The organism is Terribacillus jepli (assembly GCF_047228925.1).
GTDB lineage: Bacteria > Bacillota > Bacilli > Bacillales > Amphibacillaceae > Terribacillus.
Genome location: NZ_JBFEGH010000021.1, coordinates 1 through 57671 on the forward strand (window position 1 = coordinate 1; position 57671 = coordinate 57671).

The 57671-nt window shown below is 45.0% G+C and carries 55 protein-coding genes, 1 riboswitch and 1 other annotated feature (1 of these 57 running past the window's edge); of the genes, 51 read left to right on the plus strand and 4 right to left on the minus strand.

Going from position 1 to position 57671, the window contains the following annotated elements:
- The first annotated feature begins 294 nt into the window (after nt 1-294).
- The 3 genes from AB1K91_RS18075 to AB1K91_RS18085 all read left to right on the plus strand — a co-directional run bounded on the left by AB1K91_RS18075 (nt 295) and on the right by AB1K91_RS18085 (nt 1617).
- Nucleotides 295-810 carry a YceD family protein gene (locus AB1K91_RS18075; RefSeq protein WP_413091871.1) on the plus strand — a complete coding sequence of 172 codons (516 nt, stop codon included), beginning with the start codon at nt 295-297 and terminating at the stop codon, nt 808-810.
- Nucleotides 811-841: 31 nt separating this feature from the next.
- Complete coding sequence (gene rpmF, locus AB1K91_RS18080) at nt 842-1015, plus strand: 50S ribosomal protein L32 (protein ID WP_095214603.1); 174 nt, start codon at nt 842-844, stop codon at nt 1013-1015.
- A gap of 125 nt (nt 1016-1140) precedes the next feature.
- On the plus strand, nt 1141-1617 hold the full coding sequence (locus tag AB1K91_RS18085) for an RsfA family transcriptional regulator (protein ID WP_413091873.1): 477 nt from the start codon (nt 1141-1143) through the stop codon (nt 1615-1617).
- A gap of 21 nt (nt 1618-1638) precedes the next feature.
- On the opposite strand, the gene AB1K91_RS18090 is transcribed toward AB1K91_RS18085, so the two are convergent.
- Complete coding sequence (locus AB1K91_RS18090; RefSeq protein WP_413091875.1) at nt 1639-2088, minus strand: GNAT family N-acetyltransferase; 450 nt, start codon at nt 2086-2088, stop codon at nt 1639-1641.
- 159 nt (nt 2089-2247) lie between these two features.
- On the opposite strand from AB1K91_RS18090, the gene AB1K91_RS18095 reads away from it, so the two are divergent.
- The 46 genes from AB1K91_RS18095 to AB1K91_RS18320 all read left to right on the plus strand — a co-directional run bounded on the left by AB1K91_RS18095 (nt 2248) and on the right by AB1K91_RS18320 (nt 53222).
- The gene (locus AB1K91_RS18095) at nt 2248-3129 is read left to right on the plus strand and encodes a 2-dehydropantoate 2-reductase (RefSeq protein WP_413091877.1); all 882 of its coding nucleotides are present in this window, start codon (nt 2248-2250) and stop codon (nt 3127-3129) included.
- Nucleotides 3126-3509 carry a DUF3397 family protein gene (locus tag AB1K91_RS18100; protein ID WP_413091879.1) on the plus strand — a complete coding sequence of 128 codons (384 nt, stop codon included), beginning with the start codon at nt 3126-3128 and terminating at the stop codon, nt 3507-3509. The genes AB1K91_RS18095 and AB1K91_RS18100 overlap by 4 nt, the downstream gene beginning before the upstream one ends.
- Nucleotides 3510-3547: 38 nt before the next feature.
- On the plus strand, nt 3548-5173 hold the full coding sequence (gene bshC / locus AB1K91_RS18105; RefSeq protein WP_413091881.1) for a bacillithiol biosynthesis cysteine-adding enzyme BshC: 1626 nt from the start codon (nt 3548-3550) through the stop codon (nt 5171-5173).
- A gap of 166 nt (nt 5174-5339) precedes the next feature.
- The gene (gene mraZ, locus AB1K91_RS18110; protein WP_413091882.1) at nt 5340-5771 is read left to right on the plus strand and encodes a division/cell wall cluster transcriptional repressor MraZ; all 432 of its coding nucleotides are present in this window, start codon (nt 5340-5342) and stop codon (nt 5769-5771) included.
- A gap of 24 nt (nt 5772-5795) precedes the next feature.
- Nucleotides 5796-6755: a 16S rRNA (cytosine(1402)-N(4))-methyltransferase RsmH gene (gene rsmH, locus AB1K91_RS18115; protein WP_413091884.1), complete on the plus strand. Its 960-nt coding sequence runs from the start codon at nt 5796-5798 to the stop codon at nt 6753-6755.
- 18 nt (nt 6756-6773) lie between these two features.
- Complete coding sequence (gene ftsL / locus AB1K91_RS18120) at nt 6774-7154, plus strand: cell division protein FtsL (protein ID WP_413091885.1); 381 nt, start codon at nt 6774-6776, stop codon at nt 7152-7154.
- Nucleotides 7155-7170: 16 nt separating this feature from the next.
- Complete coding sequence (locus AB1K91_RS18125; RefSeq protein ID WP_413091887.1) at nt 7171-9306, plus strand: penicillin-binding transpeptidase domain-containing protein; 2136 nt, start codon at nt 7171-7173, stop codon at nt 9304-9306.
- 83 nt (nt 9307-9389) lie between these two features.
- Nucleotides 9390-11324 carry a stage V sporulation protein D gene (locus tag AB1K91_RS18130; RefSeq protein WP_413091889.1) on the plus strand — a complete coding sequence of 645 codons (1935 nt, stop codon included), beginning with the start codon at nt 9390-9392 and terminating at the stop codon, nt 11322-11324.
- 121 nt (nt 11325-11445) lie between these two features.
- Entirely contained in the window at nt 11446-12921 is a 1476-nt protein-coding gene (locus AB1K91_RS18135) for a UDP-N-acetylmuramoyl-L-alanyl-D-glutamate--2,6-diaminopimelate ligase (RefSeq protein ID WP_413091966.1), read from the plus strand.
- A 2-nt stretch (nt 12922-12923) separates the two neighbouring features.
- Nucleotides 12924-14276, plus strand: coding sequence for a UDP-N-acetylmuramoyl-tripeptide--D-alanyl-D-alanine ligase (locus tag AB1K91_RS18140; protein WP_413091891.1), 1353 nt, complete (start codon nt 12924-12926; stop codon nt 14274-14276).
- 78 nt (nt 14277-14354) lie between these two features.
- Complete coding sequence (gene mraY, locus AB1K91_RS18145; protein WP_413091893.1) at nt 14355-15335, plus strand: phospho-N-acetylmuramoyl-pentapeptide-transferase; 981 nt, start codon at nt 14355-14357, stop codon at nt 15333-15335.
- Nucleotides 15335-16687, plus strand: a complete 1353-nt coding sequence (murD, locus tag AB1K91_RS18150) for a UDP-N-acetylmuramoyl-L-alanine--D-glutamate ligase (RefSeq protein WP_413091895.1) — start codon at nt 15335-15337, stop codon at nt 16685-16687. Before mraY ends, murD begins: the two co-directional genes overlap by 1 nt.
- 71 nt (nt 16688-16758) lie before the next feature.
- The gene (gene spoVE, locus AB1K91_RS18155) at nt 16759-17862 is read left to right on the plus strand and encodes a stage V sporulation protein E (protein WP_413091897.1); all 1104 of its coding nucleotides are present in this window, start codon (nt 16759-16761) and stop codon (nt 17860-17862) included.
- Nucleotides 17863-18018: 156 nt separating this feature from the next.
- A riboswitch (SAM riboswitch) is annotated at nt 18019-18125 on the plus strand.
- A gap of 90 nt (nt 18126-18215) precedes the next feature.
- The gene (ssuE, locus tag AB1K91_RS18160) at nt 18216-18767 is read left to right on the plus strand and encodes an NADPH-dependent FMN reductase (RefSeq protein WP_413091899.1); all 552 of its coding nucleotides are present in this window, start codon (nt 18216-18218) and stop codon (nt 18765-18767) included.
- A 12-nt stretch (nt 18768-18779) separates the two neighbouring features.
- Nucleotides 18780-20045: an MFS transporter gene (locus tag AB1K91_RS18165; RefSeq protein ID WP_413091901.1), complete on the plus strand. Its 1266-nt coding sequence runs from the start codon at nt 18780-18782 to the stop codon at nt 20043-20045.
- An 18-nt stretch (nt 20046-20063) separates the two neighbouring features.
- Complete coding sequence (locus AB1K91_RS18170) at nt 20064-21455, plus strand: LLM class flavin-dependent oxidoreductase (protein ID WP_413091903.1); 1392 nt, start codon at nt 20064-20066, stop codon at nt 21453-21455.
- A 4-nt stretch (nt 21456-21459) separates the two neighbouring features.
- A complete protein-coding gene (locus AB1K91_RS18175) occupies nt 21460-22647 on the plus strand; it encodes an acyl-CoA dehydrogenase family protein (protein WP_413091905.1) in 1188 nt (395 codons plus the stop codon).
- A gap of 408 nt (nt 22648-23055) precedes the next feature.
- Nucleotides 23056-23838 (plus strand): cell division protein FtsQ/DivIB, encoded by a 783-nt coding sequence (locus AB1K91_RS18180; RefSeq protein WP_413091907.1) that lies wholly within the window; start codon nt 23056-23058, stop codon nt 23836-23838.
- A 232-nt stretch (nt 23839-24070) separates the two neighbouring features.
- On the plus strand, nt 24071-25354 hold the full coding sequence (gene ftsA, locus AB1K91_RS18185; protein WP_413091908.1) for a cell division protein FtsA: 1284 nt from the start codon (nt 24071-24073) through the stop codon (nt 25352-25354).
- Nucleotides 25355-25413: 59 nt separating this feature from the next.
- Entirely contained in the window at nt 25414-26574 is a 1161-nt protein-coding gene (gene ftsZ / locus AB1K91_RS18190; protein WP_413091910.1) for a cell division protein FtsZ, read from the plus strand.
- A gap of 175 nt (nt 26575-26749) precedes the next feature.
- Entirely contained in the window at nt 26750-27670 is a 921-nt protein-coding gene (gene spoIIGA / locus AB1K91_RS18195; RefSeq protein ID WP_413091912.1) for a sigma-E processing peptidase SpoIIGA, read from the plus strand.
- Between the two features lie 17 nt (nt 27671-27687).
- On the plus strand, nt 27688-28407 hold the full coding sequence (gene sigE / locus AB1K91_RS18200) for an RNA polymerase sporulation sigma factor SigE (RefSeq protein WP_413091913.1): 720 nt from the start codon (nt 27688-27690) through the stop codon (nt 28405-28407).
- A gap of 124 nt (nt 28408-28531) precedes the next feature.
- Complete coding sequence (gene sigG, locus AB1K91_RS18205; protein WP_413091915.1) at nt 28532-29314, plus strand: RNA polymerase sporulation sigma factor SigG; 783 nt, start codon at nt 28532-28534, stop codon at nt 29312-29314.
- A 96-nt stretch (nt 29315-29410) separates the two neighbouring features.
- Nucleotides 29411-29674 (plus strand): YlmC/YmxH family sporulation protein, encoded by a 264-nt coding sequence (locus AB1K91_RS18210; protein WP_413091916.1) that lies wholly within the window; start codon nt 29411-29413, stop codon nt 29672-29674.
- A 61-nt stretch (nt 29675-29735) separates the two neighbouring features.
- The gene (gene pgeF / locus AB1K91_RS18215; RefSeq protein ID WP_413091918.1) at nt 29736-30548 is read left to right on the plus strand and encodes a peptidoglycan editing factor PgeF; all 813 of its coding nucleotides are present in this window, start codon (nt 29736-29738) and stop codon (nt 30546-30548) included.
- Nucleotides 30545-31222: a YggS family pyridoxal phosphate-dependent enzyme gene (locus AB1K91_RS18220; protein ID WP_413091919.1), complete on the plus strand. Its 678-nt coding sequence runs from the start codon at nt 30545-30547 to the stop codon at nt 31220-31222. The genes pgeF and AB1K91_RS18220 overlap by 4 nt, the downstream gene beginning before the upstream one ends.
- Before the next feature lie 17 nt (nt 31223-31239).
- Complete coding sequence (locus AB1K91_RS18225; protein ID WP_093726679.1) at nt 31240-31680, plus strand: cell division protein SepF; 441 nt, start codon at nt 31240-31242, stop codon at nt 31678-31680.
- Nucleotides 31681-31686: 6 nt separating this feature from the next.
- Nucleotides 31687-31944 (plus strand): YggT family protein, encoded by a 258-nt coding sequence (locus AB1K91_RS18230; RefSeq protein ID WP_413091921.1) that lies wholly within the window; start codon nt 31687-31689, stop codon nt 31942-31944.
- A 21-nt stretch (nt 31945-31965) separates the two neighbouring features.
- On the plus strand, nt 31966-32739 hold the full coding sequence (locus AB1K91_RS18235; protein ID WP_413091923.1) for a YlmH family RNA-binding protein: 774 nt from the start codon (nt 31966-31968) through the stop codon (nt 32737-32739).
- A gap of 72 nt (nt 32740-32811) precedes the next feature.
- Nucleotides 32812-33312: a DivIVA domain-containing protein gene (locus AB1K91_RS18240; RefSeq protein ID WP_093726676.1), complete on the plus strand. Its 501-nt coding sequence runs from the start codon at nt 32812-32814 to the stop codon at nt 33310-33312.
- 69 nt (nt 33313-33381) lie between these two features.
- Nucleotides 33382-33603 (plus strand) — a binding site (T-box leader).
- Between the two features lie 59 nt (nt 33604-33662).
- Nucleotides 33663-36416, plus strand: coding sequence for an isoleucine--tRNA ligase (ileS, locus tag AB1K91_RS18245; RefSeq protein WP_413091925.1), 2754 nt, complete (start codon nt 33663-33665; stop codon nt 36414-36416).
- Nucleotides 36417-36529: 113 nt separating this feature from the next.
- Nucleotides 36530-36994 carry a signal peptidase II gene (gene lspA, locus AB1K91_RS18250; protein ID WP_244499282.1) on the plus strand — a complete coding sequence of 155 codons (465 nt, stop codon included), beginning with the start codon at nt 36530-36532 and terminating at the stop codon, nt 36992-36994.
- Nucleotides 36991-37902, plus strand: a complete 912-nt coding sequence (locus AB1K91_RS18255) for an RluA family pseudouridine synthase (RefSeq protein ID WP_093726674.1) — start codon at nt 36991-36993, stop codon at nt 37900-37902. The genes lspA and AB1K91_RS18255 overlap by 4 nt, the downstream gene beginning before the upstream one ends.
- A 174-nt stretch (nt 37903-38076) precedes the next feature.
- Nucleotides 38077-38622, plus strand: a complete 546-nt coding sequence (pyrR, locus tag AB1K91_RS18260; protein WP_413091928.1) for a bifunctional pyr operon transcriptional regulator/uracil phosphoribosyltransferase PyrR — start codon at nt 38077-38079, stop codon at nt 38620-38622.
- A 136-nt stretch (nt 38623-38758) separates the two neighbouring features.
- A complete protein-coding gene (locus tag AB1K91_RS18265; protein ID WP_413091930.1) occupies nt 38759-40126 on the plus strand; it encodes a solute carrier family 23 protein in 1368 nt (455 codons plus the stop codon).
- Between the two features lie 13 nt (nt 40127-40139).
- Nucleotides 40140-41063, plus strand: a complete 924-nt coding sequence (locus tag AB1K91_RS18270) for an aspartate carbamoyltransferase catalytic subunit (protein ID WP_413091931.1) — start codon at nt 40140-40142, stop codon at nt 41061-41063.
- Nucleotides 41023-42303: a dihydroorotase gene (gene pyrC, locus AB1K91_RS18275; RefSeq protein WP_413091932.1), complete on the plus strand. Its 1281-nt coding sequence runs from the start codon at nt 41023-41025 to the stop codon at nt 42301-42303. Before AB1K91_RS18270 ends, pyrC begins: the two co-directional genes overlap by 41 nt.
- On the plus strand, nt 42300-43400 hold the full coding sequence (locus tag AB1K91_RS18280) for a carbamoyl phosphate synthase small subunit (RefSeq protein ID WP_413091933.1): 1101 nt from the start codon (nt 42300-42302) through the stop codon (nt 43398-43400). The genes pyrC and AB1K91_RS18280 overlap by 4 nt, the downstream gene beginning before the upstream one ends.
- Nucleotides 43393-46590 (plus strand): carbamoyl-phosphate synthase large subunit, encoded by a 3198-nt coding sequence (carB, locus tag AB1K91_RS18285; RefSeq protein WP_413091935.1) that lies wholly within the window; start codon nt 43393-43395, stop codon nt 46588-46590. The genes AB1K91_RS18280 and carB overlap by 8 nt, the downstream gene beginning before the upstream one ends.
- Nucleotides 46587-47357: a dihydroorotate dehydrogenase electron transfer subunit gene (locus AB1K91_RS18290; protein ID WP_413091936.1), complete on the plus strand. Its 771-nt coding sequence runs from the start codon at nt 46587-46589 to the stop codon at nt 47355-47357. Before carB ends, AB1K91_RS18290 begins: the two co-directional genes overlap by 4 nt.
- Complete coding sequence (locus AB1K91_RS18295; RefSeq protein WP_413091938.1) at nt 47354-48289, plus strand: dihydroorotate dehydrogenase; 936 nt, start codon at nt 47354-47356, stop codon at nt 48287-48289. The genes AB1K91_RS18290 and AB1K91_RS18295 overlap by 4 nt, the downstream gene beginning before the upstream one ends.
- Nucleotides 48261-48977: an orotidine-5'-phosphate decarboxylase gene (gene pyrF, locus AB1K91_RS18300; protein ID WP_413091939.1), complete on the plus strand. Its 717-nt coding sequence runs from the start codon at nt 48261-48263 to the stop codon at nt 48975-48977. The genes AB1K91_RS18295 and pyrF overlap by 29 nt, the downstream gene beginning before the upstream one ends.
- Nucleotides 48961-49572: an orotate phosphoribosyltransferase gene (gene pyrE / locus AB1K91_RS18305; RefSeq protein WP_413091940.1), complete on the plus strand. Its 612-nt coding sequence runs from the start codon at nt 48961-48963 to the stop codon at nt 49570-49572. Before pyrF ends, pyrE begins: the two co-directional genes overlap by 17 nt.
- A gap of 481 nt (nt 49573-50053) precedes the next feature.
- Nucleotides 50054-50551: a GNAT family N-acetyltransferase gene (locus AB1K91_RS18310; protein ID WP_413091942.1), complete on the plus strand. Its 498-nt coding sequence runs from the start codon at nt 50054-50056 to the stop codon at nt 50549-50551.
- A gap of 442 nt (nt 50552-50993) precedes the next feature.
- Complete coding sequence (locus AB1K91_RS18315; RefSeq protein WP_413091944.1) at nt 50994-52340, plus strand: dihydrolipoyl dehydrogenase family protein; 1347 nt, start codon at nt 50994-50996, stop codon at nt 52338-52340.
- A gap of 72 nt (nt 52341-52412) precedes the next feature.
- Entirely contained in the window at nt 52413-53222 is an 810-nt protein-coding gene (locus AB1K91_RS18320) for a MerR family transcriptional regulator (protein WP_413091946.1), read from the plus strand.
- Nucleotides 53223-53518: 296 nt separating this feature from the next.
- Here the strand turns inward: AB1K91_RS18320 and pssA are convergent, their stop codons facing one another.
- Nucleotides 53519-54193, minus strand: coding sequence for a CDP-diacylglycerol--serine O-phosphatidyltransferase (gene pssA / locus AB1K91_RS18325; protein ID WP_413091948.1), 675 nt, complete (start codon nt 54191-54193; stop codon nt 53519-53521).
- A gap of 81 nt (nt 54194-54274) precedes the next feature.
- Here pssA and AB1K91_RS18330 point away from each other — a divergent pair, with 81 nt between their 5' ends.
- Entirely contained in the window at nt 54275-55048 is a 774-nt protein-coding gene (locus tag AB1K91_RS18330) for a phosphatidylserine decarboxylase (RefSeq protein WP_413091950.1), read from the plus strand.
- On the opposite strand, the gene AB1K91_RS18335 is transcribed toward AB1K91_RS18330, so the two are convergent.
- Nucleotides 55037-55630 (minus strand): DedA family protein, encoded by a 594-nt coding sequence (locus AB1K91_RS18335; protein WP_413091952.1) that lies wholly within the window; start codon nt 55628-55630, stop codon nt 55037-55039. The two genes, AB1K91_RS18330 and AB1K91_RS18335, sit on opposite strands and share 12 nt — an antisense overlap.
- Before the next feature lie 640 nt (nt 55631-56270).
- On the minus strand, nt 56271-56864 hold the full coding sequence (locus tag AB1K91_RS18340) for a TetR/AcrR family transcriptional regulator (RefSeq protein ID WP_413091954.1): 594 nt from the start codon (nt 56862-56864) through the stop codon (nt 56271-56273).
- Nucleotides 56865-57037: 173 nt separating this feature from the next.
- On the opposite strand from AB1K91_RS18340, the gene AB1K91_RS18345 reads away from it, so the two are divergent.
- A protein-coding gene (locus AB1K91_RS18345; RefSeq protein ID WP_413091955.1) for an FAD-dependent oxidoreductase crosses the window boundary here: on the plus strand, nt 57038-57671 show its 5' portion. It continues 512 nt past the right edge of the window; the window shows 634 of its 1146 coding nt (coding positions 1-634); its start codon is at nt 57038-57040; its stop codon lies beyond the right edge, outside the window.

Below are 57671 nucleotides of genomic sequence, written 5' to 3' on the forward strand. Positions count from 1 at the left end.
TACCTCTTCGTTTCTAAGCGGTTTCTTTCGCTTTTCGTTGGTGTCCAGCTGTAGAAACCAGAAACTGCGCTGTAAGCGATAAATCCCTGCGAAAGGAAAGGGCACCTTTCTACGGGCTTTCTCACTTACCACTCCGTTTCTAAACGGTTTTCTCCGCTTTTCTTTAGTGTTACAATAGGATAAATATTCTTTAGTAAGAATATAGGCTAATTATTGCCTTGGTGTAAAGAAAATATATTGACAAAGCTTCTGTTTTTTTTTACAATTACTTTTGTTGCCATGAGGTGAATTAACGTGAAAATTCCGGTTCAAAAGCTGAAAGCCAAAGGTCTTGAACCTTTCGAATTTACAGAGCAAGTGGATGTCTCAGACATCCAGGGCAAGAATGACATTCGTCGTATTGATCCGGTGAAGGTCAGCGGTCAGGCTACATCATATGGAAACGACATTACTGTCAAGTTCACGATCGATGGGAAGATGATCTTGCCATGTGCGCGTACTCTGGTGGATGTGCCGTATGAATTCCATATCGATGCGACTGAATTGTTTACGCTGTCTCCTTATGCAAGTGCGGATGACGAGTCGGAGATACATCCTGTTGAAGGAGAACTGCTTGACTTGAAACCGTATATAGAGGAAAATATTCTCTTGGATGTTCCTTTTCGTGTATTTTCCGATGATCAAACGGTATATGATAATGCCGTGACAGAGGGAGAAGGCTGGCAGATTGCCAGTGAGGAAGCCCAGCAGGACAAGATCGATCCGAGGCTTGAGAAGCTGCAGGCTCTCTTGAAGAAGGACGACGAATAAGCATTGTAACGATTGAAGGAGGTGTAGGACCGTGGCAGTACCTAAAAGAAGAACTTCTAAAAAAGTTAAAAACCAACGCCGTACACACAAAAAATTGCATGTACCTGGAATGGTAGAATGCTCTAACTGTGGAGAACTTACAAAACCACACCACGTTTGCAGATCTTGCGGACATTACGATGGAAAAGCAGTGGTTGAAGCGTAAGTAAGACGACATCTGTCGGCAATATTGCCGACAGATGTTTTTTTATATTCTATCGTCCGTTTTCTAGTCTAGTATTTTCCCCTCTCGCATATATTGATAGCAGAATAGAAGAGGGGGGAAGCATTTTGAAAAGTACGAGACAGGATGCATGGTCGGATAAAGAGGATGTTCTGCTGGCAAATACGGTGTTGGATTATATACAGGAAGGCAAGACGCAGCTGGATGCCTTCCGTGATGTCGCGGTAAAGCTCAATCGGACAGCGGCTGCCTGTGGGTTCCGCTGGAATGCGTCGCTTCGGCAGTATTATCAAACGGATATCGAAATTGCCAAACAACAGCGTAAACAGCAGCTCCCTGTAACAGAAAAAGAAGCTGCCCCGACAAAGGATGAGAAGGAATCCATCAGCTTGGAAGCAGCCATCGATCTGCTTGAGAAAGTGAAACAGAATATCCAGGTACCGAAAAAGGCACCGCAAGAAGAATTGCGCACACTTCAAGCAGAAAACGCCAAGCTTAAGGATCAAATTAAACGGTATCAGGATGCATGCATTGAAATGGAGAAGCTTTGCCGGTGGGTAATCGAGGAAGCGGAGACAAATTAAAAAAGCCCAGTTGGGCTTTTTTCATTTTGTCGGCTGCCATGTCATGATGGATAAGTTGTCTTCCTGCTTTTGGCTGTCCTTAAAATGCAGTTTGTTCCAAAAGGCTTCCGAGTTGACCCTCGCCTTCGTACGGACTGGCTTGGCAAAAGACTGGACGAACGCAACAAGAGAAGAACCGAGTTTATTGCCTTGGTATGCTGGCAGCACCTCAAGTTTCGATATTTCCACATATCCCTTAGGAGGATAAAAGGTGTTGTCACGCTGTTCGTTCACAAAAGTGAGCGCCATTCTGGCTGCAAGCTCATTATCCATATAAATTCCATAAAATAAAGTGTCATCATCGCTTTCGATAAGACTGAGCCGGAATTCATCCAGCATAGAAAGCTCTGCATTCCCCTGTGCTGCAAAGCGTTCGAAATCCTCAGCAGTTTTGTAGTTGACTGGCAATTTTTCCACTTTAGCAAATGTCATACAGATTCCCCTCTCCGTATTAAAAAATTTTGCTTCGTGCTTATGTTTTCAATATATATGAAAACGTTTACAAATTCAAGCGTTATATTTCTTATGTCCATTCTGTCTGTTCTTTTGCTAAAATAAACAATTAGGTATATGACGAATGGGGGAACGGGGATGAAAATCAATGTGATCGGCGGAGGGGCGATCGGGTTGCTTGTAGCCGCCAAGCTCGGCAGATTTCATGAAGTGCGGCTTCTGACAAGAACTCAAGAGCAATCCCGTAAGATTGCAGCAGAAGGAATTTTTATGGCAGATAAGGTGACAGAGGTTGCCGCCTTGCCTTTTGACTATTTACAGGATCTGGAAGAAACGGATGTGTGGATTGTTTGCGTGAAGCAATACGACTTGAAAGCTGTTTGGGAGGAACTGAAGCAGCATGCGAAAACTGCAGTCGTCTTTCTTCAAAATGGAATGAATCATACCGATCTGCTGCGTGAGGAAGATGTCACTTATCCGGTGATTGTTGGTTCTGTCGAACATGGAGCCATGAGAATAGATGCCCGTACAATAGAGCATACAGGAGAAGCCGCAATCCGACTCGCCAATCTGACTGGCAGTTATGCAGATGAACTTGCAGAACAGCTGGATGAAACGGATTTTCCTTTTGTGTATGAGCCGGATTGGTATAAGATGCTAGGGACAAAGTTGATTGCGAATGCGGTGATCAATCCATTGACTAGCATCTATCGAGTCAAAAATGGTGAACTGCTTGCACACAAATCATTTGAGAAAGTGGCAGTTATGTTATGCAGGGAAGCTGCCATTACGCTTGGTTTTGAGGAGAAACAGCAATGGGAAAACATACGGCGGATCATACAAGCTACAAAAACTAATCAATCTTCGATGTATAAGGATATCCAAGCTGGCGGAAAGACGGAAATCGAAACCATTTCCGGTTATATCCGCAAGCATGCACAACAAGCGGTTCCTTATACGGACTTTGTTTACTATAGTATACTTGGACTTACGAAACAGCAGGAGAGGACTAATCCATGACCCACTTAATTGCTTATCTTTTGGCTGCAGCAATCACCGTCCCGCCGCTTGCAACTTGGTTATACTATATGATTGCCCGGCGTATTATCCGCAAGAGGCGGAATGCTTTTCTCCATAGCGTGCAAACTACTGCCGTATTCTATATCTTTTCTGTTATGATTATGTTGCAAATCATTTTACAGCATGCAGTAATCGGTTATATGATTGGATTCCTTGCGGTGTTGTTTATCACAATCGTGCTGATGCATCACAAACACCGAGGCGAGATCGTTTTCAAGCATGTGTGGCGGATTTTTTTGCGCATCTGCTTCCTTTTGTTCGGTCCGCTGTACATCCTGCTGTTAATGACGGGTGTTATCATCACATTCATCAGACAATAATACATATATTCAGATGTAAATAAAAAGGAGTACTTATTATGGTAATACAACCAATGGGACTGGAGAGTCCAAACAAATTGGTGGCCGATTATCGGGCAGAGCTTCCATCCATCATGGGAAGTTTCGATTTCTCTCCATTTCGTCAGGATAGTTATGTGTCCAGACTGAAAGAGCTCCAAGCTCGAAAATTTCCGAGGGAGGCGCTGGTTGAACTTCTCCATAAACGAAATGAAGAGTGGGGAGCAGATCAAGCTACATTCCAGAATATCGATAAATTAGCAGACTCCCAAACTGTCGCTGTCGTCGGCGGCCAGCAGGCGGGACTTTTCACTGGTCCTTTATTGACATTGCATAAGATAACTTCCATCATCGCACTTGCATCGGAGCAAAGTGAAAAGCTCGGGACACCGGTCATACCAGTTTTCTGGATAGCAGGTGAGGACCATGATGTGGAGGAAATCAATCACATATTCCTCCCGAATCGTAATAATATGAAGAAACTGAAGTGGAAACAGCATTTGACCGAAAAGATAGCTGCTTCGGATGTAAAACTCGACAATGAACTGATGCATGATTTCTTGCACGAAGTGATCGCTTCTTTGCCGGAAACAGAGTACACGAAAGATATCCACCGGATAATCAGCGACATTCTCAATCAGTCTGGAACATTCGTCGATTTCTTCGCCAAGCTCATTCACCACCTATACAAAGAAACTGGTTTGGTACTGTTGGATTCAGGTGATCCAGAACTGCGCCAAATAGAGCGTCCCTTTTTCCGTGAGCTGATCAGCAAACAGCTGGAGATAAGCCATGGTGTCTATGGTGCATCGCAGAGACTTCAGCAGATGGGTTACACAGACGTACTGGGTGCAGAAACAGAAGATGCCAACCTGTTCTGTTACATCGAAGGAGAAAGGACACTGCTCGTCCGCGACGACCAAGGAAATTGGCGCGGAAAAGGGGACGAAGCTGTATTTACAGAGGAAGAGCTGTTACTGGTGGCGGAATCAAGCCCCGAAAGACTTAGTAACAATGTCGTGACACGACCGTTGATGCAGGATTATTTGCTGCCGGTGCTTGCTTTCATCGCTGGTCCTGGGGAGATTCAATATTGGGCGAACTTGAAGCCAGGCTTTGAGGCTGTTGGTTTCAACATGCCTCCTGTGATGCCGCGTCTTTCTTTCACGATGCTTGACGGCAAAGTGGAGAAGCTGCTCGATCGTTATCGTCTAAGTCTGGAAAAAGCAATTACTTCTGGTGTCGAAGCGGAGAAGATTCATTATCTAGCTGCACAGCAGCAGCCGCCGATTGCTGTATTATCTGAACAAGTGAAGCAAGCGATGGCTGAATTGCACGCACCGCTGCGACATAGTGCTGCGGTCATTGCTGATGATCTTGGCAGTTTAGCGGAAAAGAATCTCCGTCATTTGGAACAAGATATCGATTTCCTCGTGAAGCGAATGGAGGCCAGGATCAAAGAACAGCATGGGGTGGCATTATCCCATTTTGATCATATCCAATGCATGCTCCATCCGGAAAATGGGCTGCAGGAGCGGACATGGAATGTATTTTCATACTGGAATAGACATGGTGTGGAGATTTGGCGCGAATTATCGCAGAAAACCTATGATTTCACAACCTCGCACTATATCGTAAAGTTATAATGGAACAGAATGCGTGTCTGGTCGACGACCAGGCGCGTTTTTTTGTGCAGAAACGTCCGAAAAAGCGCTAGGGAAGGGAGAAAATGCTAATAAAAAGTGTGCATATTGAGGTGGTGAAATGTGGGGGGATGTGGTACTATGAAAATGGAAAGTGGGGGCGGAGTCTATGTTTATGGGGGAATTCCAGCATACGGTCGATACGAAAGGACGCATTATCGTACCTGCCAAGTTCCGAGAAGACTTGGGCGACAGGTTCGTACTGACCCGAGGATTGGACCAATGTCTGTTTGGATACCCTATGGAGGAATGGAGACTTCTGGAAGGAAAACTAAAAAAGCTGCCATTGACCAAGAAGGATGCCCGTGCATTCACTCGCTTCTTCTTTTCAGGAGCAGTCGAATGTGAGCTTGACAAGCAAGGGAGAATCAACATCCCTGCACCGCTCAGGAAATATGCAAAGCTGGAGAAGGATGTTAGCATCATTGGTGTATCCGGCCGGATTGAATTCTGGGCGGAGAGCGAATGGAACTCCTATTTTGATGAATCTGAGGAATCTTTTGCTGAAATCGCGGAAAATATGCTTGATTTCGATATTTGATGGCAGCCGAAAGGATGTAAAAGCTTGTTTGAACATTATAGTGTGCTGAACAGGGAGACGATTGAAGGACTTGCTGTGAAGCCGGAAGGTACATATGTGGATTGCACCCTAGGCGGAGGCGGTCACTCCGAAGTGATTTTGAAACAGTTATCCGAAAAAGGAAAGCTGTATGCGTTTGATCAGGACAAGCAAGCCATCGAGGCCACATCGGCCAGATTGGCGGAGTACGGCGATCGAATCGAATATATCCAGGCGAATTTCCGTCACCTGAAAAGCGAATTGGAGGCAAGAGGCGTCACGGAAGTGGATGGGGTTGTATTCGACCTTGGCGTATCCTCTCCGCAGCTCGATCAGGCAGAAAGAGGATTCAGCTATCAGCACGATGCGCCGCTTGATATGCGCATGAATCAGCATCAGGCGCTGTCTGCCTATGAGGTGGTCAATACGTGGTCTTACGAACAGCTTGTGCGGATATTCTTCCGATATGGCGAAGAGAATTTTTCCAAGCAAGTTGCAAGAAAAATAGAGAATAGACGAGAAACGAAACCGATTGAAACGACATTCGAGCTGGTTGAAGTGATCAAGGAAGCAATTCCTGCTCCAGCAAGAAGAAAAGGCGGCCATCCGGCCAAACGAATTTTCCAGGCTATCCGGATTGCGGTGAACGATGAACTGCAAGCATTCCGGGATGCGCTGCAGCAAACAGCAGAGATAGTTGCAGTCGGTGGAAGGGTATCAGTGATTACCTTCCACTCGCTGGAGGACAGGATGTGTAAGCAGGCATTCAAATCTTGGAGCACGCCGCTGCCGGTACCGCGTAATATCCCGATATTACCGGAAGACAGCAAGGCACCGTTTGCTCTTGTTACGAGAAAGCCGATAGTTGCAAGTGATGAGGAACTGGAAGATAACAGAAGATCCCGTTCCGCTAAACTCCGCGTAGCAGAGAAGATAAAACCGTGGAGTTCCAAATTCGAATTCTAATACAGGGGAGGAATAAGCTTGAGCGCAGAAAGAGCGAGAAGCTGGCAGCAGAGCAGTCCGGCACAAAGACCGCAGCAGCAGCCGAAACGGCAGGTAAAAGTCAAGGTTCACAAGAAAACGTGGATTACGCCAGGAGAGAAGATTCTTTACACATTTTTCAGCTTGGTCATCTTGGCTGCAGCAGCTTATTTCGTAACCTTCGCAGCTTCGACGTATAATATCAACCGCGACGTGGAAGCGCTGGATGCAGAAATCAGCCATCAGCAGGTTGCCAACAAAGATCTGACTTATGAAGTAAAAGAACTGAGCAAGCCTGAACGTATCATCGATATCGCACGTGATGCAGGCCTGAAAGTGCAAAGTGCAAAAGTAAAAGAGGCCAATAAAGTCTCTGAATGAGAAAGGTACTGTTAATATGAAAAGTAACAAGACGTCACAAAGAATGGCGATGGTTCTGTTATCCTTCTTTGCTGTTATCTTTCTTGTCTTAGCTGGACGTTTCTTGTTCATACAAGCCTCTGGTGAAGTTGCCGGGGTAAATTTAAAGGAATTTGCGGAAAGTAAGCGGACCGACTCGTATACATTGGAAGCGACGAGGGGGAAGATACTGGATCGCAATGGAATGGAGTTGGCGTATGATCAGCCAACTTATTCTATTTATGCGATTGTCAGCGAAAAGTATTCCGCGGATAAAAAACATCCGATCCATGTGACGGATGTGGACAAGACAGCAGAGGAAATAGCGGAAATCATCGATGCTGATCCTGCTGATTTAAAGGAACGTCTGCAAAAAGGTATCGATGAAGGGCTGTGGCAAGTAGAGTTCGGCTCTGCAGGAAGCGGCCTTTCACAAGATCAAAAGAAACAAATTGAAGATCTTGAATTACCTGGTATCCAATTCACGGAAGAAGCTGAACGTTTTTATCCCAATGGAACTTTCGCCTCTCAGATCATCGGTCTTGCCCAGCGAAAAGATGGCGTCATTACTGGTCTGACGGGTATTGAGCAGCAGCTGAATGATCAGCTGTCCGGCAAAAACGGAAATATATCCTATGAACGAGATGGCTATGGATACAAGCTGCTTAATCCCAGTGAAGAAGTGCAGGCAGCCCATGATGGCGATAATGTCTACCTGACCATCGATCAGAAAGTCCAGACTTTGCTGGAGGATACACTCACCCAAGTGGAGAAAAAGTGGAATCCTAAGAAAATCAGTGCCGTTGTCATGAATCCAAAAACCGGTGAAATTGTAGCAATGAGCAATCGTCCAAGCTATGATCCAAACAATCCGGAAAACGTGGAGAACTGGTATAATGATGCCATTTCCAATCCGGTTGAGCCTGGTTCTACAATGAAGATGTTTACGGTTGCGTCTGCCATCGAAGAGGGGAAATGGAATCCGGATGAAAAATATAAATCTGGAACATACAAAGTCGACAAAGATACGACGATCGGGGACTATAATAAATCCTGGGGTTCAATCAGCTACCTGGAAGGCATACAGCGTTCTTCCAACGTTGCAGTAGCGAATCTGGTTGCAAACAAAATCGGTGAAGATAAGTTTCTTGAATATTTGAAGAAATTCCATTTTGATCAGAAGTCGGGCATTGATTTGCCGGGTGAGATACCGGGTACGATTTTGTACAACTACGAAGCAGAGCGAATCAGTACATCCTATGGGCAGGGAACGACGGTAACACCGATCCAAATGATCACTGCCGCAAGTGCGATCGCGAATGACGGTAAGATGGTGTCACCGCATATCATCGATAAAATCGTCGATCCCGACACGAATAAGATAGTTGAGCAAAAGAAAACGGAAGTACAAGCGAAACCAATCTCGAAAGAAACAGCAGATGAGACTTTGAAAATACTTGAGTCGGTTGTAACGTCTGAACATGGAACTGGTAAACCATACAAACTGGATGATTATAGTGTAGCTGGTAAGACTGGAACAGCACAGATACCGAATCCCAGTGGTGGGGGATACATGAAGGGGAAAGAGAATTATCTATTTTCCTTCCTTGGCATGGCGCCTGCTGATGATCCGGAATTGATCATGTATGTTTCCGTCCTTCAGCCTGAACTGAGTGCAACGGAAACTGGCAGTGAACCAGTTGCCTTCATTTTCAAGAATGTAATGGAAAACGCGCTGCACTATATGGATATCAGCCCGGATCAAACGGATAATCAGGAAGAAGTAACAGAAAAGCACGTCCCGGATATAGATGGGATGTCCACTCGTGCAACGAAGAAAGCGTTGGAGGAAACCGGCATGGAGGTGGTTGTCGTCGGCGAGGGGGATAAAGTTGCCTCGACGAATGTCCAAAGCGGCAATGCAGTCATTGAAGGTGAACGTGCCGTCATCGTCACAGATGAACCGACAATGCCGGATATCAAAGGCTGGTCGATGCGCGAAGTACTTGAATTGGGTGAGCTTTTGGAATTGGATGTAGAGACAATCAACAGTGGCTATGCCAAGACGCAAAGCATCAAAAAAGGAACGAAGCTGAATAAGAACGATTATCTTGCTGTCGAATTCTCGACATAAGGAAACCGAACAGTGGTCTATCCGCTTGCGAACGGACATAACATGGATACAAGCCTACCTTTGTATACGAGGGAGAGATTTGTTTGAAAAGAGTATCCAATGTTACGATGCGCAAGCGGCTGGTCACTGTTTTTATTTTGGCTTTCATCGTGTTCCTTGTCATCGGAATCCGATTAGCATATGTCCAATTCGTCCTGGGTAAGGATCTGGTGGACAAGGCTGAGGATTCCTGGAGCCGAAACATTACATTTGAGCCGGAAAGAGGAAAGATACTGGATCGGACCGGAGAAGTGCTGGCAGAGAATGTTTCTGCACCGACGGTCATGGTCGTACCACGTCAAATCAAGGATCCCGACTTAACAGCAGAGAAGCTTGCGGAGATTCTTGGAATGGAAAAGGACAAGGCTTTGCAGCATGTGACGAAAAAGGCATCGATTGAAAGGATCCATCCAGAGGGGCGGAAAATATCTGAGGAGCAGGCAGAAGCAATTCAGGCCCTCAATATGGAAGGAGTATATATCGCCAAAGATTCGAAACGGCACTATCCCAACGGTGATTATCTATCCCACGTACTTGGCTTCAGTGGAATCGACAATCAAGGATTGATGGGGCTGGAAGCATATTATGATGAGGAGTTGAGCGGAGAAGCTGGCAGTTTGTCGTTTTTCTCCGACGCTAAAGGACATCGTCTGGAAGATATGGCGGATGTCTATCAGGCACCGACTGATGGGATGGATCTGCAGCTGACGATAGATTCTGATATTCAGACCATCGTGGAAAGGGAACTGGATAATGCAGAAGCGAAATATAATCCTGACGGTGCCATTGCGCTGGCAGTGGATCCTGATACAGGAGAAATTCTGGCGATGTCATCAAGACCGTCTTTTGATCCGGAAAATTACAAAGAAGCCGATCCTGATACGTATAACAGGAACCTGCCGATTTGGAGTTCGTATGAGCCTGGAAGTACATTCAAAATCATTACACTTGCATCAGCTTTGGAAGAGAAGGTAGTCGATTTGGAGAATGACCATTTTCATGACAGTGGCTCCATTAAAGTCGACGGCGCTACATTGCATTGCTGGAAACGCGGCGGTCATGGGGATCAGACATATTTGGAAGTCGTGCAAAACTCTTGTAACCCGGGCTTTGTTTCATTGGGACAGAAACTTGGAACTGAACGTCTGTTTTCTTATATAAAAGATTTTGGATTTGGTGAGAAAACCGGCATCGATTTGCAAGGTGAGGGAAAAGGAATTCTGTTTGATCCTGCAAAGATCGGCCAGGTCGAAACAGCCACCACTGCTTTCGGACAAGGTGTTTCCGTGACACCGATTCAGCAGGTAATGGGTGTATCAGCAGCCATCAATGGTGGATATCTTTATCAACCTTATATCGCCAAATCTTGGAAAGATCCGATCACTGGTAAAACGAAGACTGCCACCGAGTCAGTCATGAAACGGCGGGTAGTATCCGAGGACACGTCGGAACAAGTCCGTTACGCACTTGAAAACGTAGTGGCTAAAGGAACAGGTCGCGGGGCTTACCGCGAAGGTTTCCGGATTGGCGGGAAGACGGGAACAGCACAAAAAGTAGGAGCGAACGGCACCTATATGGAAAATAACTATATTCTTTCCTTTATCGGATTCGCTCCGGCCAATGATCCGGAGATTGTCGTTTATGTCGCTATCGATAACCCGAAAAACACAATTCAGTTCGGTGGTAAAGTGGCTGCGCCGATCGTAGGTACCATCCTGGAGGACAGCCTTCGTTCAATGGGGGTGGCACCACAGAAAGATGGGCTGGAGAAGTCTTATAGCTGGCCTGAAGAACCGCCGGAAGAAACCCCGGATTTCGTTGGTATGAAAAAGCGCGAACTGACAGAGTACTATACAACGCTGAATGTAGAATTGAGCGGTGAAGGCGAATATATCATCGATCAGGAACCAAAAGCTGGAACAAAGATAGAGGCAGGATCCACTGTCCGCCTGTATTTATCGGAAAACCCGCCTGAATAAATCGGATGAACCATTCCTGCAGACATAAATTCTGGTATAATGGGAAAAGGTTTTTACGCTTCAATCAATTAAACAAACTAAACTTTGCATTTTGTAAGGATTAATGAAGGACGTGGCAATTTTGAAACTTGCAGTTTTATTATCCGCACTGCCTTTTTATGAACAGCAGGCGGACCATGAACAAATCGATATTACTGGTGTGACGATTGATTCTAGGGAAGTCGAATCTGGCAATCTATTCATTTGTATAGATGGTGCCGTAGTCGACGGACATGCGTTTGCCAAACAGGCACAGGATCAAGGAGCAGCGGCGATACTTGCCGAACGCCCACTCGATGTTTCGATCCCTGTCATCCTTGTGAAGGACACATTGCGTGCTCTTGCTCCATTAGCGAATGTTTTTTACAACCATCCATCCAAAGAGATGCGGGTCATTGGAATTACCGGTACAAATGGCAAAACGAGCATGACCTATTTGCTGGAAAGTATATTCCGTGCCAATAAAGAAGCGACAGGGGTAATCGGAACGATCCAGATGAAAATCAAGGATGAAACATATCCGGTGAAAAACACGACACCGGATGCACTTTTCCTGCAAAAAGGATTCCGTAAGATGGTCGATGAAGGAGTAGATACGGCTGTCATCGAGGTTTCCTCCCATGCGTTGGACAGGGGGCGGGTGCACGGCACGGATATCGATGTTGCGGTATTCACGAATCTATCGCAGGATCATCTGGATTATCACGCTAGCTTTGAGGATTATTTCCATGCAAAAAGTCTTCTATTTTCCCAGCTGGGCAATACCTTCGATCCAGAGCATCCGAAATACGCAGTCATCAATGCAGATGATCATTATGCAGAGGCTTTGATAAAATCAACTGCTCAGCCAGTTTGCACTTATGGAATAGACAAACCAGCAGATATCATGGCCACAGATATCCAACTTGCATCCAATGGCACTAGCTTCCTGCTTCAGACACCAAAGGGCGAAGCTAGAATCACGAGCAAGCTGATGGGTAAATTCAATGTCTACAACATGCTCGCTGCTGTTGGTGCAGCTATATGCAGCGATATACCTTTTGCGACAATATGCAAGGCGCTGAAAGTGACGACTGGAGTGGCAGGACGATTCGAGCCAGTCATGGCTGGGCAGTCCTTCGGTGTGATTGTCGACTATGCACATACACCGGATTCCCTGGAGAATGTGCTGACAACGATAAAATCTTTCGTGAAGGGCAAGATAATAACAGTAGTTGGCTGCGGAGGCGACCGTGATAAGACGAAGCGACCGCTTATGGCTGGAAAAGCAGTCCAATATTCGGATACAGCCATTTTCACAGCTGATAATCCGCGGACAGAGGATCCCGGGGCCATCCTGGAAGATATGATCAGAGGATTGGAGTCAGACAAATATGTCGTCGTTCCGGATCGGGCAGAGGCAATCCAGCATGCCATCGACCTTGCACAAGCGGATGATATCGTTCTGATAGCAGGAAAAGGACATGAAACCTATCAGATCATCGGAACTCAGGTGCTTGATTTCGATGACCGTCTTGTCGCAGCGGAAGCTATCAAAAGAGCGGGACTAGGAGAATGACAATGCTATTTACAAGTGATTTCCTATATGATCTATTCCCTGATGCAACGAAGCAGCAGGATTTTGAGATTGTACAAGTAAATACCGACAGCAGGAAAGAAGCACCTGACAGTCTATTCGTCCCGATCAGGGGAGAAAGATTCGATGCACATGCTTTCATAGAACAGGCAATCACGCAAGGAGCAGTCGCTTCCCTATGGGACAAATCAGTCCCTGTCCCGGAAGCTGCTGCTGCGATTGTCCTATTTCTTGTCGATGATACGTTGGAAGCACTGCAACAACTTGCAAAAGCGCACCGGGTGGCAGTTGACCCGATTGTTGTCGGCATTACCGGTTCGAACGGCAAAACGACTACAAAAGATCTGGTGACAAGTGTTTTGAAAGAAAAATACGAAGTGCTTGCGACCAAAGGAAATTTGAATAATCATATCGGTTTGCCTCTCACTGTATTAACGATGCAGCCTTCCTGTGAAGTACTCGTTTTGGAGATGGGGATGAGCAATTTCGGTGAGATCGAATTATTATCCCATATTGCGCAGCCGGATTATGCAATTATAACGAATATCGGTGAATCCCATATTGAATTCCTTGGCTCAAGGGAAGGCATTGCCAAGGCGAAGAGTGAAATCACTGCTGGTTTGGCTGAGGATGGCATTTTGATCATCGATGGGGATGAACCCCTCTTATCCTATCATCATGATAAAAAGACGACTGTCACTTGCGGCTTCGAAGCGCAAAATAAAGAGCGTCTGCATGTCGAGCAGACACTTGATGCAGCGACTGTTTTTTCAGTGAATGGAGAAAAATATACATTTTCCTTGCTCGGGGCGCATAATGTACGGAATGCGGGCTATGCAATTGTTCTAGGCAAACAGCTTGGGGTAAGTCGGGATCATATTCAACATGCATTGCATGCCCCGTCAATGACGGGTATGCGAATGGAAATGCTTGCTGGGTTGAATGGCAGCAAGATCATCAATGATGCTTATAACGCTTCTCCGACCTCGATGAAGGCAGCAATCCGGACAGTTCAGGAGCTGCCGTTTGCAAAACGTATACTCGTACTTGGGGATATTTATGAAATAGGGGCAGAATCAAAACGCTATCATCGGGAAATTGCCAACGCGATCACGACGGATACTTCCTATGTATTTACAGTTGGTGAGGACGCAGTTGAAATCACCGATGCATTGAAAGATGAAAAAATTACGGCGATTCACTTCCATGACAAGGAATCCCTGGCAGAGGCATTGGTGCCGTTATTGCAGGAAGATACGATTGTGCTGCTGAAAGCATCAAGAGGGGTGAAGATGGAATCCATACTTGACACAATCGCTGTTATGGAAGAGAATTAATAGCTGGTAATCAGAATAGAGGCGCCACTGGCGTCAACATTTACTGGACGGGTGCTTTTTTAAAGGAGGAAAACATCAATGAACGTGGCACTATTACTTGTGACAATTGCGGTAGCATTCATCGTCACCGTCCTTATTTCTCCAATAATCATACCATTTCTTCGCAGGTTGAAATTCGGTCAGAGTATTCGTGAGGAAGGACCTAAATCCCATATGAAGAAGTCGGGTACACCGACGATGGGCGGCGTGATGATCATGATCAGCATTGTCGTGTCTACATGGATCATGCATGCAATCGGAAATATTCATATGAGCCTGGAAACATGGCTGCTATTATTCGTCTTGGTCGGATATGGCTTACTCGGCTTCCTGGATGATTTCATCAAAGTAGCAATGAAACGGAATCTTGGATTGACATCCAAGCAAAAGATGATCGGTCAGATCATCATTGCGATTATTTTTTATGCACTGCTTCGATACAACGATTTCGGTACGTACATACAAATTCCGGGAACATCGATTCAGTGGGATCTAGGCTGGGGTTATTTCTTCTTGATCCTTGTCATGTTGGTCGGCGCATCCAATGCCGTCAATTTGACGGATGGTCTGGATGGCTTGCTGGCAGGAACCGCGGCAATTGCCTTTGGAGCTTTTGCTGTCGTGGCGTACTATGATGTCCAGCAGACACAGATTACCGTATTTTCTTTGGCAGTAGTCGGTGCTTTGCTTGGATTCCTTGTATTCAACGCGCATCCAGCGAAGGTATTCATGGGTGATACGGGATCATTGGGACTCGGCGGAGCAATTGCAGCGGTAGCCATCCTTACCAAGATGGAAGTATTGCTGATTGTCATCGGCGGTGTTTTCGTTATCGAGACACTTTCCGTCATGATCCAGGTCATATCATTCAAGACGACTGGGAAACGGGTGTTCAAGATGAGTCCGCTTCACCACCATTATGAGTTGTCCGGTTGGTCTGAATGGCGTGTCGTCACGACATTCTGGGCTGTGGGACTATTATTCGCTGTCATCGGCGTTTACATGAAGGTGGGATTATGATGCCTGATTTCGAAACCGCATTCCCATATCAGCATGTGCTTGTACTCGGCTTAGCTAAAAGCGGATTTGCTGCTGCGAGTACATTGCTCGCCCACGGGCGTAATGTACGTGTAAGTGATTTGAATGCATCCAACCAGGAAGAGCTGATCCGAATATTGGAACAAAAAGGTGCCGAAGTGAAGCTTGGGCCGCAAGAAGTGGAACTTCTGGATGGTATGGATGTCTTGATCAAAAATCCAGGCATCCGCTATGAAAATGTGATCGTGCAAGCAGCCATGGAGAGGGATATCCCTGTGCTGACGGAAGTGGAACTGGCCGGTTTGCTCCATAAAGGCACATTGATCGGCATTACCGGTTCAAATGGAAAAACGACTACGACGACACTTGCTTATGAGATGCTCCAGGAAAGCCAGGTGAGTACGTATGTCGCAGGTAACATTGGAACGGCCGCATCTGAGGTTGCCAATAAGACAACGGAAGACGACCGGCTTGTTTTGGAACTTTCATCGTTCCAGCTCCAAGGCATAGATCAGTTTAGGCCGCACATCAGTGTGATGCTGAATATCTTCGAAGCACATTTGGATTATCACCATTCCCTTGAAAACTATGAGCAGGCGAAAGCGAATATCTTCCGTAATCAGGATAAGAGCGATTATCTTGTCTATAACGCGGAAGATGAACGGCTGCGCGAGATAGTCAATGAGGCACAAGCGACGCTTGTTCCTTTTTCCGGTGCACGAAAGCTGGACAACGGAGCATGGTATGATGAATCACATGTGTATTTCAAAGATGAGCCGGTAGCGGCAATCAAGGACATACTCCTTGTCGGCGGCCACCAGCTGGAAAACATACTCGCTGCTGTTGCAGCTGCCAAGCTGGCAGGGGCGACCAATGAAGGCATCCAGCGCGTATTGAAGACATTCTCAGGCGTTGAACATCGTCTGCAGTATATTAAACATATCAATGGCCGAGCCTTCTATAATGATTCCAAGGCCACCAATATCCTTGCAACATCCAAAGCATTATCTTCATTCGATCAGCCCACCATCCTGCTTGCAGGCGGCTTGGATCGCGGCAATACATTTGAAACACTCGTTCCATTCATGGAACATGTAAAGGCGCTGATCGTGTTCGGTGAAACAGCTGAGAAACTGCGGGAAACTGCCTATATGGCTGGTATCGAGCTTATCGAGCATGCCAAGGATGTCAAAGAGGCAGCATCCATCGCCTATCGCATTTCCGAAAGCGGCGATGTCATTTTGCTGTCTCCGGCATGTGCAAGCTGGGATCAGTATCGGACATTCGAAGAAAGAGGAGACATGTTTGTGGAAGCGGTGCATACATTAGAGTAGGGGCTTGTCCTGCTCAGCCGCTTCGCTGCATGCGGACCCCCAATTCCAATCCAAGGAAATGGGGTTTTTCTTTGCGTAAATCTAATCTTCCGAAGACGGACTGGCTATTGCTCTCTTCCATCGGGGGCTTGCTGACAATCGGTATCATCATGGTATACAGTGCTTCTGCAATATGGGCGGAATATAAATTCGACGATAGCTTCTTTTTTGCCAAACGGCAGCTGTTGTTTGCCGGAGTGGGGATCGGAGCGATGTTGGTCATTTCCAGGGTGCATTATGAAAATTGGCGGAGATATGCAAAGGTACTTCTCCTGATTTGTTTCATTTTACTTATCGCCGTCCTGATCCCCGGTATCGGAATGGTTCGCGGCGGTGCACGGAGCTGGATCGGGATAGGCGCGTTCAGTATCCAGCCTTCTGAATTCACCAAGCTGGGATTGATCATCTATTTGGCGGTCTATCTGTCGGCTAAACAGAAATATATAACCTCCTTGAAAGAAGGCTTCCTGCCATCACTCTTGCTCGTATTTACGGCATTCGGAATGATCATGCTCCAGCCGGATCTAGGAACTGGTGTCGTGCTTGTGCTTACATGCATGGTGATGATTCTGGTCAGCGGAGCCAGGATCTCCCACTTTGTCGGTTTGGGTATTATAGGTTTAGCTGCTTTTGCAGCACTGATTTTGTCAGCACCATACCGTATTCAGCGCATTACCGCTTTTTTGGATCCGTGGGAAGACCCTTTGGGCGAAGGCTTTCAAATCATCCAATCCCTTTATGCAATCGGTCCAGGAGGGCTGATGGGGCTCGGTCTAGGGAACAGCCTGCAGAAATTTTTCTATCTGCCGGAGCCGCAGACGGATTTCATTTTTGCCATTTTAGCAGAGGAGCTCGGCTTCATAGGTGGTGCTGGCGTCATGCTGCTTTTCCTGCTGTTTTTATGGCGTGGCATCCAAGTTGCACTCCGGGCCCCTGATGGTTTCAGCAGCTTGCTGGCATTGGGCATCACTGGAATGATTGCAATTCAATGCATGATCAATATCAGTGTCGTAATCGGCTTGATTCCGGTCACCGGCATTACGCTGCCGTTCTTGAGCTATGGGGGATCGTCGCTTACACTTACTTTGAGTTCCGTCGGAATACTATTGAATGTCAGCAGATATAGTAAACTTTAAAAGTTAGTATGGGCAACAGGAAAATAGGATGGCGTAGTGCAGATTTAACCTTTGAGCATCGGACGAAATGAAAAAATGCAATATATTAAAAAATTCGCGCAATTACCATTGACTTTTTAAGGTGGTGCGCGTATCATTAAAAACAATTTCATACAGTTCTTATCAAGAGAAGCCGAGGGACTGGCCCGATGAAGCTTCAGCAACCTCTGACAATGTCAGAAAGGTGCTAAATCCAGCAAGATTAAATTCTTGGAAGATAAGAGTGCGGACGATAATATCAAGCTCTCTTTTCTTCGGAAAAGAGAGCTTTTTTCGTTTAGTCACTCTACTACAAAAAAAGGAGAAAAGACAAAATGACAGACATTATCATTCTATCAGGAAGTCCGTCCAAACACTCACGATCGCAGCTGGCAGCAGCTTATGCGGGGAAACTTGCCAAAGAGCAGGGTTATACAGTCAAGGAGATCCGGGTGATTGATTTTGCTCCGGAAGATTTGCTTTATGCAAGGTTTGATAGTCCGCAAATCGTGGAGGCTGGCCTGTCTGTGAAGAACGCGAAAGGATTGATCATCGCTTCACCGGTATATAAAGCATCGTACAGCGGCATATTGAAGGCTTTACTCGATTTACTTCCTCAGGAGGCGTTTAAAACCATACCGGTACTTCCAATCATGACAGGCGGCAGCTCGGCACATTTGCTTGCGATAGATTATGCGTTTAAACCGCTCATCGCCAATTTAAAAGGGGAGCCACTCCAAGGAGTATATGTATGTGACCACCATATCAACAAAGACAACCCAGAGCAGCCGATTGCAGATAAGGAAACAGCTGACAGAATCAAAACGCAGACAAATCAGCTTGTAGATGTGATCCGCCGTAACCTTGCCGCCAGCGCAGTGAAGTGAGGTGGCAGGGCGATGGGGTCAAAGAAAATGCTGTTTGGTATACCGATTCAAGTAATCGGCGGGTTGCTTGCAATCCTTATCTTCATGACCGGTGATGGCATCGAACAGGCTTTTCTGTCTAAGTATGTAGTTGACATTGGCTTTACGACCAATCAGTCGGCAATTATGTTCAGTGCTTACGGCATTGTACTTACATTCGCTTCTTGGCTTGCCGGTGTACTTGGGGAGGTCATCGGACCGCGCAAGACAATGCTGATTGGGCTGGTAACATGGGTGGTTTTCGAAATCGGTTTTCTGTATCTTGGTCTTTATTTAGAAAACTTTTCGATGATGGTGCTCATGTATGGTCTGCGTGGTATTGGCTATCCGCTGTTTGCCTTTGCTTTTATCGTATGGATTGCCTATCGTACCGAGAAGCAAAAGCTAGCAACGGCAATGGGCTGGTTTTTCTTTATGTTCGCTGGCGGAATAGGATTTCTTGGTTCCTATTATCCAAGTATCCTGCTTCCATTCATCGGAGAGATGGCAACACTGTGGAGTTCCCTTATCTGGATTATTCTTGGGGGAATTCTAGGTGTTGTATTGGTGGATGACAAAGATCGGCAAGGGCTTAGAATTCAGGATCAGCTTAAAGAAAATAAATGGGCTGAAGCCTTGAAGGGGATCACGATCCTTTGGGAAAGTCCTCGGGTTGCTGCCGGCGGTCTGCTTCGGACAATCAATACTGCTGGATGGTATGGTTTTGTTGTTGTCATGCCGGGCTTTTTCACTAGTTTCTTAGATATTTCAACGAGTCAATGGCTGCAGCTTTGGGCTATTCAGTCAGTCAGCAATATGGCGACCGGGGTCTTATTCGGAATGCTCGGCGATCGGATCGGCTGGGTCAAGGTAGTCCGCTGGTACGGCTGTGTGGGAGCTGCTGTCTGTTCGCTGCTTTACTACTACATTCCGGTAGCCTTCGGAGCAAACATCCCACTGCTTATACTGAACGCTATTCTTTTCGGTGCAGCCATTGCAGCCTTTGTCCCGCTGTCGGCCATCCTGCCGACACTTGCCCCTGCCAATCGCGGAGCAGCGATTTCAGTACTTAATTTAGGAGCCGGAGCCAGTCAATTCCTTGGGCCGGTGCTTGTCGGGATACTGAACAATTACATGGGCATTATCGGTGTTGTGTGGGGATTTGCAATTCTTTATGCGCTTAGTTTTCTGTTGACGCCATTTCTAGCTCCTGCTGCAAGAGCGCAAATACATGCGATGGAAGAGCTTGCCGTCAGATAACCAAAGGGGGATTACCAAATGACAAACAAACGGATTTACCTGAATGCATTTGATATGAATTGCGTTGGACATCAATCACCTGGGGTGTGGACACACCCTGAAGATCAAGCGCATCGCTACAAGGACTTGGATTATTGGACGGAACTTGCGCAAATATTGGAGCGCGGTCATTTTGATGCATTATTTTTGGCTGATGTACTGGGCACATATGATGTCCACCAAAACTCACGTGATGGAGCAGTCCGCCAGGCTGCCCAGGTGCCGGTCAATGACCCGCTGCTTGTCGTGCCGGCGATGGCGCAAGTCACAAAGCATTTAGGGTTTGGGATCACGGCATCTGTCACCTATGAGCATCCGTACAGCTTTGCACGACGGGTAACCACATTGGACCACTTAACAAAAGGCAGGGTCGGCTGGAATATTGTCACTTCCTATTTGGAAAGTGCGGCAAAAAATCTTGGTCTGGATACTCAAATCAGGCATGACGAGCGCTACAACATTGCAGAGGAATATGTGGAGGTGTGCTATAAGCTATGGGAAGGCAGCTGGGAAGAGGATGCCGTCGTTCGTGATACGAAACGAAAAGTGTACACTGATCCTGATAAGGTACATGATATTCATCACAAGGGCACATATTACAGTGTGCCCGGAGCCCATTTGTCTGAGCCATCGCCGCAGCGGACACCGGTATTATTCCAAGCAGGTTCATCATTGAAAGGACGTACATTTGCAGCTAAGCATGCGGAATGTGTCTTTATCAGTACGCCAACGATCACCGTGACAAAGAGCTATGTTGATAAACTTCGTGAAGAGACGAAACGTCAAGGGCGTGATCCAGAGGAAATAAAAGTGATGAGTCTTTTTACACCGATTGTAGCGGAGACAGAGAAAGCGGCGCGGGAGAAATTGGCTGACTATCGAAGGCATGCAAGCTATGAAGGAGGTCTAGTGTTGCTCGGAGGCTGGACCGGCATTGATTTTTCTGAATACGATCCGGACGAGGAGCTTCGTTTTGTCGAGAATGAAGCGATTCACTCGGCAGTGGAGATATTCACGAAAATTGATCCGAATAAAAAATGGACTGTCCGTGAAGTGGCCGAGTTTGTAGGTGTCGGCGGAATGGGACCCGTAGTTGCCGGAACACCGGAGCAAGTTGCGGATATGATGGAGGACTGGGTGGAACAGACCGGCGTAGATGGCTTCAATATTGCCTACGCAGTGACTCCTGGAACATTTAAAGATCTAGCTGATCATGTAGTACCGATTCTACAGGAACGGGGCAGAATCAGGGAGAAATATGAAGGTAATACGCTGCGTGAGAATTTAAGCGGAAGCAGCAGACTGCCCGGACACCATCCAGCACGACAGATTGGTAGAGTAGTTCAGGAACAAGGAAAGCAAACGGTATAACGTCATGGATAATAAACATACACAACAATTAGCGTCCATTCATTCACTGATTGATGAAGTAATTGAACAAACAATTGCTCCTTCTGCAGATCAAACTGATAGAGAAAGTGTTTTTCCGAAAGCGAATATGCGGGCGCTTGCAGCAAAAGGGCTGAATGGTATTTTGCTACCGCAAGACCTTGGAGGTCTTGCTGCAGGCTACGAAGCATTTTCCGTTATAGTGGAGAAAATTGCATCACATTGTCCATCCACCGGTCTTGTTTATACCATGCACGTAGAAGCAGCCGATGCCATTTACCGATTCGGCACAGAGGAACAGTACGAGAAGTGGCTGATACCTGTACAAGATGGCTGGTTTGGCACAACCTCCACAAGCGAAAGGGCCTCCGGTGGCAGGTACTGGATAAATACAAGCAAAGCGAAACGAACACAAGATGGATATGAGCTGAATCTGGAAAAATCATTTACGACCAGCAGCGGTTATGCTGATTTTTATATTATCCAAACCGGGACTCCAGATAACGTATCAGCTGATGATTTGAGTTACTTCATCATTGAAGGGTCCGATCCTGGTTTAAGCTGGGGAAGCTGGGATGCCCTCGGTGTAAAAGGAAATCATAGCTCATCGCTGACATTGAGCAGCGTGCAGGTGCCAAAGGAAAATTTGCTCGGGGCCGAGGGGGCTGGCAGGTCCATTGTAGAAGGGAGTATTGCTTATTTGCTCGGGTTGGGTTCTGTTTGGACAGGACTGGCTGGAGGAATAGTAGAAGAAATCACAACGTACTGCAAGCGTAATCATCACCGAGATATTGGTAAGAGCCTTGGTGATTACCAGGTTATACGAGCTTTGCTTGCCAAAGCCGTGATTCGGCATAAAAGCCTCACTGCCTGGTTGAATCAGCTTCGTATTGAAATTGATCAGCAGCTCGACCGCGGTTTGGATAAGCTTCATCCTGCCACCCAGCAGGATTTACTGTCATTCAAGATTCATGCTTCGGAAATGGTAAATGAGATTGCACAAATCGCAATGGACATTACCGGTGGGTACGGTTATAAAATTGGTAAGCTGGAAAGGTTTTACCGTGATGCCAGAGCGGGTATTGTAATGGGTCCTTCCAACAATTTAGCCCGTGACATTCTGGCAAAGCAGATTGTAGGAATATCGGATGATTTGTGGGAAGAAACCTCCTGATTCGAGGTTTCTTTTTTCTTTACTCTGCCATGTTCTGTCATATACGCGATTAAAGAAGGGGCTTAATAGTGGCTGTGGCTATATTTACCACGAGAAAAAAACAAGGCTTGACCGACAAAACGGAGCTCGCAGAAACGAATGTCATGATAGAATAGGGGAGAAAGGCAGAAGAGAAAATTATAATTGATAGAAACAGAGGCAAACGATAGTAGATGGATGAAGTTTTATTTCTTGACCATTGAAGAAGGAGATTGGCAACTTTTTATGTAATTAGGTAAAGACACCTTTTTTGAAGGGGATTTGTTTACAAATTATTGGGTACAGACTTTTTCCATTATACGAATGTGTTATAATTTTATAATTACAATACAAGCAGTTTTTGACTGTACAGCATAGGAAGAAGAGGAAATGAGCGAAAAAAAGAAAATTGTTTCCATCGAGGACCGTATTCCGAAATTAAAACAAGCAAGGAAAAAGAAGGCGAATAGACGGCTGATATTCTACTTGTCTATCTTCTTTGTACTTATCTCCATCATTGTCTACTTGCAATCACCGCTTAGCAATATTCATCGTTTGGAAGTAAAAGGGAATGATTTCCTTCCGGAAGAGACGATTATCCAAAGCAGCGGCTTGACGACTTCGGATAATATGTGGCGGATTGACAAGGATGAAGCAATCAAGCGAATAGAAGAGAATGAGGAAGTCGAGAAAGTGTCTATAAGCCGAAGCTTTCCGGCCACTGTTACAATCAAGGTATCGGAGCTCGGGAGGGTAGGTTATCTGCAGCTGGACGGCAGTTATCGTGCGCTGCTTACGAATGGAAGTATTTCAGAAAAGAAATGGGACCAGCCAAAGTCCGATGCCCCGATACTCTATGGCTTTTCGGATGATAAATATCTGGATGAGATGGCGGAAGAACTTGACCAGCTGCCAGCATCGATTACGAGGCTCATTTCAGAGATACACTACAAGCCTACCGAAGACAATCAATACGTCATTCAGTTATTCATGAATGATGGAATGGAAGTTCAAGGAACGATCCGTACATTTGCCACAAACATGGAGGCTTATCCAAGCATTGCAGCACAGCTTGATCCAGAAGTCGATGGTGTACTCCATATGGGAGTCGGCACTTATTTCGAGCCTGCGGAGAAGAAAAAAGAAGATGGTGAGCAAGAAGAAGGTCAATAAGCAGAAATTCATGGTATTTTGCTAGTTTATGTAGAATAAACGCGCTATATGCGGTATAGTCGAATCAAATACGAGTATATTAGGCTGAATTCTTACAGAATGTCGTTTTTTAGACAAAATTTCTCGTGAAATTTGTTATAATTATGCGTGTCTCAATTCAAATGTTAATTATGAAACGAAAATGTAAAAACAATGCTGGGCGACATGTCTCTAGGATTAGGAGGTGCCTTACGTGAACAACAGTGAAATTTTAGTCAGCTTAGATGTAGGAACATCAAAAATTAAAGTGATTATCGGGGAAGTTTTCCAGGATTCCCTTAACATAATCGGTGTCGGTACGGCAAAATCAAATGGTTTGAAAAAAGGCGCCATCGTTGATATCGATCAGACCGTCCAATCAATCCGGAATGCTGTCGAGCAAGCCGAGCGGATGGTGGGCATGCAAATCGAGCGCGTGGTCGTCGGTGTGAATGGCAATCAAATTCAGCTGCAATCCTGTCATGGGGTAGTTGCTGTTTCCAGTGAAACAAGGGAAATAGACGATGAAGATGTTGCACGTGTAATCGATGCAGCACAAGTGGTATCCATTCCGCCTGAGAGGGAAATCGTCGATGTCATTCCGAAGCAATTCATTGTGGATGGCCTGGATGGTATCAATGACCCGCGCGGCATGATCGGTGTACGATTAGAAATGGAAGGAACCATCATTACGTGTTCCCGAACAGTCTTACATAATCTATTGAAATGCGTCGAGAGAGCCAACCTAGAAGTGATGGATATATGTCTGCAGCCTTTGGCTGCAGGGGCTGTCGCACTTTCGGAAGATGAAAAGAGCCTTGGTGTAGGCTTGATCGACATTGGCGGGGGCAATACGACTGTCTCTGTGTTTGGCGATGGCCAGTTGATGGCGACGAGTGTCGTCCCGCTTGGCGGTGACAATATCAGCAAGGATATATCGATTGGGCTGAAGACTTCCTCGGAAGAAGCAGAAGAAATCAAGATTGGATATGGACATGCCTTCTATGATGATGCGAGAGAGGAAGAAACATTCGAAGCTTCCATCATCGGCAGCAATAAAAAACAGACTTTTTCGCAGCTGGATGTCGCTGATATCGCAGAAGCCCGTGTAGAGGAAATCTTTGCATACGCAGACAGTGAGATCAAGCGTATGGGCTTCCCTGAACTTCCAGGGGGGTACGTCCTCACTGGCGGGGCATCCATGATGCCTGGTATGCTGGAGCTTGCGCAGGATTGTTTCCAAGCGAATGTGAGACTTGCGATCCCGGATTATCTTGGAGTCAGGGAACCGCAGTTCACCAGCGCCGTAGGAATCTTGCAATTTGCCTATCGGAATGCGAGAATACAAGGTAAGGAAATCTTCTCTGCTGTATCAGAGGGAGACTTCGATGAACCGGATGGAAGACCGGCGAAACCTACCAAATCAGAAAAGAAAAAAGGCGAAGAAAAAAAGAAGGAATCAGGTATTGCCAACCTGTTCAAGTACTTTTTCGATTAAGACAGACACGTCAACTAGGGATTTTAAGGGAGACGGTTTGTAAATAGGAGGACGTTAAGATGTTAGAGTTTGACACAAATATGGAAACATTGGCTACGATAAAAGTCATCGGCGTCGGCGGGGGCGGAAGCAACGCCGTCAACCGGATGATCGAACATGGCGTCCAAGGCGTCGAATTCATTGCGGTGAACACCGATTCACAAGCATTGAATCTATCAAAAGCAGATGTCAAGATGCAAATTGGTGCAAAATTGACGCGCGGACTTGGTGCAGGTGCCAATCCGGAAGTTGGCCGCAAAGCCGCTGAGGAAAGCAAAGAACAGATCCAGGAAGCGCTGCAAGGTGCCGACATGGTATTTGTCACAGCAGGTATGGGAGGCGGAACCGGTACGGGTGCTGCCCCAGTTATCGCACAAGTAGCCAAGGAGCTCGGTGCTTTGACAGTAGGAATCGTGACACGTCCTTTCTCATTCGAGGGACGGAAGCGTCAGACTCAGGCATTAGCAGGTACAGACGCGCTCAAAGGCAGCGTTGATACACTGATCGTCATCCCGAATGACCGCTTGCTTGAAATCGTCGATAAAAATACTCCGATGCTTGAAGCATTCCGTGAAGCGGATAATGTCCTTCGCCAAGGTGTACAAGGCATTTCCGAATTGATTGCCGTACCTGGTCTGATCAATGTCGACTTTGCTGACGTGAAAACAATCATGGCTGATAAAGGGTCTGCCCTTATGGGTATCGGAATCGCGACGGGTGAGAACCGGGCAACGGAAGCAGCCAAGAAAGCCATCAGCTCTCCATTGCTTGAAACATCGATTGATGGGGCACACGGTGTCTTGATGAATATTTCAGGTGGTACGAACTTGAGCCTGTATGAAGTACAGGAAGCTGCCGACATCGTAACTAGTGCAGCTGATCAGGAAGTGAACGTGATCTTCGGTTCCGTCATCAATGAAGATTTGAAAGACGAAATCGTTGTGACTGTCATCGCGACAGGTTTCGATGAAGCGCAGATTCAACAAGCGATGAATGCACCTCGTCCGAAAGCACGTCCGGCCCAGAAGGAAACACAAAGCACGCAGCAGCCAGCTACAACGGAAAGAAGAAGAGAGCGTGAGGAATTGCGCCGGGAAACACCATCTCCACAGCCGCGCAAACAGGAAGAGGATACGTTGGATATCCCGACATTCCTTCGTAATCGCAACCGCAGAAAATAATTCTTAAAGGATAGCATCCTATGATGCTATCCTTTTTTTTATGCTGAAAAATGTTAGACAAATTAGGCGGAAAATACATAAAAATAGTGCGGCTTAGCATGCATAAACTGACAGTATTTGAATCAGCTCTCCGTTATACTAGCTTCATCTATTAAAGGAGAAAGGAAGAGCTGACGTGACAATCTATCTGGATGCCGTCTGGACACTCAACTTGTTTTTGGACTGGCTGCTGCTGCTTTGTACGCTTGCGATTGCCAGGATACAAGTACCTAAGTTTCGTATTTTTACAGGCGCCATCGTTGCATCACTAATAGTTCCGGTGACTGTCTTTTTTCCAGAAAGCTTTCTTACCCATCCGATGGGTAAATTACTTTATTCGGTACTCATCATCTGGACAGCATTCGGTTTTCGGTCGATCACTCGCTTCTTGAAACTGCTGCTGCTTTTTTATTTCGTTACCTTTGCAGCAGGTGGGAGCCTGTTCGCCTTTCACTATATGCTGCAGACTCAAGCTGCATTCACACCTGCCTCCTTCTTGACGGTAAGTACAGGATATGGTGATCACGTCAGCTGGTTGTTCGTAGCCATCATGTTTCCGGTCGCATTGTATTTTACGAAAAGCAGGATGGACAAGCAGCGTTTTGAGCAGTTCCGATATGATCAGCTGCATGTCGTTCAAGTGAGCATCAATGGCATTTCACATAAGACAGACGGATTCATCGATAGCGGGAATCACCTGTCTGATCCGTTGACGAAGCGGCCTGTCGTTATCTGTGATCAACATTTTTTGAGAAACTGGTTCACTGAAGAAGACTGGCAGCTGCTGGCTCAAGCAAACAACAATTTGGATTTGGATCTGCTGCCAAAGGATTGGCCTTATGAATTTTCCGTCGTTCCATATCAAGGTGTTAATGGGGAAGGAGCACTTATGCTTGTATTGAAGCCGGATAGTATTTTGATTGAATTGGATCAAACGATAATCGAAACAGATCGGGTCTGGATTGGTATTCAATTCGGTAATCTGACAACGGATCATCGGTATCACTGTTTGCTCCATCCGTCACTTGTACATGATGCCAGCACGCAAGCAGGCTAAGAAGAAGGGAGAAAAACATGGGTAAAAGAGCATGGAAGCTGAAAATATGGTGGTATAAGATTCTTGTCAAATTAGGTATCAAACGGAAAGAAATCTATTACATTGGCGGCAGCGAGGCATTACCTCCACCCTTGTCAAAAGAAGAAGAGTTCAAATTGCTTCAGCTCCTGCCAACTGGCGATAAATCGGCTAGGGCAATGCTTATCGAACGGAATCTGCGTTTGGTAGTCTATATCGCAAGGAAGTTTGAAAATACCGGTATCAATATTGAAGATTTGATCAGTATCGGAACAATTGGTTTGATAAAGGCAGTGAACACTTTCAATCCGGAAAAGAAAATCAAGCTGGCGACGTATGCTTCCCGCTGTATCGAAAATGAGATTCTTATGTACCTGCGCAGGAACAGCAAGCTGAAATCGGAGATATCTTTCGATGAACCGCTGAATATCGATTGGGACGGTAATGAGCTGCTGTTGTCCGATGTTTTGGGAACAGATGATGATATCATCACGAAGGATATCGAGAAAAATGTAGACAAAAACTTGTTAAAGAAAGCATTGGAACAACTGAATGACAGGGAAAAGCAAATCATGGAGCTGCGTTTTGGGCTTGTCGGGCAAGAAGAAAAGACCCAAAAGGATGTTGCCGATATGCTTGGCATTTCCCAATCCTATATTTCCCGTCTGGAAAAGAAAATCATCCGCAGACTGCAAAAAGAATTTAATAAAATGCTATAAACCTTACTGGTGCCTGTATTTGTCCTTCTCGGACAATGACAGGCACTTTTTGTCTTTGCATAAAAAAATTCCCGAGGGGAGATACTGTGCTTGCATCGCATCTTCAATCGGGAGGTCAAGGAACATGTCGAGACAGAAAGTTGAAATATGTGGGGTAGATACTTCAAAACTGCCAGTACTCAAAAATGAGGAAATGAAAAAGCTATTCATCCGCATGCAGCAAGAAGACGACATTTCAGCCCGCGAAGAACTCGTCAATGGGAATCTACGCCTCGTGCTCAGCGTGATCCAGCGCTTCAATAACCGAGGGGAATATGTCGACGATCTTTTTCAAGTAGGCTGTATCGGACTAATGAAATCCATTGATAATTTCGATTTGAAGCATAATGTGCGTTTTTCTACATACGCAGTGCCGATGATCATTGGGGAGATCCGCCGCTACTTAAGAGACAATAATCCGATTCGTGTGTCCCGTTCTTTGCGTGATACAGCATACAAAGCTTTGCAAGTAAGGGAGCAGCTGATCGCAAAGACATCGAAAGATCCGACAACAGCAGAGATTGCTGCTGAGCTTGGCGTACAACCTTCTGACATCACATTTGCCATGGATGCCATCCAGGATCCGGTGTCTTTATTCGAGCCGATTTATAACGATGGGGGCGATCCGATCTTCGTATTGGACCAGCTGCGCAGCGAATCGGAGAACGATGCAGCCTGGCTGGATAACCTATCGATTAAAGAAGGCATGCACCGCTTGAACGAGCGGGAGAAAATGATACTGAATAAGCGCTTCTTCCAAGGAAAGACCCAAATGGAAGTTGCCGATGAAATCGGTATATCGCAAGCACAAGTATCACGGCTGGAGAAAGCTGCAATCGAAGAGATGAATAAGCAAATGTTCGAATGAAAGACACCTGACTCAGGTGTCTTTTTTTATGTTTGGATGCTAATTGTCGGGCTTGGCCGCATAGACTAGAAAAAAGCAGCAAAGGGGTTAAGTAATATGACGCTTACCGAATTGCAGATGAAAGATATAATTTTGATGGAAAACGGGAAAAAGGTAGGGAATGTATCCGATTTGGAAATCAATGAACAGAATGGCCACATATCGGCGATAATCGTGACACTCCGTGGGAAAATGATGGGGCTATTCGGCAAGGAAGAAGAATTGGTCGTACCGTGGAATCAAATCATTACAATCGGGACGGATGTCATTTTGATCAAAAGTCCTGAACAAGCATCGGTAACGGAGGAAGCAAGTAAGTAATCTTGTACAGAAACAGACGGAAATATGGTACTATAAAAGCAATCAGAGGAGTGGGTACCATATGAAGGAAACAGCTTCCCGTCTGGATAGGCTGTATATGGAGCTTGGCGGATGGTCGGCTCCTGACAGCATCGTCAGCGGGATAACAACAAAATACAACGGTGTCAGCAAAGCACCTTTTGATAGTCTGAATATGGGACTGCATGTCGGCGATGAACCAAAGGATGTCATCCAAAACCGTGAGCTGCTTGCAGATGTGATTCAGTTTCCATTGGATCAATGGGTCTTGGGGGAACAAGTCCATGGTACGGAAATAACAGTCGTCACAAAACAGGAAGCTGGCCGGGGCAGCAGGGATTTGACCGACAGTCTGCCGGCAGTGGATGGTCTGATCACCAAGGAAAAAGGGATACTCCTTTCGGCATTTTTTGCTGACTGCGTGCCGCTTTATTTTTTCGACGCTACTAGCGGATGGATTGGAATGGCGCATGCCGGCTGGCGCGGAACCGTCGCCGATATGGCAGGGAAAATGGTGGAGGCGCTTTGCGCACAAGGAGCTGACAGGAATAATCTGCAAGCGATGATCGGACCGTGCATATCCAAACAACGGTATGAAGTCGATGATCGAATCGTGCAGCAGATTCCCGTGCAATTCCACAAGAAAGTGCTGGAGTCACGCGGTGAGGAGCGATACCAGCTCGATTTGCAGGAACTCAACCGGCTTTATTTGCAGCAAGCAGGTATCGCATATGGGAATATACTGACAGCAGCTTACTGTACATATGATTCCCCGGAATTTTATTCGCATCGGGAAGATCAAGGAAAAACCGGCAGAATGATCGGTTTTATCGGGATGAAAGAGGAGCAAGTATGAATACTGTACAACAGAATCTGAAACTGATCAGGGAGGATATCAGCTCGGCAGCGGCCAAATCGGGCCGAAAAACCGAGGATATAACCCTCCTTGCCGTTACGAAATATGTTACAATTGAACGAACAAAAGAAGCTGTCGATGCTGGTATTGTCGATTTGGGCGAGAACCGGATCGAGGGCTTTCTAGAGAAGCAGGCGGCAATCGGGGACGAAGCCATTTGGCATTTCATCGGAAGTCTGCAATCCAGGAAAGTGAAAGAAGTCATCAATCAAGTGGATTATCTGCATGCACTCGACAGGCTTTCATTGGCAAAGGAAATACAGAAAAGGGCAGCCAAGAAGATCAAGTGCTTCGTCCAGGTCAATGTAAGTGCAGAAGCAACCAAATCCGGCGTATCACCAGCTGAAACACTCGCTTTCATCCAGGAACTTGCAGCATATCCGGCAATTGAGGTTGTCGGCCTGATGACAATGGCACCCAATACTCAGGATGAAGATGTGCTCCGCAGTGTTTTCAGCGGATTGAGACAGCTGCGTGATGAAGCTGCGGCTCAAAATATGTCCCATGCACCCTGCACATTGTTATCCATGGGAATGAGTAATGATTACAAAATTGCAATAGAAGAAGGAGCGACTCACGTCAGAGTAGGCTCTGCCCTTGTAGGTCCATATTAATAAGCGAGGTGAAGAATATGAGTTTCAAGAATAAGATGAAAAATTTCTTTACTGTGGATGATGAGGAATATGAATACGTCGAGGAACAGCCTGAAGAACAGGAAGAAATCGAACCGTACCGTCAAAGCGGACGTAACCAGAATCAGAACGTCGTGAGCTTGAAAAGTGTACAATCATCTTCCAAAGTCGTTCTTTGTGAGCCGAGGACTTATAATGAAGCACAGGAAATCGCTGATCATGTTGTGAACAGAAGGGCAGTGGTGCTCAATTTGCAGCGTGTTGACCATCACCAAGCTAAGCGGATCGTTGATTTTCTGAGCGGTACCGTCTACGCGGTTAATGGAGATATCCAGAAGCTGGGCAGCCAGACCTTCCTGTGTGCTCCGGACAATATAGAACTGACCGGTAGTATATCCGATATGCTGGAGGAACAAGATGATTATAATAAGAGGTGGTAGAAGCAGATGCTTTGGAGCATAATTCAGACAGCCTTCACAGTCTATTCTTTGGCATTGATTGTCTATATTTTGATGTCTTGGTTCCCTGGAGCTAGACAATCGGCATTTGGTGAAATCCTTGGAAGAATCTGTGAACCTTATCTTGAAGTATTCAGGCGGTTCATTCCGCCGCTAGGCATGATCGATATTTCTCCCATCGTGGGAATCTTAGTCCTGCGGTTAGCGGAAAGTGGATTAAGAACTATTTACTTTATGATTTTCTAATGATGAGGTGTACAACTCGACGTGAGTATCTATCAGCATTACCGGGAAGAGGAACGTCCTTTCATCGACCAGATCCTATCCTGGATGGAACAAGTGGAACGCCAGTATCAGCCTCGGGTTACCGACTTTTTGGATCCACGGGAACAGCTGATTTTCCAGCAGCTGCTAAGCGGCCAGCCCGAACTGCAGTGGGCTTTTTCAGGCGGATCCGAAAATGCGGAAAGAAAGCGGGGTCTCATAGCTCCGATATATGACAATATCACACCGGAGGATTTCAGCATCGAATTGCTCGAAGCTGCCTATCCCGCTAAATTCGTCACGCTTGAACATCGTGATGTGATGGGGTCTTTCCTTTCCCTTGGCATCGATCGCAAAAAACTGGGCGATATCAGTGTGAGTGATGGCGTGATCCAGCTTTTCACTACTTCGGACATCGCTGCCTACATACATGCGAATCTCTTGGAGATTAAACGGGCAAAGGTATCATGGGATTCGGTCGATCCTGCGAGATTCAGTCCGGAAAAGCTGGAGTGGGTGAACATGGAAGCTACCGTATCTTCGCTCAGATTGGACGCCGTCATGAAGGAGCTCTACCGGATGTCGAGGCAGCAGGCTGCCGAACGCATTCAAAAAGGCCTCGTCAAAGTCAACTTCAGGACTGTCGAAGACGTCAGCTATCAGCTGGCTGAAGGCGACCTCATTTCCCTGCGCGGCAAAGGACGAGGAAAGCTTGCACAAGTAAAAGGTACAACCAAGAAGGACAAGCAGCGTATCACACTGGAAAAATTAAAGTAGCCGAAACGGCTGTTTTATGCTATCTTTGTCGAATAACAGCTATTATAGATCTTTTAACAGGAGGTGGCCGTCGTGCCATTAACACCTTTGGATATCCACAATAAAGAGTTCGCCCGCGGATTCCGCGGTTATGATGAAGATGATGTAAACGACTTCCTCGACAGGGTGATCAAGGATTATGAGATCATCATCCGTGAGAAGAAGGATTTGGAAGAACGGGTCCAGCAGCTGGAAGAACGTCTTGGTCATTTCAATAATATCGAGACGACTTTGAACAAATCGATTCTTGTAGCGCAGGAAACTGCAGAAGAAGTGAAGGGCAACGCAATGAAAGAGTCCAAGCTGATCATCAAGGAAGCGGAGAAGAATGCCGACCGGATCATCAACGAGTCCCTCACGAAGTCACGCCAGATTGCCTTGGAAGTAGAGGAGCTCAAAAAGCAGGCGAAAGTATTCCGTACACGCTTGAAGATGCTTGTGGAAGCACAGCTTGAAATGATTGAAACGGATGATTGGGATGGTTTATTCGCGACCGAGGTAGCATATGAGCCTGAGGAAGAGACGGCGGAATAAAGTCCGCTTGACGTTTTTGGCAAACTTACATATAATTTTACTATTATAAGCAAACAATATGACCAAGATATAAAGACTGTGATCGGGACAGTAGGAAGTCCATACCGCTTTTAAAGCGAGCCAGGGAAGGTGGGAGCCTGGTACGGTATTTCTTCCGAATATCACCCGCTAGTTTCCATTCGAACCGCAAGCAGTAGAAATGGACGTCTCATTCACGTTACGAATTTCGAGTGGATGGATGATGCTAGTCTGTCTATAAGGGTGGTACCGCGAGTCTCTCTCGTCCCTTTTGGGATGATGAGGGGCTCTTTTTTTTACCCCAAGCTCGGTCATGATAAGGAGGAAGAATATTGGATTACAAAGACACATTGCTGATGCCGGAAACGGCATTCCCGATGCGCGGCAATCTGCCGAACAAAGAACCAAAAATGCAGCAGGAATGGGAAGAAGAAAACATTTACAAAAAAGTGCAGGAAAGAACGGAAGGACGTCCGCTTTTCGTCTTGCATGACGGACCTCCATATGCCAATGGCGACCTGCACATGGGGCATGCGCTGAACAAAGTATTGAAGGACTTCATCGTCCGCTACAAATCCATGTCTGGATTCCACGCACCGTATGTTCCGGGCTGGGATACACACGGTCTGCCGATCGAGCAGGCGCTCACGAAGAAAAAAGTCGACCGTAAGAAAATGACAGTCGCGGAATTCCGTCGTCTTTGTGCAGAATATGCGATGCAGCAAATCGACAACCAGCGCACGCAGTTCAAACAGCTTGGTGTCCGTGGTGACTGGGATAACCCGTACATCACGTTGACAAAGGATTATGAAGCAGCACAAATCAAAGTCTTCGGTGAAATGGCGAAACGCGGCTATATCTACAAAGGAATGAAGCCGGTATACTGGTCTCCTTCTTCTGAATCAGCTTTGGCAGAAGCGGAAATCGAGTATCAAGATAAACGTTCTGCATCCATTTATGTTGCATTCCAAGTGAAAGATGGTAAAAATCTCTTCGATGGTGATGAGAAATTCATCATCTGGACGACAACTCCTTGGACGTTGCCAGCAAACGTTGCGATCTCCCTTCACCCGGAAGTGACATATGTGGTAGCCCAAGTCGGTACAGAGAAATATGTCGTTGCGGAAGAATTGCTGAACAGTGTAACGGAAACGCTCGAATGGAACGATCCGCATGTTTTGAAAACGTTCAAAGGTAAAGAAGCGGAATATGTAACGACACAGCATCCATTCTATGACCGTGAATCATTGATCATCCTTGGCGAACATGTAACGACAGACAGCGGTACAGGCTGTGTACACACAGCACCTGGACACGGGGAAGAAGATTTCTTTGCCAGCCAGAAATACAAACTGCCGATCATCAGCCCATTGGATGACAAAGGCGTATTCACGAAGGAAGCTCCTGGTTTTGAAGGTGTATTCTATGATAAGGCAAACAAAAATATCACAGAATTGCTTGAAGAAAAAGGTGCCTTATTGAAACTCGATTTCTTCACGCATTCTTATCCGCATGACTGGCGTACGAAAAAACCGGTCATCTATCGTGCAACAGCTCAATGGTTTGCTTCCATCAAAGCTTTCCGTGACCAGATCATCGAACAGATCAAGGAAGTGGAATGGTTCCCGAAATGGGGCGAAACACGTCTTTATAACATGTTCCGTGACCGCGAAGACTGGTGTATTTCCCGTCAGCGCGCGTGGGGTGTTCCGATTCCGGTATTCTACGGCGAAAATGGCGAAACGATCATCACAGAGGAAACGATCCAGCATGTGTCCGATCTCTTCCTCGAGCATGGCTCCAATGTCTGGTTCGAAAGAGAAGCGAAGGATTTGCTTCCGGAAGGGTTCACTTCCGAGCATAGCCCGAACGGCATCTTCACGAAGGAAACAGATATCATGGACGTATGGTTCGATTCTGGTTCTTCCCACCAAGGTGTATTAGTGAATCGTCCGGAATTGCAGCGTCCAGCTGATCTTTATCTGGAAGGCTCCGACCAATACCGCGGCTGGTTCAACTCTTCCTTGACGACTGCTGTTGCCGTAACAGGCAAAGCACCGTATAAAGCGGTCCTAAGCCACGGATTCGCATTGGACGGAAAAGGCAAGAAGATGAGTAAATCACTAGGAAACATCGTCGTACCGTCGAAGATCATGAAGCAGTACGGTGCCGATATCCTTCGTCTATGGGTTGCTTCTGTTGACTATCAATCTGATGTCCGCATCTCTGATGAAATTATCAAACAAACATCAGAAGGCTACCGTAAAATCCGGAATACGTTCCGCTTCCTGCTGGCTAATTTGCATGATTTCGATCCTGCTAAAGATAGCGTAGCGCATGCTGACATGGTGGAAGTTGATCGCTACATGCTTGCGAAGCTTTCCGATTTGATCAAGCGCGTACGCATGAGCTATGACAAATACGAGTTTGCGGATGTATATTCTGCCATCCTAAGCTTCTGTTCGGTAGAGCTTAGTGCGTTTTACCTTGATTTCGGTAAAGATATCCTTTATATCGAAGCTGCTGATCATCCGGCTCGCCGCAGCATCCAAACTGCTTATTATGAAATCGTCAAAGCGCTTGTGCAAATGCTTGCACCGATTCTTGCTCATACAACAGAGGAAGCATGGAGTCATATCCCTGGTGAAAAAGCAGAGAGCGTTCAGCTGACAGACTTCCCTGAAGATATCGCAATTGCAGATCATGACACTTTGCTTGCAAAATGGGATCATTTTATGAAAGTCCGTGATGATGTCTTGAAAGCATTGGAAATTGCACGCAGTGAGAAGGTAATTGGTAAGTCACTTGAATCCAAATTGACAATCGTTGCCAAAGATGATGAAACAAAACAGCTGCTTCAAGGTATCGATAATCTGCATCAACTGCTTATCGTATCCGAAGCCAATGTAGTGGACACAGATGCAGAAGCGGCAGATTATGAGCATGTGGCCGTCCGCGTGGAGAAACATCCGGCAGAACGATGCGAACGCTGCTGGGTTGCTTCTGAAACAGTTGGTCAGGATGAGAAACATCCAGAACTATGTTCACGCTGTGCAGAGATCGTAGAAGCACATTATCACGCATAATGGGGAGAAAGCTTCGCTTTTTAGCGGAGCTTTCTTTTTATCTATACAATCTTTTTCAGCCTATCTATGGTAAAATGCAAGATAGATTGTATCGAACGGAGGAAATGAAGTCCATGTATTTTGTCATCGCGATCATTCTGATCATCATCGATCAGCTAACAAAGTTGGCAGTAGTGAAGAATATGACGGAAGGAGAGTCCATCTCGATCATCGACAACTTCCTGTATCTATCTTCACACCGTAATCGAGGAGCGGCCTGGGGCATTTTAGAGGGGCATTTTTGGTTCTTTTATCTTGTGACAGCGATTGTTATTGTCATAGTCAGTTATTATATTGTGAAATATAGCAAGGAAAGCAAATTGATGGGGACTGGTCTGTCACTCGTTCTTGGGGGAGCAATCGGGAACTTCATCGATCGGCTGTTCCGAAAAGAAGTCGTCGATTTCGTCGATACACGATTCGGTGACTATCATTATCCCATCTTCAACGTGGCGGATTCCTGTCTGGTTGTAGGTGTCATCCTCATCATTATTGCGATGCTGCTTGATGAGAGAAAGAAAGGAAGAAAAGAAGCATGAGTCAGTTGGAACATACAGTCGCAGCCGAGCAAGCGGGTTTGCGCATCGATAAACTGCTGTCTGATATCCAGGAAGATGTTTCCCGGAGTCAGGCGCAAAGCTGGATCAAGGATGATCTGGTTACGGTGAACGGCACCAAGGTGAAAAATAAGTATACTGTGCAAGAGGGAGATGTAATCGCCTGGACGATTCCTGAACCTGAAGAAATGAAAATCGAAGCAGAGGACATCCCGCTTGAAATCATCTATGAAGATGCTGATATTGCAGTTGTAAACAAACCGCGCGGGATGGTTGTACATCCATCCAATGGACATCAGTCTGGTACGATGGTACATGCGCTGCTTTACCATCTGAAAGATCTTTCCGGTATCAATGGAACGATGCGTCCAGGTATTGTCCACCGTATCGATAAGGATACAAGCGGCTTGCTAGTTGTTGCTAAGCATGATAAAGCCCATCAGAAATTGACGGATATGTTGAAGGATCACGATATTGAACGGAAATACCGGGCTATCGTACATGGTGTCATCGACCATGAATTCGGAACTATTGAAGCACCGATCGGCCGTGACCCGAATGATCGTCAAAAAATGGCGGTCGTTGAGAATGGCAAGCCTGCAGTGACGCATTTTGAGGTGCTGGAGCGTTTTGAAGATTTCACATATGTAGAATGTAAGCTGGAGACAGGCAGAACGCATCAAATCCGCGTGCATATGCAATACATTGGCTACCCGCTTGCCGGAGATCCAAAATATGGCCCGCGCAGAACATTGGATATCGACGGGCAAGCACTACACGCCGCAGTACTTGGATTCCATCACCCGATAACAGGGGAATGGCTTCATTTCGAAGCGCCTGTTCCGCAAGTTTTCCAAGAAGAATTGGACAAGCTTCAATTCAATGCTTGACAGTCACACACTGACATGCGATACTGAATGAAGTTAAATAAGAACCTTTAAGACAGTCCAGAGAGGCTGATAAGGAAGCGGAGATGAACGGGATACGTGTGTGTATCCATGCCCCTTATTGCCTCATGGCGATAAGGGGTTTTTTTCATAGCTTCAAGGAAAGGTGGGAAAAGAATGAATAAAAAAGCGACCCTGCTGGATCAAGCTGCAATCGGGCGTGCACTGACACGGATTGCACATGAAATCCTGGAACGCAATAAAGGACCGGAAAATCTGGTGCTTGTCGGAATCCAGACTAGAGGTGTTCCCATCGCGAAACGTCTGCAGCAGAAAATCGAAGGAATCGAACAAGCGACAGTGCCGCTTGAAGAAGTGGATATTACACTATACCGGGATGATTTGGCGCATGCGTCAGAGGATCAAGAGCCGATGGTGCAGCCAGTGAAGCTCGGAACGGATTTGACGAATAAGACTGTCATCTTGATCGATGATGTGTTATACACGGGAAGAACAGTGAGAGCAGCAATGGATGCGATCATGGACGCGGGACGTCCAGCACAGATCCAATTAGCTGTCCTGATCGACCGAGGCCATCGGGAACTGCCGATACGAGCCGATTATATCGGGAAAAATATCCCGACTTCGCAATCGGAAGTCATCGTCGTCGAACTGCAAGAGACAGATGATTACGAGAGCGTGGATATTTACGAAAATGAATAAGGACCTTTAAGGTAAGTCCAGAGAGGCTTACAAGGTCGCAAGCAACAACGTCGTCACGTGAAGTGGCAGACGTGTGCCTCTTTGCGACCAAAATCGCAAAGAGGCTTTTTTTATAGGGGAAAAGAGGAGAGAAATAATGAAACCAGCACTGAACATACACGACATACCAAAATGGAATCAATGGATCATCTTCAGCTTGCAGCATTTATTCGCCATGTTTGGTGCGACCATCCTTGTACCGGCACTGACCGGACTGGATCCAGCAGTGGCATTAGTATCAAGCGGTGTCGGTACACTCGCATTCATCTTGATCACAAGAGGGACGGTGCCAGCTTATCTAGGCTCAAGTTTTGCTTTTATCTATCCGATTACGCAGTCGATTGAAGCTGCCGGGATCGGCGGAGCCATGATCGGCAGCTTTTTGGCAGGTCTTGCTTACGGAATCGTCGCAATCGCCATCCGACTCGGCGGGATGAAAGGCATCATTAAACTGCTTCCTCCAATTGTCGTCGGACCAGTCATCATCGTCATCGGTCTGGCCCTGGCACCAACCGCAGTAGATATGGCAATGAATGCTCCTGATACTGGGGAATACAGCACGAAATATTTCGTCGTCGCACTTGTCACGCTGGCAATCACGGTAGCGGCTTCCATCTTCCTGAAAGGATTCCTCGGATTGATTCCGGTACTGATCGGAATCATCGGCGGCTATATCTACGCACTTACACAGGGAATCGTCGATACGAGTGGCGTACAGGCTGCCTGGAACCAGATTGCAACAGCAGATTCCATCGGTGCTTTCTTCAGCGGCATGTTCAGGGTACCGGATTTCACCATTCCGTTCGTCGACTACAATGTCGCAGATGTATTCAGCTGGCAGCTCTTCTTCACGATGGTACCAATCGCTGTCGTGACGGTATCCGAGCACATCGGCCACCAGCTGGCCTTGTCCAAGATCGTCGACCAGAACATGCTCGTCAAGCCAGGATTGCACGCATCACTTGCCGGTGATGGAGTGGCGACGATGATCGCATCCTTGCTTGGCGGACCACCGAACACCACTTATGGGGAAAACATCGGAGTACTGGCGATCACGAGAGTATTCAGTGTCTTCGTCATCGGAGGTACGGCGATACTTGCTATTCTTTTCGGATTCACTGGTCTTATCACTGCACTGATAAGTTCGGTACCATCTGCTGTAATGGGCGGTGTCAGCATCATGCTGTTTGGGATCATCGCTGCCAGCGGCCTTCGCACAATGATCGACAGCCAGCTAGATCTGGGTGATAAACGTAACTTGATCATCAGCTCGATCATCTTGGTCATCGGAATCGGGGGAGCCTTCCTTCGCTTCCAGATTGCCGAGCTTAACTTGGAGATCAACAGCATGGCTTTGGCAGCACTGGTCGGTGTCATTTTGAACCTTATCTTGCCGGGCAAGGAATCCGGCCTTGGAAACGGCAGTCTGTTCACAGTCGAAGATCAGGAACAAGCATCCAAATAAGGAGGAGAAGGACATGAAGCATTTCGTATCGATGAAGCATCTTACTGCAGGGGAACTGCTGCAGCTCGTACAGCTCGCTACAGACATACAGGCACAGGGGGTATCTGGTTACAGGGAGCAGCTGTTTGCAGCCAATCTTTTCTTCGAGCCGAGCACACGGACGAAGATGAGCTTTACCGTAGCAGAACGGAAACTTGGACTTGAAGTGCTGGATTTCGCCCTAGAGGCATCCAGCGTGACCAAAGGCGAGACCGTTTATGACACCGCAAAGACCCTTCAATCGATCGGAGCTTCGGTCCTTGTCATCCGTCATCCAGAGGAGCACACAGCTGCAATGCTTGCGGAAAAGCTGGATATTCCGGTGATCAATGCCGGTGACGGAAAAGGGGAGCACCCGACACAATGCTTGCTTGATTTGATGACGATATACCAGGAGTATGGACGCTTCAAGAACCTGAAAATCGTGATTGCCGGGGATATCCGCCACAGCCGGGTTGCCAGAAGCAATGCAATGGCTTTGCACAAATTGGGGGCGCAAGTCTTTGCAGCGGGCAAACCGGAGTGGATGGATGAGTCCATCGGGATCCCGGTCCTGGATATGGATGAAGCAGTAGAACAATGCGATGTCATGATGCTGCTCCGGATCCAGTTTGAACGTCATGAAACAAAGCGGGAAGAAGCAGGGTATCTGGAGAATTACGGACTGACAGTCGAAAGAGAAAAAAGGATGCAGCGTCATGCTATCATCATGCATCCTGCACCAGTCAACCGCGGCATCGAAATCGACGATAGTTTGGTTGAAGCACCACGCTCGAGGATTTTCCGTCAAATGGAAAATGGCGTAGCAGCCAGGATGGCAGTAATTCTAACACTATTGGAAGGATGGGGAATCAAGCATGGCTACAATCTTGATAAACGCGAAACAGTTAACAGCTGATCAAAAACTGGAAGATGTAATGGTGAAAATAGAGGGCCGCATCATCAAAGAGATTGCCAGTCAAATAAAGATAACAGCTGAAGATCATGTGGAAGATTTGGAAGGTCAGCTTGTGACAGCAGGTTTTGTAGATGTGCATGTGCATTTGCGTGAACCAGGGGCAGAAAAGAAAGAAACGATCGCAACAGGCACAAAGGCAGCAGCCAGAGGCGGATTCACGACTGTCGCTGCCATGCCGAATCTCCGTCCCGCACCGGATTGTCCTGAAACGCTTGCCAGCATCATGGCAAGAAATGAAGAAAGTGGCGTAATCCGCGTGCTGCAATATGCGACTATCACAAAGCAGCAGCTTGGCCGCGAAATCGTGGATATGGAAAACATGCAGCATGCATTTGCTTTCACAGATGACGGTCTTGGCATCCAGTCAGCTGGGATGATGCTGGAAACGATGAAGCGTGCAGCCAAATTAGGTATCCCGGTTGTAGCGCATTGTGAGGACGACAGTCTCGTACCAGGCGGCGTCATGCATGAAGGTACAGCAAGCGCGCGACTTGGCCTGCCAGGTATCAACAGCGTGTCCGAGTCCGTACATATCGCCCGCGATGTCCTCCTGGCGGAAGCAGCTGGCTGTCACTATCATATCTGTCATGTGAGCACAAAGGAATCGGTCCGGGTGATCCGGGATGCTAAACGTGCCGGTATCCGCGTGACTGCTGAGGTTACACCGCATCACTTGCTTCTTATTGATGAAGATATCATAACAGATGACGGGAACTTTAAGATGAATCCGCCACTCAGGTCAGATGCGGATCGTCAGGCGCTGATTGAAGGACTGCTTGATGGAACGATTGACATGATCGCAACAGATCATGCACCACACACAGCGGAAGAGAAGAACGTCAGCATGCTGGATGCTTCATTCGGTATCGTTGGCTCAGAAACTGCCTTCAGCCTGCTATACACGCAGTTTGTTGAGACAAATATCTTTACGCTTAATCAGCTGATTGATTGGCTAACGATCAAACCTTCACAGGCATTCGGATTGCCATATGGCCGCTTCGAAATAGGTGCAGCGGCAGACTTAGCTGTATTGGACCTAGAAGCTGAAGGAGAAGTAGATCCGGCACTATTCCAATCCAAGGGAACAAACACACCATTCATTGGCTGGCGCTATAAAGGAGAGCCGACGATGACAATCTTTGGCGGAGAAATCGTCTACAGAAAGGAAGCGGTAAAATGAAGAAACGACAACTTATCCTAGAAGACGGTACAGTTTTTACCGGCACGGCATTCGGCAGCGATAGCGCAACTACTGGAGAAATCGTCTTCAATACAGGGATGACAGGCTATCAAGAGATTATTTCTGACCCTTCCTACTGCGGTCAGATCGTTACACTGACGTATCCGCTGATCGGCAACTATGGTATCAACAGCGATGACTTCGAGAGCATCCAGCCATCCATTCAGGCCTTGGTTGTAAAAGAAGCTGCTGCAGCACCTTCTAACTTCCGGAAACAGCACACAATTGATGCTTTCCTAAAGTTTCATCAAATCCCAGGTATCGCAGGTATCGATACTCGTAAACTGACAAAAATCATCCGGAAACAAGGTGCAATGAAAGCTAGATTGACAGAAGCAGTCGATACACTTGAAAATCATGCTTCTTGGGAAACAATCACACTTTCAAACGATCAAGTACAACGTATGAGTACAGCTAAACCTTATGTTGTACCAGGGCGCGGCAAACGCATCGTCGTCATGGATTTTGGCATGAAACACGGCATTCTTCGTGAATTGGCAGCACGCGATTGTCATATCACAGTTGTACCTTGGCATTACACAGCAGAACAAATCCTCCATTTAAACCCTGATGGCATCATGCTGACGAATGGACCTGGCGATCCGAAAGACGTGGAACCTGCCATACAAACTATTCGTGAGCTGATCGGCCAAGTACCTATTTTCGGTATCTGTCTTGGTCACCAGCTGATTGCATTGGCAGCCGGTGCGAATACAGAAAAACTGAAGTTCGGTCATCGGGGCTCCAACCACCCTGTCAAAGACTTGGAAACAGGGAAAACCTACCTTACCTCACAAAATCATGGCTATACAGTCACAAAGGAATCCTTGGCCGCGACGGAACTCATCCTGACACAAGTAGCTTTGAATGACGGCACCGTAGAAGGGCTTAAACACAGCAAGTACCCTGTCATGTGTGTCCAATACCATCCGGAAGCGGCACCAGGTCCTGAGGATACCCGCCATTTATTCGATAACTTCCTTACAATGACAGCACAAACTAACCAAACATCCAAGGGGGAAGCAACTTATGCCTAAACGCACTGATATCCAGAAAATACTTGTCATCGGTTCAGGACCAATTGTGATCGGGCAAGCAGCTGAATTCGATTATTCCGGTACGCAGGCATGCCAGGCACTGCGTGAAGAAGGATATACCGTCATTCTTGCTAACTCCAATCCTGCTACGATCATGACGGATCATACTGTTGCGGATACTGTTTACATGGAGCCGCTCACGGTTGAATTCCTAAGCAAGATCATCCGCAAGGAACAGCCAGATGCTTTGCTGCCGACACTTGGCGGACAGACTGGATTGAACTTGGCTGTTGCACTTGATAACTCAGGTATTTTAAAGGAATTCGGTGTAGAACTGCTTGGTACATCCCTCGAAGCCATTCAGCAGGCAGAGGACAGAGAGCAATTCCGTGATTTGATGCATCAGTTGGGAGAACCAGTACCAGAAAGTCAGATCGTCACAACTGTAGAAGGAGCGGTGGCTTTTTCAGAAGAAATCGGCTTTCCTCTGATCGTACGTCCAGCTTACACGCTTGGCGGAACGGGCGGAGGAATGTGCTATAACCTGGAGGAACTAAAACAAATCACAAAGAACGGATTAGCGCTTTCCCCGGTGACGCAATGTCTGATTGAACGGAATATTGCCGGCTTCAAGGAAATCGAATATGAAGTAATGCGCGACAAAAATGATCAGGCAATCGTCGTCTGTAATATGGAAAACGTCGATCCAGTCGGCATCCACACAGGTGACAGCATCGTCGTAGCACCTTCCCAGACACTGAGTGACCGGGAATACCAGCTGCTGCGCAACGCTTCCATAAAAATCATCAAAGCACTGCAGATCGAGGGAGGCTGTAATGTACAGCTGGCTTTGGATCCGCATAGCTTCAACTACTATATCATCGAAGTGAATCCGCGTGTAAGCCGATCAAGCGCACTTGCTTCCAAGGCAACAGGTTATCCAATCGCGAAAATGGCAGCGAAGATTGCTGTCGGTTTGACACTGGATGAAATCAAGAATCCTGTAACAGGTACGACATACGCATACTTTGAACCAGCACTAGACTATGTTGTTGCCAAACTGCCGCGTTTCCCATTTGATAAATTCGTCAGCGGAAACCGTAAACTAGGTACACAGATGAAGGCGACAGGAGAAGTAATGGCAATTGGCCGCAATGTCGAAGAAGCTTTGCTGAAAGGTGTCCGCTCCCTTGATAACAAAGCAAACGGTCTTGCATCCATCAGCCTGGATAGAATGAGCGATGAAGAGATGGAGCATCGACTTGTCAAAGCGGATGATGAACGACTGTTTGTCCTGGCTGAAGCCTTCCGCCGCGGATACACAATTGAGCAGCTGCATGAACTGACTAAGATTGACCGCTTCTTCCTTTGGAAAATTGAAGCATTGATTGAAATGGAATCAAATTTGCAAGAACAGCCTTGGGAACTGGAATTGTTGAAGGAAGTAAAACAAAAAGGATTTTCTGACCGGGAAATAGCACACTGGTGGAACACGACGGAAGACAAGGTATATGAATTCCGGACTGAAAATGATCTTCAGCCTGTATACAAAATGGTAGATACGTGTGCCGCGGAATTCGAATCGCAAACACCTTATTTCTACAGCACCTATGAAGAAGAGAATGAATCTGTCGCTTCTGATAAAGAGAAAGTAATCGTGCTTGGTTCTGGACCAATCCGAATCGGACAGGGAATCGAATTCGACTATGCAACAGTCCATAGCGTCCTGGCTATCCGGGAAGCGGGATATGAAGCGATCATCATTAACAGCAACCCCGAAACCGTTTCGACGGATTTCAGTGTTTCCGATAAGCTCTATTTCGAGCCACTTACGCTGGAAGATGTGATGCATGTCGTCAACCTTGAAAACCCGCTCGGTGTAATCGTACAATTCGGCGGTCAGACTGCTATCAATCTGGCAGAAGGGTTGGAACGCCGCGGCGTCAAGGTGCTCGGAACATCTTTGCAGGCAATCGATGCAGCAGAAGACCGGGATAAATTTGAAAAACTGCTTGATGAATTGAGTATTGCAAAACCAGATGGAGCATCTATCACAAAGCTTGCGGATGCTGCTGCGACAGCGGAAAAAATCGGTTATCCCGTACTTGTCCGTCCTTCCTATGTGATTGGCGGAAGCAATATGGATATCGTCTACAATGACGAGGAATTGCAGAACTACATGGAAAAACGTGTACATGTCAGACATGATCATCCAGTACTGATTGATCAATACTTGACCGGTATCGAGGTGGAAGTAGACGCTATCAGCGATGGCGAAACAACTATCATTCCAGGGATCATGGAGCATATCGAACGTGCCGGCGTCCATTCAGGAGATTCCATTGCTGTTTATCCGACCCAGACGATAACCGAGGAATGCCGCCAGCAATGCATCGATGCGACAATGCAAATTGCAAATGCTCTTGGCGTAAAAGGCTTGATCAATATTCAGTTCGTTATCCATCAAAACAAAGCATATGTGTTGGAAGTGAATCCGCGTGCCAGCCGCACGATTCCGTTCTTGTCCAAAATTACACATGTAACGATGGCCAATATCGCTACACGCGCAATTTTGGGTGAAAAGCTAGCTGACATGGGATATGTTTCCGGGCTATTGCCGGAACCCGAGGATGTCTATGTGAAAGTGCCTGTATTCAGCTTTGAGAAGCTTCGCAGTGTCGATACGCTGCTCGGGCCGGAGATGAAATCGACAGGTGAAGCAATCGGGCATGATCGTACACTTGAAAAAGCACTTTATAAAGGTTTGCTTGCTTCGGGGCTGTCTGTACCGCAGGAAGGAGCTATCTTACTGACTGTAGCGGATAAAGACAAAGAAGAAGCGATGGAAATCGCAAAACTATTTTATGCGCTCGGCTTCCAGCTGTACGCTACCGAAGGAACGAGTGCAGCGGTAGAAGAAGCAGGACTTCCAGTTACAACAGTAGGAAAAGTCGGTGCTTCTGAGCAGAATGTAATCAGCATCATTGAAAATGGTGAAGTACAATTTGTTGTTAACACATTGACTTCCGGCAAGCAGCCTAGATCAGACGGCTTCCTTATCCGTCGTGAAGCTGTTGAGCATGGTATCGCCTGTCTGACTAGCCTAGATACAGCCAAAGCGATTGCGACTATCATCAAATCGATGACATTCACTGCTAAGCCTGTAGTAGCAGGAGGTATGCCGTCTTGATTCATGAACATCTTGAGATTATCAGCAGGGAAACAATTGCAAAAGATACAGTAGAAATGACCTTCAAGGGAAAGATGGCGCAGGAGAACATCCTGCCCGGTCAATTCCTGCATTTGCTAGTAGGAGAAGGCAGCAATCATATGCTGCGCCGTCCGATCAGCATAGCCGGTGTTGATAAACAGGAGTCTACTATTACGATTATTTTCAAACTACTAGGCGAAGGAACGAACACACTGGCTAAAGCAGAGCCGGGAGATCAGCTGGATGCGCTTGGACCATGCGGTCAAGGCTATCCAGTGGATGAACTCCAAATGGAGCATGCCCTGCTCGTTGGCGGCGGAATCGGTGTACCGCCTCTATATTATCTGGCGAAGCGTCTGCATGAAAAAGGCATCCAGGTAACGATGGTAGCGGGATTCCAGAACAAAGAGCAAGTTTTCTATGAGGAAGCATTCCGTAACCTTGGAGACTATTATCTTGCAACTGATGACGGAAGCGCAGGGGAAAAAGGGTTTGTGACGGATATTCTCTCAAAAGAAGAGTTTAGCTTCGATCAATTTTTCACCTGCGGTCCTACCGGCATGCTTAAAGCTGTCTCTACTCAGCTAGCAGAGGAAGAAGGTTTCATTTCGATTGAACAGCGGATGGGCTGCGGAATAGGCGCGTGCTTTGCGTGTGTCGTGCCTGCACCGGAAAGTGAAAGCGGCTATAAGAAAATATGCAAAGACGGCCCTGTCTTCCGGTCAAAGGAGGTTGTGCTCGCATGAATTTAGCAGTCAATCTCCCAGGCCTGGATATGAAGAATCCTATTCTGCCAGCTTCTGGCTGTTTCGGCTTCGGCAAGGAATACGCAGAGCTATATGACTTGAACCTCCTCGGCGGGATTACGATCAAAGCAGCAACCGGTTCTGCGCGTTATGGCAATAGCACGCCGCGTGTTGCCGAAACTACGGCGGGTATGCTCAACGCGATTGGCTTACAAAACCCAGGAGTGGACCAGATAGTAGAGAAGGAGCTTCCGTTTTTGGCAGATTTCGATACGCCGATTATTGCCAATGTAGCAGGCAGCACTGTCGAAGAGTATGTAGAAGTAGCACGGAAAATCAGCAAGCACCCGGTAATTAAAGCGATAGAGCTCAACATCTCTTGTCCGAATGTGAAAGAAGGCGGCGTCCAGTTCGGAACTGATCCGGAGCTTGCCAAAATGGTTACAGCTGCTGTGAAAGAAGTAAGTAATGTCCCAGTCTACGTGAAGCTTTCACCGAACGTCACCGACATTACGGTCATTGCTCGTGCAGTGGAAGAAGGAGGGGCAGATGGCCTGTCCTTAATCAATACATTGACAGGTATGCAAATTAACCTAGCAGGCAGGAAGCCATTGCTAGCCAACAAAATAGGCGGGTTGTCCGGTCCAGCCGTAAAGCCAGTAGCAATCCGCATGGTTTACCAAATACGTCAAATGACTACTCTGCCGATTATCGGTATGGGAGGTGTGACGACGGCTGAGGATGTGCTGGAATTCCTTTTAGCAGGTGCATCTGCTGTGGCAGTAGGTACCGCTAACTTCCAGCATCCATTCGTGTGCCCAGAAATCATCCAGAACCTGCCGCACGTCCTGCAAAATTATGGATTCGCGAGTGCCGAGGACGCAATCGGAAAGGGGCATGAATATGCAGACACCAATCTATCTCGCGCTTGATTTCCCTACAGGGGAAGCAGCGCTACATTTCCTGAGTCAGCATGAGTTGGCCGAGATACCGGTAAAAGTAGGGATGGAGCTATTTTACCGGGAAGGTCCATCCATCGTTCACCAATTGAAAGAGAATAACCATCCAATCTTTCTCGATCTTAAACTGCATGACATTCCGAATACTGTTAAAAGCGCTATGCGTAATCTAGCAGGACTTGATGTAGATATACTTAATGTTCATGCGTTAGGCGGAGCAAAGATGATGGAAGACGCAAAAGAAGGTCTGTTGCAGGGAGCAAAAAATGCTGTTCCTAAACTGATAGCTGTGACGATGCTGACATCTATGGATGAAGACACGGTTCGGACCGACCTTAAACAGCCGATGGAACTCGCTGCTTATGCTCTGCATCTGGCCGAATTGTCCAAGACAGCAGGGGCTGATGGGGTAGTTTGTTCTCCTCATGAAGCAGCAAGTATCAAAGCAGCTTGCGGAGCTGACTTCCTTACCGTCACTCCAGGAATACGGCTTGCGGGATCCGATCAAAACGATCAGCATCGTATCGCAACACCTGCTGGTGCTAGGAAAATGCAAGCGGACTATCTCGTAATCGGAAGAAGTGTTACAGCAGCATCCAATCCAAAACAAGCATACGAACAAGTAATCGAGGAGTGGAAAAACTATGACAACTACAACTAATATAGCAGAAGCACTGCTTTCAATAGATGCGATTCAAATTGATCCAGCCAAAAGTTTTGTATGGGCATCTGGAATCCACTCGCCGATTTACTGTGATAATCGGCTGACACTCGGTCACCCGGAAGTACGGACGGCAATAGCTCGCCAGTTTCAAGCGAAGTTAGCAGAATTGCCGGAAACAGATATCATAGCAGGCTGTGCGACCGGCGGAATCCCGCATGCTGCCTGGCTTGCTGATAAAGCAGCTCTGCCGATGATCTATGTCCGGTCCAGCAAAAAAGGTCACGGAAAAGGCAACCAAATCGAAGGAGCAGACGTTGCGGGTAAACATGTAGTCGTTATCGAGGATCTTATTTCAACCGGGGGCTCTGTTATCAACACGGTCCAAGCACTGCAGGAAGCAGGGGCGATTGTGACGAAAGTATTGGCCATCTTCAGTTATAATCTAAAACAAGCAGATAATGATTTTGATGCCTCTGGTGTTCCGTTTGAGACACTGACTAATTTTGATTCTTTAGTTGATATTCTTGTAGAGAAAGAGACGATAACTCCTCAGGAGAAACAAGAATTATTGGATTGGCGTAATACATTGTAAAAGGATGTTGAGATACGTCTTTCAAAATGTAGAGACTGAATCTTATCATAAATAATAATCTTGATCATTTAAGAGTCCATCAGAGTAACCTCTGAGGGGGCTCTTTTTTAGCATAATGATATAACAGTAGTTGTTAAAGTTGAAAAATACCCGATAAAAATAAGAAAGGATTGTTTCTTGTGAAGTTCAACTAGAAGCATAATGTAACTGTGATAACCAAAGGAGATTTGAGAAGGGAGGATTAATATTTTTTATGAAGTTCTAAACAAAAATCAGCAACATTCTAGAGATATATTTCTCCGAAGAATCACGTCGATTTAGATTGATTATTAGTGGTCTCCATATACTTGGTGCAGGAAAACATCTCCTGAATTTTGGTCAAGTACTTAACTTCTATTTAAAACCCTATACAACTCATCGCTATAATGTTTAATATGGATTTAGTAGCAGCTTGATTAAATAGTGAGAACGGAGTGCGTTAATGGAAATTAAAGAAATTAGAGAAATCGGCGTATTTAAAGAAGAACTTGCAAGTTTGTTCCAAACAGTTGTTGCTGATGGCGCATCTATGAATTATTTGCACCCAATGCATAAGGAAACAGCATTATCCTATTGGGATTCTGTACTCTCAGAACAAGTACGACTATTCATTGGACTGCTTGATGGCGAAATTGTTGGCACTGTCCAGCTAATTTACAGCGATAAAGAAAATGGCCGTCATCGTGCAGAAATTGCCAAATTGATGACCAGCACTAAAGCGAGAAGGAAAGGTGTCGCCAGAATGTTGATTCAGCATGCGGAGCAAGCAGCAAAGTCAGAGGGCAAAACACTGCTATTGCTTGACACGGAGAAAGAAGGGCCAGCTAATTTGCTTTATCAGTCTGAAGGATATGTACTGTTTGGAGAAGTGCCGGATTTTGCGCAGGACGCATTTGGCACGTTTCTAGCTGGTAATTTTTATTATAAGATAATAGGATGATCAATTGGAGCTTCTTATTAATCAATAAAATAATATTGTCTTTTTTCTACTCTCCATCACGATAAGCATATCATTCTTAAGATAACTATTGACGTCATTTTGGATAATTTTCTTTGAAACATCAAATACAGTAGAAGATCTAATGAGCTTAGAGATTAAGTGAATCTTTCTAAATGATATAAGAGCAATGCTAATGCATTGCTCATTATGACGCGTCCGCCTGTTAAAAAGGCCTCTAATTGATAGAGGCCTTTTTTGCTAAGTTACATTAATTTATCATAAGTAATGAATCTTGGAAAATTCCAGTAGCAGTATAGGGATATAAAAAACTATTTGACTCTTGACTTACTCAATACTCCATAATGTAAATTAACAGTTACTGCAAGGCATGATGTTATTTAACCGATGTAGTTAAGACATTAAATCAAGAGGAGTGGTTTCTTTGTTAGATTATGATTATGATTTAATTGTTATTGGGGCTGGGGCAGGTGGGCTCAATGCTTCATTGGAAGCAGTAGCATTAGGTAAAAATGTTTTATTAGTTGAAAAGTTTAGACCGGGTGGAGAATGTACATGGTCCGGTTGTATACCGAGTAAGGCATTGATACAAATAGCGGATGAAATTCACAATGCAAAGAAATATTCAGAGATATCAATTGATACAAAAGAAGTGATGGAAAAAGTACGGCAACTAACAAGGACTGCTCATGAAGGAGAAAGTGTTACCGTATTAAGAAATGAAGGTATTAATTACCTGAATGGATTTGCAAAATTCGTAAATGAGAATACCGTGGAAGTAGACGGAAAAAATATAACAGCTACAAATATTATCATAAGTACTGGATCAAGTGCATTTGTGCCTGACATAAAGGGATTAAATAATACGGACTTTCTTACAAATGAAAATATCTTCAAGCTTGAAAAGCTTCCAGAGAGCATTATTGTTTTAGGTGCTGGGGCTATCGGAGCAGAATTGAGCCAAGCAATGGCACGTTTAGGTGTTATAGTAACTATGGTTGAAATGGAAAACTCCATCCTTTATAAGGAGGATAAAGAAGCTGTAGCCTTATTGACTAATATTCTTATATCGGAAGGAGTAAAGATTATAAGTGGCGCCAAGGGTACTGAGGTTAGAAAAGTTGATAATAGTGTTGAACTCATTTTAGATATAGATGGTAAGATAGAAACGATAGGTGCAGAAAATATATTAATTGCTTTAGGCAGAAAGGCAAATCTTGAAGGAATTAATCTAGATGAATTAGAGATAGAAAAAACCAATAAAAATATTATTGTAAATGAGTTTATGCAAACCAATATTTCAAATATATATGCTGTTGGAGATGTTGTGGGACCGTATCTTTTCTCCCATATGGGTGGTATACAAGGCAGAACCGCTGTACGTCACATGTTTAGCTCCAATAAAATTAGCGGTATGACAAAAGATTATGTATGGACTACTTTTACACACCCAGAGCTTGCAAGAACTGGATTAACTGAAAAAGAAGCCAGGGAAGAGTATGGAGACAATATAAATATATATAAAACCAACTTTTCTTCCTCAGATAGAGCAGTTGTAGACGCAAAGTCTCAAGGTTTAGCTAAAGTCATATGTGATAGTGAAGGAAAGGTTATTGGAGCGAGCATACTAGGAGAGCGAGCTGGTGAATTGATAGGAGAAATTCAGTTACTAAAGCTGTTCAATCAACCTTTTACTAAGTTAGTAGAAGCTATTCACCCTTATCCAACTTATAGTGAAGTCTTAACAAGTCTAAGTAAGAGTTCTAAATAATAAAAATATTACTCCCCTGTTTTTCTAATGGGGAGTTTGCTGGTTTTAAATATTCTTAAAAGGAGTTTTAGGATGAAAAAGTTATTTCGTACCGGGGATGTTGCCAAACTACATGACGTTACATCTGATACTGTGCGCTTTTATGATAAAGAAGGATTAGTTAATCCAACAATAAAAAAACAAAAATATAGATACTACGATTTAAATACTACTTCCCTATTTAGTATAGTCACATTATTAAGAGAAGTGAATATGCCTCTACAGGAAATAAAGAAAACCTTATTAAATGATGAATTAAGTCATCTAACTGCACATTATGAAGAACATACTAAGTATCTAGTTGAACAAAAGGAACAACTAGAAAGAAAAATATCATATCTAAATGAATATAATCAAAAGCTAAATAATTTTGAACACAAGCCAAATACTTTTGAAGTAATAGATAATTTAAATTTATATATTTGTGAGGGACAGCACTTTTCTTTGGAAGGAACGATGGACTTTAACGATACAAGTTCAAATTACGTTGATGATCAGCTGTGGAATAGAACCTCTCTCATAGTTAAAATGAATTTCCATGTTAATAAACTCACTAAGAAGGAAAATAAATATTATTGCGGAAATATTATTGATAGCGAATGTAACGAAGCAAAACCTTTAATCATGGATAATCTATTGAGATTTAATTTCGTCGGAAGAATTGATGATGATGACAAATATTTAGAAGAGATATATAAAAAGGCAGTCATCTATTGTAAGAGTAATAATTTGTCTTTATCACCACATGCTCCAGTTTATGAGCTTTTCCTTTTGACTCAAAAAATAGACAATATAGACAGACACTATATAAGTATCTTTTTTCAATTAATTAACAATAAATGAGAAGCTTAAAAAATAATACAGTATACTTTCCTTCAATGCAAAACAAAACAGCCATCCTCCGGTCAAGTACCGGCAGCTGGCCGCTTAAAGTTGTTTCTTACCTGCCTCAAAAACGAGGCAGTCTTATTCATGATTTATTTTTGCAGGGTATCTATAATGTTTATGAAGCATTTATACTTATCACAATATAAAAGAATTTTTATAAAAAAATCATCCTTATTTTAAAACAAGCCCTTTCTATATGTGAATATACATTATAAACAATCTACTATTTTATACTTTATACAGCGATTTTATCACCCATGCTTTCTTGTACGTAACAATCTAATGCGATAGACAATATAAATTATATAAAAAAGTGTTAATATCAAAGCCGTTATTGATATAGTGTCAAATACCAGTAAAAGTACTCCTATTAAAATTAATATAGTAGTTTTAGTATTCGGCAGCGAAATATTTTTAAAACTTGGTATCTGTAGTTTACTTACCATCAAGTAACTAAGAACAGCGATAATTAGAAAGTTTCCTATTGGTGGAATATGTGAATGAAATAGAGTTGATAAAGCTAATATGCCCCCCGCTGCTGTAATAGGGACTCCTGTAAAGTATGAAATGTCTTTTGTAGTCTCTGAATTAAAGCGAGCAAGTCTGAAGCCGCCACTGAGAAGAAATAGACCCGCTAGTGAATAATCGAATACACTTCCTTCAATCGTATTCGTATAAGAGAAAAGGATACAAGGGGCAATGCCAAAGGTTATGATATCTGCAAGTGAATCCAGTTCTTTACCTACTTTGCTATTGGCATTGAACCGACGCGCTAATCTGCCGTCTATCCCATCGAGCATCATACCGAGCAAGATTAGCAAAACAGCAATATCAAAATGATTGGCGACCGTGAAACCGATTGACAAAAAACCACAGTACATATTAGCTAGCGTGATACTATTTGGGATATGCTTTAAAATATTCATAATTGTTTCCACCTTTTACAGAATGAAATTTTTGTATTATAGTTTCATATACATTTAAAGTTTTAGAGGAGTTGCTCTATTATGCTAAAATCGGTTTTGAAATTATTAGTAGAATTAACTGGAAATCATTATATGTCACGTATACTGGCTGCTTTTACAGCATCTAAATATAGTAAGTTTCTCATCCCTATTTATGTCGCTGTTTACAACGTGAATAAGGAAGAAATGCGTGATGGCTTAGCTTCTTACCCATCTCTTCAATCATTGTTCACTCGCCATCTGAAAGTTGATGTACGTACGATTGATCAGCAAACGAAGAGTGTTGTCAGTCCAGTGGACGGCATCGTGAGTGACTATGGAACCATAAAACAAGCCACTGCTGTATCAGTAAAGGGAAAAGAGCTTCTAATCAACGAGTTAATGGGTAATGATTCCAAAGCCGATAGCTACGAGGGTGGAAGTTATATTGTTATTTATCTTTCGCCCCAGCACTATCACCGTATTCATAGTCCAGTAAATGGTACTATTATTGATAGTTATACACTAGGTGGAAAATCGTACCCGGTAAATAAGCTTGGCATAAAGTATGGAAACCGACCTTTGTCGACCAATTATCGTCGTTTGACAGAGATTCAAACAGAATATGGTAAGTGTGCCCTCGTTAAAGTTGGGGCACTTAACATTAATAGTATACAGCTGACTTATAAAGAAAGTCAGCTAGAAAAAGGACAAGAGGTAGGATACTTTTCTTTTGGTTCAACAGTTATACTCTTGTTTGTTGATAGGGTTTCGATGAATAATTTATCAATTGATCAACACGTTAAAGTTGGAGAAAGAATTAGTCTATTTGGTTAATTTCTTTCTAAACCGGATAATTAGGTAAGAAATAAGACCTATGCAAGCCAAAAGTATAAGTACTTTTCCAGATTGATGTAAGACACCTTCAACAATTTCCCATTTCTTTCCTAGAATAAGTCCAAGTATTATAAAAGTATTGACCCATACTGCAGCCCCTATATACGCAAAGAATGCAAATTTACCAAATCGGTAATTGGAAATACCAGCCATATAGGCAGTGATATGACGAATGCCGGGAATGAAATATCCAAACATCAACAGCCAACCACCGTATTTTGAAAAGTACTTTGCTGTTACTTTTATTCTATTTTCGGTAATATGCATTTTTGGCCCGAACCGTTGCAGAAATGGTAACCCTAACTTTATTCCCAATATATAGCTAATACTAATTCCGAAAATAGATCCGACCATTGCGGCAAAGATCGAACCGGACCATGTCATCCGTTCAATAAAGATGTTATATCCTACATAGGTCAGTAATATTTCGTCTGGGATAGGCAATCCCACAATACCAAGTACTAAAGCTATAAAAATCCCTATGTATCCGTAATTCTCTATTAAGTTACCTAATTGTTCCATCTATGATTCTCCTTGAATTTTTTTTAGATTGAATGTTAGAGTACTGGTATTAAATAGTACAAAGCAAACAGTTGCATAAAAAATAGCATTCCTTTAAGAAAGGGATGCTATTTTCCATTAAATGAAAGCTTAGTTGTCCTTCCTACATAGAGTCTCTAGTAAATCAACTTCTTCTCGGACAATTTATAATACTGGTTTACCTTTGTTTTGCCCATTTTCAGCTCATACTTTAAATTCACCACTTGATCTCAATAAAGGTTAAGTAGTACAGCGAATGAGCCGCCAAAACTTCTAGAGACACTATAATCCATATATTCTACTTTAATACCCTGGTTTCAACTGCTCTCCCATAGCTTTTAATTCAGGATTTCTAATAGAGAGGTTTTCGTTAATATGCAGTCCTTTGATTCAGGTTTGCAGCCATCACCCAGGGTAACCACACACGACATACCATGGGAATGTAATCATAAACATAGAAAAGCTTAAAAGTGAGAATAGCTCTTTTTGAATAGCAAAACAAATTCTCTAATCTAAAAAAATGTTCTCATCATGTACATCGCATCATAAGTTAAGGTAACTAAACTATAATAACTTTGATTTCTTTTGTAAAGAGGAAATAAAAAAGAATCGATACGTCCTCTTAACTTTTAAGTCCTGGTAAGATTAAATCAATAGCCAGCTTGTACAAATTCTTTTGCTCTTGATTTGAACGATAGCCATATAATTCTGCATTTGTTAAGGAAGTGATGAAATTATATAAAAGAACAGATACTTCATCGAGTTGTAAGTCTTTTTTAAATTCGCCACTTTTGATTCCGTCTTCTAAAATACGGCTCACAATTCGAAATTCAGGCTCATAAAGTTCTACAACAGCTTCGTAATTGTCTTTATTTGTGGAAACAATATATTCATGAATCGTGTTCATTATTGGCTTTTGCAGCATTATATTATTTAAATTCGCCCAAATATATAATTTCCTTTCATTTGACTTCTCATTCTTAGAAGTAATGTCCCAGTTACGAATAAATTCGTTAGATACTCGCTGGATACAATATAAGTACAACTCTTCTTTATTTTTAAAATGATAATAAATAGTGCCTTTACTAAAGTTCGTTTCATTTTTGATATCTGCCATTGATGTGGAGCTATATCCTTTATGTTCAAATATCTTTGTTGCGACATCTACAATAAATTGTTTTGTGTCTTCGCTATTTACTCCTGTTGGTCTGCTCATACTTCCTCCAACTGTTTTTTCTTAATTTTAGCTCATTGTAACATATTATGCTAAATAATTGAACGTTCGTTCAATTATTTATTGTATTAACATTTAATTTATGTGTTTTTCGGATAATATAATTGACCGAACGTCCGAATAATGATATTGTAACTTTGAAGGGAGTGATTGATATGAAGAACAAAGTAATCATTATTGGTGGAGGCATTGCAGGTTTAGCTATGTCGTTATTTTTGAAAAAGGCAAATATTGAAAGTGTGGTTTATGAGCAAGCGGAAGCGTATGGCAAAGTAGGTGGGCATTTTGTAATTCACCCAAGTGGTGTACAGATGCTGGAGCTATTGGGACTAGGGGAAGAAATCAAACAAAACAGTCATCAAATAGTTGATTTTGCGGTACTTGATCAAAACAATATGCCATTATTTGAAGAAATGGAAGAAGAACAGGAAATAGAAGGAATGCCGCATTTAATCAATGTTGCACGTTTCCATTTAATCGATGTGTTATATAAAAAAGCGATGGAGTTAGGCATTGACATCCAGTTTGGTAAGCGCCTAAAAGGATTTACACAAAACGAGCACAGCGTACATGTGACTTTCGAAGATGGTACAGAAGAAGTCGGGTCAATTTTAATCGGTGCTGATGGCGTGCGTTCGAAGACGCGGGAGCTATTATTCCCGTTCCCGTCAAACCCGTTAAAATATCTTGGGAAAACTGGTGTGTACGGTATGATTGAAACAGATAAGTTAGGGGCGTTAAAGGAGTACTTCACGACAGAGACATCATTGATGTATTTTCATGATAACT

What these genes read in the sequence shown, in the direction of transcription:
- AB1K91_RS18090 (WP_413091875.1), bottom strand. Translation starts at nt 2,088, where the DNA reads ATGACATTTGCTAAAGTGGAAAAATTGCCAGTCAACTACAAAACTGCT.
- AB1K91_RS18095 (WP_413091877.1), top strand. Translation starts at nt 2,248, where the DNA reads ATGAAAATCAATGTGATCGGCGGAGGGGCGATCGGGTTGCTTGTAGCC.
- AB1K91_RS18100 (WP_413091879.1), top strand. Translation starts at nt 3,126, where the DNA reads ATGACCCACTTAATTGCTTATCTTTTGGCTGCAGCAATCACCGTCCCG.
- bshC (WP_413091881.1), top strand. Translation starts at nt 3,548, where the DNA reads ATGGTAATACAACCAATGGGACTGGAGAGTCCAAACAAATTGGTGGCC.
- mraZ (WP_413091882.1), top strand. Translation starts at nt 5,340, where the DNA reads ATGTTTATGGGGGAATTCCAGCATACGGTCGATACGAAAGGACGCATT.
- AB1K91_RS18125 (WP_413091887.1), top strand. Translation starts at nt 7,171, where the DNA reads ATGAAAAGTAACAAGACGTCACAAAGAATGGCGATGGTTCTGTTATCC.
- AB1K91_RS18140 (WP_413091891.1), top strand. Translation starts at nt 12,924, where the DNA reads ATGCTATTTACAAGTGATTTCCTATATGATCTATTCCCTGATGCAACG.
- mraY (WP_413091893.1), top strand. Translation starts at nt 14,355, where the DNA reads ATGAACGTGGCACTATTACTTGTGACAATTGCGGTAGCATTCATCGTC.
- murD (WP_413091895.1), top strand. Translation starts at nt 15,335, where the DNA reads ATGCCTGATTTCGAAACCGCATTCCCATATCAGCATGTGCTTGTACTC.
- ssuE (WP_413091899.1), top strand. Translation starts at nt 18,216, where the DNA reads ATGACAGACATTATCATTCTATCAGGAAGTCCGTCCAAACACTCACGA.
- AB1K91_RS18165 (WP_413091901.1), top strand. Translation starts at nt 18,780, where the DNA reads ATGGGGTCAAAGAAAATGCTGTTTGGTATACCGATTCAAGTAATCGGC.
- AB1K91_RS18170 (WP_413091903.1), top strand. Translation starts at nt 20,064, where the DNA reads ATGACAAACAAACGGATTTACCTGAATGCATTTGATATGAATTGCGTT.
- AB1K91_RS18175 (WP_413091905.1), top strand. Translation starts at nt 21,460, where the DNA reads ATGGATAATAAACATACACAACAATTAGCGTCCATTCATTCACTGATT.
- AB1K91_RS18180 (WP_413091907.1), top strand. Translation starts at nt 23,056, where the DNA reads ATGAGCGAAAAAAAGAAAATTGTTTCCATCGAGGACCGTATTCCGAAA.
- ftsZ (WP_413091910.1), top strand. Translation starts at nt 25,414, where the DNA reads ATGTTAGAGTTTGACACAAATATGGAAACATTGGCTACGATAAAAGTC.
- sigE (WP_413091913.1), top strand. Translation starts at nt 27,688, where the DNA reads ATGGGTAAAAGAGCATGGAAGCTGAAAATATGGTGGTATAAGATTCTT.
- sigG (WP_413091915.1), top strand. Translation starts at nt 28,532, where the DNA reads ATGTCGAGACAGAAAGTTGAAATATGTGGGGTAGATACTTCAAAACTG.
- AB1K91_RS18210 (WP_413091916.1), top strand. Translation starts at nt 29,411, where the DNA reads ATGACGCTTACCGAATTGCAGATGAAAGATATAATTTTGATGGAAAAC.
- pgeF (WP_413091918.1), top strand. Translation starts at nt 29,736, where the DNA reads ATGAAGGAAACAGCTTCCCGTCTGGATAGGCTGTATATGGAGCTTGGC.
- AB1K91_RS18220 (WP_413091919.1), top strand. Translation starts at nt 30,545, where the DNA reads ATGAATACTGTACAACAGAATCTGAAACTGATCAGGGAGGATATCAGC.
- AB1K91_RS18225 (WP_093726679.1), top strand. Translation starts at nt 31,240, where the DNA reads ATGAGTTTCAAGAATAAGATGAAAAATTTCTTTACTGTGGATGATGAG.
- AB1K91_RS18230 (WP_413091921.1), top strand. Translation starts at nt 31,687, where the DNA reads ATGCTTTGGAGCATAATTCAGACAGCCTTCACAGTCTATTCTTTGGCA.
- lspA (WP_244499282.1), top strand. Translation starts at nt 36,530, where the DNA reads ATGTATTTTGTCATCGCGATCATTCTGATCATCATCGATCAGCTAACA.
- AB1K91_RS18255 (WP_093726674.1), top strand. Translation starts at nt 36,991, where the DNA reads ATGAGTCAGTTGGAACATACAGTCGCAGCCGAGCAAGCGGGTTTGCGC.
- pyrR (WP_413091928.1), top strand. Translation starts at nt 38,077, where the DNA reads ATGAATAAAAAAGCGACCCTGCTGGATCAAGCTGCAATCGGGCGTGCA.
- AB1K91_RS18265 (WP_413091930.1), top strand. Translation starts at nt 38,759, where the DNA reads ATGAAACCAGCACTGAACATACACGACATACCAAAATGGAATCAATGG.
- AB1K91_RS18270 (WP_413091931.1), top strand. Translation starts at nt 40,140, where the DNA reads ATGAAGCATTTCGTATCGATGAAGCATCTTACTGCAGGGGAACTGCTG.
- pyrC (WP_413091932.1), top strand. Translation starts at nt 41,023, where the DNA reads ATGGCTACAATCTTGATAAACGCGAAACAGTTAACAGCTGATCAAAAA.
- AB1K91_RS18280 (WP_413091933.1), top strand. Translation starts at nt 42,300, where the DNA reads ATGAAGAAACGACAACTTATCCTAGAAGACGGTACAGTTTTTACCGGC.
- carB (WP_413091935.1), top strand. Translation starts at nt 43,393, where the DNA reads ATGCCTAAACGCACTGATATCCAGAAAATACTTGTCATCGGTTCAGGA.
- AB1K91_RS18295 (WP_413091938.1), top strand. Translation starts at nt 47,354, where the DNA reads ATGAATTTAGCAGTCAATCTCCCAGGCCTGGATATGAAGAATCCTATT.
- pyrF (WP_413091939.1), top strand. Translation starts at nt 48,261, where the DNA reads ATGCAGACACCAATCTATCTCGCGCTTGATTTCCCTACAGGGGAAGCA.
- pyrE (WP_413091940.1), top strand. Translation starts at nt 48,961, where the DNA reads ATGACAACTACAACTAATATAGCAGAAGCACTGCTTTCAATAGATGCG.
- AB1K91_RS18310 (WP_413091942.1), top strand. Translation starts at nt 50,054, where the DNA reads ATGGAAATTAAAGAAATTAGAGAAATCGGCGTATTTAAAGAAGAACTT.
- AB1K91_RS18320 (WP_413091946.1), top strand. Translation starts at nt 52,413, where the DNA reads ATGAAAAAGTTATTTCGTACCGGGGATGTTGCCAAACTACATGACGTT.
- pssA (WP_413091948.1), bottom strand. Translation starts at nt 54,193, where the DNA reads ATGAATATTTTAAAGCATATCCCAAATAGTATCACGCTAGCTAATATG.
- AB1K91_RS18330 (WP_413091950.1), top strand. Translation starts at nt 54,275, where the DNA reads ATGCTAAAATCGGTTTTGAAATTATTAGTAGAATTAACTGGAAATCAT.
- AB1K91_RS18335 (WP_413091952.1), bottom strand. Translation starts at nt 55,630, where the DNA reads ATGGAACAATTAGGTAACTTAATAGAGAATTACGGATACATAGGGATT.
- AB1K91_RS18340 (WP_413091954.1), bottom strand. Translation starts at nt 56,864, where the DNA reads ATGAGCAGACCAACAGGAGTAAATAGCGAAGACACAAAACAATTTATT.